General features: G+C 74.7%; 56 protein-coding genes and 1 pseudogene (1 of these 57 only partly in view). 24 read left to right on the forward strand and 33 right to left on the reverse strand.

Annotated elements, in window-relative coordinates; genetic code table 11:
• The 5 genes in view from ACZ4M3_RS19245 to ACZ4M3_RS19265 are tightly spaced (each overlapping or abutting the next) and all read right to left on the reverse strand, a layout consistent with a single transcriptional unit that may run on beyond the window.
• A protein-coding gene (locus tag ACZ4M3_RS19245) for a cytochrome P450 (protein ID WP_467734122.1) crosses the window boundary here: on the reverse strand, nt 1-841 show its 5' portion. It extends 398 nt beyond the left edge of the window; only the first 841 of its 1,239 coding nucleotides appear in the window; its start codon is at nt 839-841; its stop codon lies beyond the left edge, outside the window.
• The gene (locus ACZ4M3_RS19250; protein WP_467734124.1) at nt 838-1,455 is read right to left on the reverse strand and encodes a GTP-binding protein; all 618 of its coding nucleotides are present in this window, start codon (nt 1,453-1,455) and stop codon (nt 838-840) included. The genes ACZ4M3_RS19245 and ACZ4M3_RS19250 overlap by 4 nt, the downstream gene beginning before the upstream one ends.
• On the reverse strand, nt 1,436-1,789 hold the full coding sequence (locus ACZ4M3_RS19255) for a DUF742 domain-containing protein (protein ID WP_453354807.1): 354 nt from the start codon (nt 1,787-1,789) through the stop codon (nt 1,436-1,438). The genes ACZ4M3_RS19250 and ACZ4M3_RS19255 overlap by 20 nt, the downstream gene beginning before the upstream one ends.
• Nucleotides 1,786-2,187, reverse strand: a complete 402-nt coding sequence (locus ACZ4M3_RS19260; RefSeq protein WP_351890831.1) for a roadblock/LC7 domain-containing protein — start codon at nt 2,185-2,187, stop codon at nt 1,786-1,788. Before ACZ4M3_RS19260 ends, ACZ4M3_RS19255 begins: the two co-directional genes overlap by 4 nt.
• Nucleotides 2,184-3,755 carry a sensor histidine kinase gene (locus tag ACZ4M3_RS19265; protein WP_467734126.1) on the reverse strand — a complete coding sequence of 524 codons (1,572 nt, stop codon included), beginning with the start codon at nt 3,753-3,755 and terminating at the stop codon, nt 2,184-2,186. Before ACZ4M3_RS19265 ends, ACZ4M3_RS19260 begins: the two co-directional genes overlap by 4 nt.
• Nucleotides 3,756-4,018: 263 nt before the next feature.
• On the opposite strand from ACZ4M3_RS19265, the gene ACZ4M3_RS19270 reads away from it, so the two are divergent.
• Nucleotides 4,019-4,918 carry an ATP-grasp domain-containing protein gene (locus ACZ4M3_RS19270; protein WP_467734128.1) on the forward strand — a complete coding sequence of 300 codons (900 nt, stop codon included), beginning with the start codon at nt 4,019-4,021 and terminating at the stop codon, nt 4,916-4,918.
• On the forward strand, nt 4,915-5,760 hold the full coding sequence (locus ACZ4M3_RS19275; protein WP_467734130.1) for an ATP-grasp domain-containing protein: 846 nt from the start codon (nt 4,915-4,917) through the stop codon (nt 5,758-5,760). The genes ACZ4M3_RS19270 and ACZ4M3_RS19275 overlap by 4 nt, the downstream gene beginning before the upstream one ends.
• A gap of 17 nt (nt 5,761-5,777) precedes the next feature.
• Here the strand turns inward: ACZ4M3_RS19275 and ACZ4M3_RS19280 are convergent, their stop codons facing one another.
• Nucleotides 5,778-6,833, reverse strand: coding sequence for a DUF2330 domain-containing protein (locus ACZ4M3_RS19280; RefSeq protein ID WP_467734132.1), 1,056 nt, complete (start codon nt 6,831-6,833; stop codon nt 5,778-5,780).
• Between the two features lie 115 nt (nt 6,834-6,948).
• Between ACZ4M3_RS19280 and ACZ4M3_RS19285 the strand changes: the two genes are divergently transcribed.
• The gene (locus tag ACZ4M3_RS19285) at nt 6,949-7,428 is read left to right on the forward strand and encodes a hypothetical protein (protein WP_467734134.1); all 480 of its coding nucleotides are present in this window, start codon (nt 6,949-6,951) and stop codon (nt 7,426-7,428) included.
• Here ACZ4M3_RS19285 and ACZ4M3_RS19290 read toward each other — a convergent pair.
• The 6 genes and pseudogenes from ACZ4M3_RS19290 to ACZ4M3_RS19315 all read right to left on the reverse strand — a co-directional run.
• Nucleotides 7,418-7,771: pseudogene (locus tag ACZ4M3_RS19290) on the reverse strand (DeoR/GlpR family DNA-binding transcription regulator); the annotation flags it as partial. The gene ACZ4M3_RS19285 and the pseudogene ACZ4M3_RS19290 sit on opposite strands and share 11 nt — an antisense overlap.
• A 45-nt stretch (nt 7,772-7,816) precedes the next feature.
• Nucleotides 7,817-8,482, reverse strand: a complete 666-nt coding sequence (locus ACZ4M3_RS19295) for an HAD family hydrolase (RefSeq protein ID WP_467734136.1) — start codon at nt 8,480-8,482, stop codon at nt 7,817-7,819.
• Nucleotides 8,479-9,582 (reverse strand): ABC transporter ATP-binding protein, encoded by a 1,104-nt coding sequence (locus ACZ4M3_RS19300; RefSeq protein ID WP_467734138.1) that lies wholly within the window; start codon nt 9,580-9,582, stop codon nt 8,479-8,481. Before ACZ4M3_RS19300 ends, ACZ4M3_RS19295 begins: the two co-directional genes overlap by 4 nt.
• Before the next feature lie 5 nt (nt 9,583-9,587).
• A complete protein-coding gene (locus ACZ4M3_RS19305; RefSeq protein WP_467734140.1) occupies nt 9,588-10,514 on the reverse strand; it encodes an ABC transporter permease in 927 nt (308 codons plus the stop codon).
• Nucleotides 10,502-11,401 carry an ABC transporter permease gene (locus ACZ4M3_RS19310; protein ID WP_467734142.1) on the reverse strand — a complete coding sequence of 300 codons (900 nt, stop codon included), beginning with the start codon at nt 11,399-11,401 and terminating at the stop codon, nt 10,502-10,504. Before ACZ4M3_RS19310 ends, ACZ4M3_RS19305 begins: the two co-directional genes overlap by 13 nt.
• The gene (locus tag ACZ4M3_RS19315; protein ID WP_467734144.1) at nt 11,401-12,567 is read right to left on the reverse strand and encodes an ABC transporter substrate-binding protein; all 1,167 of its coding nucleotides are present in this window, start codon (nt 12,565-12,567) and stop codon (nt 11,401-11,403) included. Before ACZ4M3_RS19315 ends, ACZ4M3_RS19310 begins: the two co-directional genes overlap by 1 nt.
• A gap of 217 nt (nt 12,568-12,784) precedes the next feature.
• Here ACZ4M3_RS19315 and ACZ4M3_RS19320 point away from each other — a divergent pair, with 217 nt between their 5' ends.
• Complete coding sequence (locus tag ACZ4M3_RS19320) at nt 12,785-13,531, forward strand: GntR family transcriptional regulator (RefSeq protein WP_467734146.1); 747 nt, start codon at nt 12,785-12,787, stop codon at nt 13,529-13,531.
• A 615-nt stretch (nt 13,532-14,146) separates the two neighbouring features.
• Here the strand turns inward: ACZ4M3_RS19320 and ACZ4M3_RS19325 are convergent.
• A complete protein-coding gene (locus tag ACZ4M3_RS19325; protein ID WP_467734148.1) occupies nt 14,147-14,926 on the reverse strand; it encodes a hypothetical protein in 780 nt (259 codons plus the stop codon).
• Between the two features lie 138 nt (nt 14,927-15,064).
• Between ACZ4M3_RS19325 and ACZ4M3_RS19330 the strand changes: the two genes are divergently transcribed.
• On the forward strand, nt 15,065-16,525 hold the full coding sequence (locus ACZ4M3_RS19330; RefSeq protein ID WP_467734150.1) for a condensation domain-containing protein: 1,461 nt from the start codon (nt 15,065-15,067) through the stop codon (nt 16,523-16,525).
• A gap of 12 nt (nt 16,526-16,537) precedes the next feature.
• Here the strand turns inward: ACZ4M3_RS19330 and ACZ4M3_RS19335 are convergent, their stop codons facing one another.
• Nucleotides 16,538-17,767, reverse strand: a complete 1,230-nt coding sequence (locus tag ACZ4M3_RS19335; protein WP_467734742.1) for an RNA polymerase sigma factor — start codon at nt 17,765-17,767, stop codon at nt 16,538-16,540.
• A 70-nt stretch (nt 17,768-17,837) separates the two neighbouring features.
• The gene (locus tag ACZ4M3_RS19340) at nt 17,838-18,197 is read right to left on the reverse strand and encodes a YciI family protein (RefSeq protein ID WP_467734152.1); all 360 of its coding nucleotides are present in this window, start codon (nt 18,195-18,197) and stop codon (nt 17,838-17,840) included.
• 243 nt (nt 18,198-18,440) lie between these two features.
• Here ACZ4M3_RS19340 and ACZ4M3_RS19345 point away from each other — a divergent pair, with 243 nt between their 5' ends.
• Nucleotides 18,441-18,818, forward strand: a complete 378-nt coding sequence (locus ACZ4M3_RS19345; protein WP_467734154.1) for a DoxX family protein — start codon at nt 18,441-18,443, stop codon at nt 18,816-18,818.
• A 125-nt stretch (nt 18,819-18,943) separates the two neighbouring features.
• On the opposite strand, the gene ACZ4M3_RS19350 is transcribed toward ACZ4M3_RS19345, so the two are convergent.
• The gene (locus tag ACZ4M3_RS19350) at nt 18,944-19,213 is read right to left on the reverse strand and encodes a hypothetical protein (RefSeq protein ID WP_467734155.1); all 270 of its coding nucleotides are present in this window, start codon (nt 19,211-19,213) and stop codon (nt 18,944-18,946) included.
• Nucleotides 19,214-19,394: 181 nt separating this feature from the next.
• On the opposite strand from ACZ4M3_RS19350, the gene ACZ4M3_RS19355 reads away from it, so the two are divergent.
• From ACZ4M3_RS19355 to ACZ4M3_RS19365, 3 genes are all read left to right on the forward strand, one after another.
• Nucleotides 19,395-19,733, forward strand: coding sequence for a thioredoxin family protein (locus tag ACZ4M3_RS19355; protein WP_467734157.1), 339 nt, complete (start codon nt 19,395-19,397; stop codon nt 19,731-19,733).
• 129 nt (nt 19,734-19,862) lie between these two features.
• Complete coding sequence (locus tag ACZ4M3_RS19360) at nt 19,863-21,050, forward strand: cytochrome P450 (RefSeq protein WP_467734159.1); 1,188 nt, start codon at nt 19,863-19,865, stop codon at nt 21,048-21,050.
• 5 nt (nt 21,051-21,055) lie between these two features.
• A complete protein-coding gene (locus ACZ4M3_RS19365; protein ID WP_467734161.1) occupies nt 21,056-21,250 on the forward strand; it encodes a ferredoxin in 195 nt (64 codons plus the stop codon).
• 135 nt (nt 21,251-21,385) lie between these two features.
• On the opposite strand, the gene ACZ4M3_RS19370 is transcribed toward ACZ4M3_RS19365, so the two are convergent.
• Nucleotides 21,386-22,384 (reverse strand): BtrH N-terminal domain-containing protein, encoded by a 999-nt coding sequence (locus ACZ4M3_RS19370; RefSeq protein WP_467734163.1) that lies wholly within the window; start codon nt 22,382-22,384, stop codon nt 21,386-21,388.
• Between the two features lie 93 nt (nt 22,385-22,477).
• Between ACZ4M3_RS19370 and ACZ4M3_RS19375 the strand changes: the two genes are divergently transcribed.
• Nucleotides 22,478-22,831, forward strand: coding sequence for a DUF1304 domain-containing protein (locus ACZ4M3_RS19375; protein ID WP_467734165.1), 354 nt, complete (start codon nt 22,478-22,480; stop codon nt 22,829-22,831).
• Nucleotides 22,828-23,397 carry a TetR/AcrR family transcriptional regulator gene (locus ACZ4M3_RS19380; RefSeq protein WP_467734167.1) on the forward strand — a complete coding sequence of 190 codons (570 nt, stop codon included), beginning with the start codon at nt 22,828-22,830 and terminating at the stop codon, nt 23,395-23,397. The genes ACZ4M3_RS19375 and ACZ4M3_RS19380 overlap by 4 nt, the downstream gene beginning before the upstream one ends.
• 67 nt (nt 23,398-23,464) lie before the next feature.
• On the opposite strand, the gene ACZ4M3_RS19385 is transcribed toward ACZ4M3_RS19380, so the two are convergent.
• Nucleotides 23,465-23,671, reverse strand: a complete 207-nt coding sequence (locus ACZ4M3_RS19385; RefSeq protein ID WP_453356204.1) for a cold-shock protein — start codon at nt 23,669-23,671, stop codon at nt 23,465-23,467.
• Between the two features lie 349 nt (nt 23,672-24,020).
• On the opposite strand from ACZ4M3_RS19385, the gene ACZ4M3_RS19390 reads away from it, so the two are divergent.
• Complete coding sequence (locus ACZ4M3_RS19390) at nt 24,021-25,520, forward strand: DEAD/DEAH box helicase (protein ID WP_467734170.1); 1,500 nt, start codon at nt 24,021-24,023, stop codon at nt 25,518-25,520.
• A 22-nt stretch (nt 25,521-25,542) separates the two neighbouring features.
• On the opposite strand, the gene ACZ4M3_RS19395 is transcribed toward ACZ4M3_RS19390, so the two are convergent.
• The 7 genes from ACZ4M3_RS19395 to ACZ4M3_RS19425 all read right to left on the reverse strand — a co-directional run bounded on the left by ACZ4M3_RS19395 (nt 25,543) and on the right by ACZ4M3_RS19425 (nt 31,374).
• Nucleotides 25,543-26,481, reverse strand: coding sequence for a class I SAM-dependent methyltransferase (locus ACZ4M3_RS19395; protein ID WP_467734172.1), 939 nt, complete (start codon nt 26,479-26,481; stop codon nt 25,543-25,545).
• A gap of 195 nt (nt 26,482-26,676) precedes the next feature.
• Complete coding sequence (locus ACZ4M3_RS19400; RefSeq protein ID WP_467734174.1) at nt 26,677-27,174, reverse strand: hypothetical protein; 498 nt, start codon at nt 27,172-27,174, stop codon at nt 26,677-26,679.
• A gap of 87 nt (nt 27,175-27,261) precedes the next feature.
• The gene (locus ACZ4M3_RS19405) at nt 27,262-27,792 is read right to left on the reverse strand and encodes an SRPBCC family protein (RefSeq protein ID WP_467734176.1); all 531 of its coding nucleotides are present in this window, start codon (nt 27,790-27,792) and stop codon (nt 27,262-27,264) included.
• A 65-nt stretch (nt 27,793-27,857) separates the two neighbouring features.
• Entirely contained in the window at nt 27,858-28,865 is a 1,008-nt protein-coding gene (locus ACZ4M3_RS19410) for an NUDIX domain-containing protein (RefSeq protein ID WP_467734178.1), read from the reverse strand.
• Between the two features lie 306 nt (nt 28,866-29,171).
• Nucleotides 29,172-29,525 carry a hypothetical protein gene (locus ACZ4M3_RS19415; RefSeq protein WP_467734180.1) on the reverse strand — a complete coding sequence of 118 codons (354 nt, stop codon included), beginning with the start codon at nt 29,523-29,525 and terminating at the stop codon, nt 29,172-29,174.
• 86 nt (nt 29,526-29,611) lie between these two features.
• The gene (locus tag ACZ4M3_RS19420) at nt 29,612-30,454 is read right to left on the reverse strand and encodes an ABC transporter permease (RefSeq protein WP_467734182.1); all 843 of its coding nucleotides are present in this window, start codon (nt 30,452-30,454) and stop codon (nt 29,612-29,614) included.
• The gene (locus ACZ4M3_RS19425) at nt 30,451-31,374 is read right to left on the reverse strand and encodes an ATP-binding cassette domain-containing protein (protein ID WP_467734184.1); all 924 of its coding nucleotides are present in this window, start codon (nt 31,372-31,374) and stop codon (nt 30,451-30,453) included. Before ACZ4M3_RS19425 ends, ACZ4M3_RS19420 begins: the two co-directional genes overlap by 4 nt.
• 210 nt (nt 31,375-31,584) lie before the next feature.
• On the opposite strand from ACZ4M3_RS19425, the gene ACZ4M3_RS19430 reads away from it, so the two are divergent.
• Entirely contained in the window at nt 31,585-32,757 is a 1,173-nt protein-coding gene (locus tag ACZ4M3_RS19430; protein ID WP_467734186.1) for a sensor histidine kinase, read from the forward strand.
• Nucleotides 32,754-33,416, forward strand: a complete 663-nt coding sequence (locus ACZ4M3_RS19435; RefSeq protein ID WP_467734188.1) for a response regulator — start codon at nt 32,754-32,756, stop codon at nt 33,414-33,416. The genes ACZ4M3_RS19430 and ACZ4M3_RS19435 overlap by 4 nt, the downstream gene beginning before the upstream one ends.
• A 12-nt stretch (nt 33,417-33,428) precedes the next feature.
• Here the strand turns inward: ACZ4M3_RS19435 and ACZ4M3_RS19440 are convergent, their stop codons facing one another.
• Nucleotides 33,429-34,385, reverse strand: a complete 957-nt coding sequence (locus tag ACZ4M3_RS19440) for a helix-turn-helix transcriptional regulator (RefSeq protein WP_467734190.1) — start codon at nt 34,383-34,385, stop codon at nt 33,429-33,431.
• A gap of 106 nt (nt 34,386-34,491) precedes the next feature.
• On the opposite strand from ACZ4M3_RS19440, the gene ACZ4M3_RS19445 reads away from it, so the two are divergent.
• The 3 genes from ACZ4M3_RS19445 to ACZ4M3_RS19455 all read left to right on the forward strand — a co-directional run bounded on the left by ACZ4M3_RS19445 (nt 34,492) and on the right by ACZ4M3_RS19455 (nt 39,867).
• Entirely contained in the window at nt 34,492-35,112 is a 621-nt protein-coding gene (locus ACZ4M3_RS19445) for a TIGR03086 family metal-binding protein (RefSeq protein ID WP_467734192.1), read from the forward strand.
• A 115-nt stretch (nt 35,113-35,227) separates the two neighbouring features.
• On the forward strand, nt 35,228-37,021 hold the full coding sequence (locus tag ACZ4M3_RS19450) for an RNA ligase family protein (protein ID WP_467734194.1): 1,794 nt from the start codon (nt 35,228-35,230) through the stop codon (nt 37,019-37,021).
• A complete protein-coding gene (locus ACZ4M3_RS19455; RefSeq protein WP_467734196.1) occupies nt 37,021-39,867 on the forward strand; it encodes a poly(A) polymerase in 2,847 nt (948 codons plus the stop codon). Before ACZ4M3_RS19450 ends, ACZ4M3_RS19455 begins: the two co-directional genes overlap by 1 nt.
• A 22-nt stretch (nt 39,868-39,889) precedes the next feature.
• On the opposite strand, the gene ACZ4M3_RS19460 is transcribed toward ACZ4M3_RS19455, so the two are convergent.
• A complete protein-coding gene (locus tag ACZ4M3_RS19460; RefSeq protein WP_467734744.1) occupies nt 39,890-40,807 on the reverse strand; it encodes an NADP-dependent oxidoreductase in 918 nt (305 codons plus the stop codon).
• Between the two features lie 165 nt (nt 40,808-40,972).
• Here ACZ4M3_RS19460 and ACZ4M3_RS19465 point away from each other — a divergent pair, with 165 nt between their 5' ends.
• Entirely contained in the window at nt 40,973-41,716 is a 744-nt protein-coding gene (locus ACZ4M3_RS19465) for an SDR family oxidoreductase (protein ID WP_467734198.1), read from the forward strand.
• Between the two features lie 25 nt (nt 41,717-41,741).
• On the opposite strand, the gene ACZ4M3_RS19470 is transcribed toward ACZ4M3_RS19465, so the two are convergent.
• Nucleotides 41,742-42,419, reverse strand: a complete 678-nt coding sequence (locus ACZ4M3_RS19470; protein WP_467734200.1) for a peptidoglycan-binding domain-containing protein — start codon at nt 42,417-42,419, stop codon at nt 41,742-41,744.
• A gap of 249 nt (nt 42,420-42,668) precedes the next feature.
• On the opposite strand from ACZ4M3_RS19470, the gene ACZ4M3_RS19475 reads away from it, so the two are divergent.
• Nucleotides 42,669-43,106 (forward strand): hypothetical protein, encoded by a 438-nt coding sequence (locus tag ACZ4M3_RS19475; protein ID WP_467734202.1) that lies wholly within the window; start codon nt 42,669-42,671, stop codon nt 43,104-43,106.
• On the opposite strand, the gene ACZ4M3_RS19480 is transcribed toward ACZ4M3_RS19475, so the two are convergent.
• Nucleotides 43,091-43,489, reverse strand: a complete 399-nt coding sequence (locus tag ACZ4M3_RS19480) for a hypothetical protein (RefSeq protein ID WP_467734204.1) — start codon at nt 43,487-43,489, stop codon at nt 43,091-43,093. The genes ACZ4M3_RS19475 and ACZ4M3_RS19480 overlap by 16 nt on opposite strands.
• 92 nt (nt 43,490-43,581) lie before the next feature.
• Here ACZ4M3_RS19480 and ACZ4M3_RS19485 point away from each other — a divergent pair, with 92 nt between their 5' ends.
• Nucleotides 43,582-44,049, forward strand: a complete 468-nt coding sequence (locus ACZ4M3_RS19485) for a hypothetical protein (protein WP_467734206.1) — start codon at nt 43,582-43,584, stop codon at nt 44,047-44,049.
• A gap of 95 nt (nt 44,050-44,144) precedes the next feature.
• On the opposite strand, the gene ACZ4M3_RS19490 is transcribed toward ACZ4M3_RS19485, so the two are convergent.
• The gene (locus ACZ4M3_RS19490; protein WP_467734208.1) at nt 44,145-46,883 is read right to left on the reverse strand and encodes a DNRLRE domain-containing protein; all 2,739 of its coding nucleotides are present in this window, start codon (nt 46,881-46,883) and stop codon (nt 44,145-44,147) included.
• A gap of 184 nt (nt 46,884-47,067) precedes the next feature.
• A complete protein-coding gene (locus ACZ4M3_RS19495) occupies nt 47,068-49,011 on the reverse strand; it encodes a glycoside hydrolase family 5 protein (protein ID WP_467734209.1) in 1,944 nt (647 codons plus the stop codon).
• 264 nt (nt 49,012-49,275) lie between these two features.
• Here ACZ4M3_RS19495 and ACZ4M3_RS19500 point away from each other — a divergent pair, with 264 nt between their 5' ends.
• The 3 genes from ACZ4M3_RS19500 (at nt 49,276) to ACZ4M3_RS19510 (ending at nt 51,065) form a co-directional block, all read left to right on the forward strand.
• On the forward strand, nt 49,276-49,578 hold the full coding sequence (locus ACZ4M3_RS19500) for a hypothetical protein (RefSeq protein WP_467734211.1): 303 nt from the start codon (nt 49,276-49,278) through the stop codon (nt 49,576-49,578).
• A 312-nt stretch (nt 49,579-49,890) separates the two neighbouring features.
• On the forward strand, nt 49,891-50,352 hold the full coding sequence (locus tag ACZ4M3_RS19505) for a Crp/Fnr family transcriptional regulator (RefSeq protein WP_467734213.1): 462 nt from the start codon (nt 49,891-49,893) through the stop codon (nt 50,350-50,352).
• Between the two features lie 269 nt (nt 50,353-50,621).
• Nucleotides 50,622-51,065, forward strand: coding sequence for a subtilase-type protease inhibitor (locus ACZ4M3_RS19510; RefSeq protein ID WP_467734215.1), 444 nt, complete (start codon nt 50,622-50,624; stop codon nt 51,063-51,065).
• A gap of 54 nt (nt 51,066-51,119) precedes the next feature.
• Here ACZ4M3_RS19510 and ACZ4M3_RS19515 read toward each other — a convergent pair whose 3' ends face one another.
• Nucleotides 51,120-51,962, reverse strand: coding sequence for a GNAT family N-acetyltransferase (locus tag ACZ4M3_RS19515; protein ID WP_467734216.1), 843 nt, complete (start codon nt 51,960-51,962; stop codon nt 51,120-51,122).
• Nucleotides 51,963-52,085: 123 nt separating this feature from the next.
• Nucleotides 52,086-52,535 (reverse strand): hypothetical protein, encoded by a 450-nt coding sequence (locus tag ACZ4M3_RS19520; RefSeq protein WP_467734218.1) that lies wholly within the window; start codon nt 52,533-52,535, stop codon nt 52,086-52,088.
• 177 nt (nt 52,536-52,712) lie between these two features.
• Here ACZ4M3_RS19520 and ACZ4M3_RS19525 point away from each other — a divergent pair, with 177 nt between their 5' ends.
• Entirely contained in the window at nt 52,713-53,438 is a 726-nt protein-coding gene (locus tag ACZ4M3_RS19525) for an SIR2 family NAD-dependent protein deacylase (RefSeq protein WP_467734220.1), read from the forward strand.
• Nucleotides 53,439-53,514 lie beyond the last annotated feature (76 nt).

The raw sequence follows: 53,514 nt of genomic DNA on the forward strand, positions 1-53,514 counted from the left end.
GGACCTCGTTCATCGCTTCGCCGACGCTGTGCCGGCCGCCCGCGAGGGAGGCGGCGAACCGGTCGTCGGTGAGCATGAGGCGCAGCGAGTTCCCGATCCAGTCGGCGGTGGGCTGGTGTCCGGCGGCCAGCATCACCATCAGGTCCTGGGCGATTTCCTCGACGGTGAAGTCGCCCCGGTCGGCGAGCATCCGGGAGACGACGTCGTGGCCGGGGCGCGCCAGCTTGTCCGCGATCAGCGCGAACATCGATTCGGCGAGGTGGCGCTGGCCGTCGAGGGCGCCCTCCCGGCCGTTGATCATGTCGTTCATGGCGGTGACGAGGCCGGGGCCCTGCTCGTCGGAGAAGCCGTAGATCCGGGCGAGGACGCGCAGCGGGAGCAGCATCGCGTACTGGCCGACGATGTCGCACGCGCCCTTGCCGCACAGCTGGTCGATCAGCTCGTCCGCGAAGCGTTCGGCGTGGCCCTTGAGTTCGAAGGGGTCGACGGTTTCCAGCGCGCCGGAGATGACCGCCGCGCGCAGCCGGTGGCGTTCGCCGACGGTGTAGAGGATGGAGGGCTGCTTGCGGCCGATCATCGGGAGCAGGGGCCAGTCGGCGGGGATGCGGTCCCACTGGTTCCACAGGTCGGAGTCGCGGGAGTAGAGCTGGGGGTCGCTGGTGACCTGGTGCAGTTCGCGGTAGCCGAGGACCAGCCAGGCCGGTACGTCGCCGTCGAGGACGACCGGGGCGACGGCTCCGTGCTCGCGCCGCAGCTCCCGGTACAGCGCGATGGGGTCGGTCTGGAACCGCGGGCCGCCGAGGTAGACGGGTTGCGGTTCGCGGTCGGCGGGGGTGGTCACGGGGTGGGCTCCGGGGTGTGGGACAGGGCGGCCGTCTGCAGGTGGCGGACGAGGGAGATGAGGACGTCCTTGCTGGAGGCGCGCGAGCGGGCGTCGCAGAAGACGAGCGGCACCTCGGGCGGCAGGTCGAGCGCCGCCCGGATCTCTTCGGCGGTGTGGCCGGGGCCGCCGAAGTCGTTGCAGGCCACCACGAAGGGCGTGCCGTGGTGTTCGAGGCGGTCGATGGCGTACCAGGAGTCGGCGAGGCGGCGCGTGTCGACGAGGACGACCGCGCCGAGGGTGCCGGAGAACAGCCGGTCCCACAGGAACCAGAAACGTTCCTGCCCGGGCGCGCCGAAGAGGTAGAGCACGTTGCGCGCGTCCAGGGTGATCCGGCCGAAGTCGAACGCGACCGTGGTGGCGTTCTTCCCGGCCACGCCGTCGGTGTCGTCGACCCCTTCGCCCGCCTTGGTCATGGTCTCTTCGGTGTTCAGCGGCCGGATCTCGCTGACCGAGCGGACCATGGTGGTCTTGCCCACGCCGAAGCCGCCCACGATGACGATCTTCAGGCCGTTGTCGGCGGTGCTGCTGAGGGTCTGCCGGGTTTCACGCCGGTCAGAGGTTGCGGAGTCCAACGAGCACCTGCTCCAGGATGTCGGGGTCGGGAAGGCGGTACGCCGAACGCGGGTGCCGGGCGCTGATCCGGCCGGTGCCGAGCAGGTCGGCGAGCAGGATCCGGACGATCGACACGGGCAGGCCCAGCTCGGCGGCGATCTCGACGACCGCCGTCGGGTAGTGGCACATCCGCAGGATCGCCGCGTGCTCCGACTGCATGCCGGGAACCGGATCGCACTCGGCGACGATCAGCGTGACGAGGTCGAAGGCGTCCGAACCGGAGCTGCTGCGGCCGCCGGTGAGGGTGTAGAGCCGGTCCGGGGAGTCGTCCCGGCCCGGCCTGGTCCGGCTCAACCCCGGGGCCTCGCGATCAAATGCTCGCTCAGCTGCTCCACCAGTTCGGACATGTTGTGGCCGACCAGTCCGGCGTCGGCGTCCTCGGCGGCGACGAGCGCGAGGTGCGCGCCTTCACCGGCCTCGACGATGAACAGGATGCCGCCGTAGAACTCGGCCATGGCGGAGCGCACTCCCCCGGTGCCGTCGCCGAACTCGATCGACGCACCGTGCGACAGGCTCTGGATGCCGGCGGCGATCGCGGCGAGCTGGTCGGCCTGGTCGACGGAGAGCTCGGGGGTGCGGCACAGCTTGAGGCCGTCCCGGGAGAGCACGAGCGCGTGGCGGGCGCCGGGGGTGCGTTCCAGGAGTCCTTCCAGGAGCCAGCTGAGCTTCTCGTCGGTCGTGGAGCCGGTCATCGCGTGTTGCCTTCCGGGTGCGGGGGGTTGAGGGGCGGCTGTGCCGACGCGCCGCGCACGGCCTGCCGGAAGCTGCCGAAACGGGCTGCGGACTGCGAGGTGCCGGTCGCGGCGGCCGGGGTGCGGGCCGCCGCGCGGGCGGCGGCTTCGGGTCCTTCGGGGTGGGCGGCTGCCAGGGTGCGGCCGCGCCGCCGCTGGGGCAGTCCGGTGTCGCCGGGCCGGGGGTCGGGGCCGGCGGCCCCGGGGTCCGCGTCGGAGGCCGTGGGTGCGGCGTCCGGGACGTCGTGCTGCGGGGAGGGGGTACGGTCCTGCGCGCGCCCGGCGCCGCCGGCGTCGGCCCCGCCTCCGCGCGGGCCCGGCCCGGACTGTCCGGCCGGTTCCCCGGTCCGCGCACCGGCGGCTCCGGCGGGCGCGGCCACCAGGGCGGGTGTGGCCCCCGCTTCGGCCGGGGTACGGCTGATCAGCTCTTGCGGCAGCATCATCAGCGCGCCGGTACCGCCGCGCGCGGAGGGCCGGAAGGACACCGTCAGCCCGTGCTTGCGGGCCAGCCGGCCGACGACCGCGAGCCCGAGGCGGGTGCCGGAGAGTCCGGCCAGGTCCAGGGACTCACCGGTGACGGCCTGTTCGGCACGGCGCAGCTGGACCTCGCTCATGACCAGGCCGCTGTCCTCGACGGTGATGATGATCCCGGCCGGCACCTCCTCCACGTACACGTGGACTTCGGCGGTGGGCGGCGAGAAGTTGGCGGCGTTGTCGAGGAGTTCCGCCAGGGCGTGCATGACGCCCTCGGCGGCGTGTCCGGCGACGGCGGCGTCGCTGGTGGAGTGGAGCCGGACCCGCTGGTAGCCGCCGATCCGGCCCATGGCGCCGCGCAGGATGGACTCCATGACGATCGGCTTCGCCCAGCGGCGGCCCGAGCGGGCCCCGGTCAGGACGGCGATGGAGTCCGCGAGGCGGCCCGCCTGGGCGGTGCGGTGGTCGAGGTGGAGCAGGTCGCCGAGGACGTCCTCGTCGGCGTGCCGGTGTTCCATCTCGCGCAGGTCGGCCAGCATTCCGGTGGCGAGCGCCTGCATCCGGCCGGCCGCGTTGGCGGCGGCCGCCATGGCGGCGGCCCGTCCGGACTCCGCGCGGCGCAGCTCGTCGCCGAGCCGCTCGCGGTCGGCCAGCTGGGCGACGGTCACCAGGTCGAGCTCGACCCGGTGGGCGGTTTTCAGCCGCTCCAGTTCCGCGGCGTGCTCCTGGGCGAGGCGTGCGTGCTCGGCGGTGCGGGCGGCGGTGTCACGGGTGGCGTCGGCGGTGAGCCGGGCGATGTGACCGTCCCGCTCGGCGATGTCCGCGCTCAGTCCGGCGATCCGGCCGCGCAGCAGGCGGCTGGTGCGCGTCAGCCAGGTGACGGCGAAGGCGGCGACCGAGAGCAGCAGGACCCCGAAGACGGAGAACCAGCCGAGGGGGACGCGGACGGCCGACGGGGCCGCGGCCACCGCCGCCGTGCAGAGCACTCCGGCCGCCACCGCCGTGACGAGCAGGGCGAGCGCGGAGGGGCGAAGGGGGGAGGGCGACGCCGTCATCAATCAAAGCCTCAAACCGGGGCGTAAATGGAAGAGAGGGTTCCTGTGGCAACAAGCCCTCACTATAAGAGAATTGTTGATCAGTTTGGAAAGTTCTTGGTGAGAGTGACGCTGAGTAATGGCTACTTAAGGCAGTTCTCAGGCGTTTTCTGTGGAATCCCCGGCCACTGCCGGACGATCATCACATTGCGGCCATGGCATCCTGTGACGTCACAACTCGCCGGGCGGGATCGGCGGACGTCCGGAAAATATGGGGAAGGTCCATGAGGCTCTGCTTCCTGGTGGAGGAGCACTACCGCCACGACGGCATGCCGAACGAGGTGATCCGGCAGCTGAGCGCGTGGGGCCACCAGGTGGACGTGCTGCGGCCGGGCGGCTCGCTGCTGCGCATGACCGACCTGGTGCGGGCCGGGGCGCACGACGCCTGGGTGCTCAAGACGGTGTCCGGCGGCCCCGGCCTGACCCTGCTCGAAGCGGCCGCCGCGACCGGCATGACCACCGTCAACGACGCCCGGTCGATCCGGGGCGTACGGGACAAGGCGCTGGCCGCCGCCATCGGGCGCGCCCGGGGCCTGCCGCTGCCGCCGACGTACGCCGTGGCCCGGCCCGAGCTGCTCGCGGAGATCCCGGAGTCCGAGTACCCCCTGGTGGTCAAGCCCGCGGACGGCAGCTCCGGCCGGGCGGTGCACCTGGTGGCCTCCCCCGACCGGCTCGCCGCGCTGCTGCCCGTGCTGGCCGGGGAGGGCATGCTCATCGCCCAGCCGTACGTGCCCAATTCGGGCATCGACATCAAGGTGTACTGCGTCGGCGGGGAACTGTTCGCCACCGAACGCTGCTCCCCCATGCACCCGGACCGCTCCGTGCGCGAGCGCCGCGTACCGCTGCCCGCCGAGGTGGCCGCGATCGCCGCCCAGGTGGGTGTGGTGTACGGACTGGACCTGTACGGGCTGGACGTACTGCTGGGCCCCGACGGGCCGGTGGTGGTGGACGTGAACGACTTCCCGAGCTTCCGTCAGGTGCCGGAGGCGGCGGCCCGGGTCGCCCGGGCCGTGCTCGACCTGTCCCGCACCGGTGGCGCGGGGCCCTGTGTGCCGCCGCGCCCCACGGCGCTGACCGTGTCGATCCCGGCGCAGGTCGCCGCCCGGGCGGGTGACGGCGCGTGAGGGTCGGCCTGATCACCCCGGACGCCGGGCATCCGCTGCTGGCGGGGGCGGCCGCCGCGCTGACCCCCGGGCACGAGGTGGTGGTACTGGACCCGCGGGAACCGGACGCGGCGGCGGTGGCGGCCCGGGCGCGGGCCGACGTCTACCTGCTCAAGGCCCGCGATCCCCGGGCCCTGGAGCTGGCTCGGACCCTGGAGCGGCGGGGCACACCGGTGGTGAACACCGCGGCCGCGACGGAGCGCTGCCAGGACCGTAGGGGCATGGCGGAGCTGGCCCGCCGGGCCGGGCTGCCCTTCGCGGCGACCACGGCCTTCCCCTCCCTGGACCGGCTGGCCCGGCAGGCGGGGGACGGCCCGGGGCTGCCCGGGCTGCCCTGGCCCGTAGTGGTCAAGAGCCGGCGCAGCCGCAAGGGCGACCTGGTGGCCCGGGTCGACGACCCGGCGCGGCTGCGGGAACTGGCCGCGGGATGGGGCGAGGAGCCGGTCGTGGTGCAGGCCTTCGCCCCCAACAACGGCTGGGACCACAAGCTGTACGCGATCGGCGACCGGGTCTTCGCGGGGCTGCGGCGCTCGGAGATGGCCCCGTCGGGAATGGCCCTGGCGGGCGCGGAACCCGGCCACCCCCGCAGCGAACCGCCGCCGCGGTGGGCGGAACTGACGCTCCGGGTCGGCGAGGTCTTCGCACTGGACGTCTACGGGGTGGACTTCATCGACACCGGCGACGGCGTCCCGCTGATCGTGGACGTCAACGCCTTTCCGGGCCTGCGCGGCCGCCCCGGTGCCCCGGAGGCGCTCGCCGCCCTGGCGCTGCGCCGGGCCGCCGGGCCGCCCGGGCGCCACTGAGGGCGGTCCGGGCGCCGCTACGCGGCACGGCCCCTGGCGGCGCGGCGGGCCAGGGCCAGGGTCACGGCGAGGGCCAGGGCGAGGCATGCGGCCAGCGCCGCGGCCACCGTCAGGAGCCACGCGGGGACACCGCCGACGGTGAGGAGTTCGTCGCGGTAGACGGCCCGCCGGTACGGGGTGTCCTCGGCGGTGGCGCGCAGCTCGTGGTCGCCGTCGATCCGGGCCGGCTCGGGGAACTCCTGCTCGATCGCGGTGAGGAACACCGGCTCGGCGCTGCCGGTGAGTTCGGCCACGGCCCCGCGCGGGGTGATGGTCCCGGCGAAGGCCACCTTCGGCGCGGCCCCGCCGATCGGGGAGACGGGCTCCATCCGGTGCGCGGCCAGGACGTACAGCCCGAGCGACTGGGCGGACTTGGCCCGGCGGGAGAGCCGCATCGGGTAGACGGGCCTGGCGCTGTCGAAGCGGATCCGCAGCGGGTCGAGGTCCCCGGCCAGCGCCTTGGCCGGGTCGCGGGGGGCGAGGCGGACGGCGACGTACTCCCACCCCTGGTCGACGTACGGCCGCAGCTCGGCGGAGAGCCCGTCCGGCAGCTTGAAGCCGTTGGTCTCCAGCCACCGCCGCAGGGCGTCGGGGTCGGTGGCCGTCAGCCGCGCGACGTCGAAGTCGCCGAGCTGCTCGCGGCCGACGACGCCGACGGACGCGCCGGGCAGCGCGGCGGCGGCCCCGTCACCGGAACCGGAGGAGAAGGGCCAGTCGTCCCCGCGCGGCCAGAAGTAGCCGCGGGTCCGGTGTTCGGGCACGGTGAGCCGGCCGAGGTCGGTGAACAGTTCCGCCCTGCCCAGTTCGACCGTGGCGCGGCCGGGTACCGGCATGATCCAGGCGGCCTTCCTCGCGTCCCCGTCGACCCTGAACCGCATGACGATCTGCTCGGTCCGCCCGTCCCAGCGCAGTACGGAGGTCTCCCGCTGGACTCCGATCCGGGAGAAACCGTCGGGGATCATCGCTCCGCAGCCGCACGCGTACGCCGGACCGACGAGGGACCCCAGCTGCGTCGCGAGCAGGGCGAATATCAAGGTCAGGACTCTTCTTCGGATTGTTGCGTTCCACACGGCGTCTGGGACGGCCGGCCACCGGATCCGGTTCCCGGCCCTCTGGTACGGGCCCGTGGCGGGATCTCATAATTGCGCCATGAGACGGACGGACAAGCCGCTGCGCAGCCCGCTGGTGCCGGAGGCGGTGGAGGCCGAGATCGCGCGGCACGACTGGGAGTCCATCCTGTGCGGGTGCGGGCGTTCCGCCGGTCATCTTCAGGACATGCTGTGGGACGCGGCCGAGGGGCACCCGGCCGCCTTCCACGCCCTCGCGGGTCACGTGTTCACCGACACCAGGCTCCAGCCGCCGGCGCCCGCCGCCTGCGGGGTGCTGATGGCCGTGTGGGCGGCGGGTCCGCCCCGGGAGACCACCCGCGAGGCCCTGCTCTGGACGCTGCTCGCCCTGCTGGGCACGGCGGACGACGGCGGCTCCCACGAGGCCGGGCTGTACGGACAGTGCGCCGCGTTCATCCGTACGGCGCTGCCCGCGCTGCGCCGGGAGGCCGCGACCGGACCCGGCTCGGTGACCGGCGCGTACGCGAAGGGCGTGGTGGAGATCCTCGACCTCAGCGCCTGACGGCTCGCACGGCCCGTACGGTGACCCCTTCCCGGGTCAGGGCCGCAACGGCCTCGGCGGGGCCCCGTCGTCGGTCACCACCGTGTGCAGGGCGGCGGCACCGGTGCCGAAGGCGAGGGCGGTACGGCCGGGTTTGGCGGCTCCGGCGACCGCGATCACCCGGCGGGAGGAGGCGAGCGCGGCGCGCTTGACCGCCGCGTCGGCCAGCTCGTAGGCGGTGAGACCGTCCGCCGGGTCCTGCCCGCAGCAGCCGATGACGGCCGTGTCCAAGCGCAGCGCGGCCAGCGGCGCCTCGGCGAGCGGCGCCGGTCAGCGCCAGCTCGCCGGGGCGCGGCCGGCCGCCGGGGCGGTCGGGGTGCTGCGGTCCGCGCCGCGGGGCGTGGTCCGGTCAGCCCGGGAGGCCGCGGACCAGGCACTCCCGCAAGGCGTCCACGGTGACGTCCTCCAGGGTGCCCGCGAAGGTGCGCGCCGGGGACCGCGGCACCGGCAGCAGTGACGGCACCACCAGGACCGCGCACCCGGCAGCCTCCCCCGAGGCCGCGCCGTCCGGGGAGTCCTCCACGGCGACGCAGTCGCCCGGGGCGACGCCGAGCCGCTCGGCGGCCGCCCGGTACGGCTCCGGGTGCGGCTTCGTCCGCGCGGTGTCGTCGGCCGAGACGGTGAGGGCGAAGGGCACGCCCGCCAGCGGGCCGTCGAGCACCGCGTCCACCACCAGCCGGGGAGAGGCGCTGACCAGCGCGAAGGGAACTCCCCCGGCCTCCAGGGCGGTCAGCAGCCGGCGCGCCCCCGGCCGCAGCGGCGCCCCGGCCCGTACCCGGCTCAGGAACCCGGCGGTGAGCGCGGCGCCCACCGCCGCGGGGTCGCCCGCCCCGGCGACCCGTACGAGGTGCGCGGCGGTGTCCTCGACCGCCCGGCCGACGACCTCCGGCGCGTCGGCGTCACCGAGCCGGTGACCGAGGCCGCCGGCGACCTCCTCGGCGGTCCGCCACCACAGCACCTCGGTGTCGACGAGGGTGCCGTCCATGTCGAACAGGACGGCGGCGAGCTCGCTCATCCGGCGCTCGCCACGACGAGCACGGGCCGCTCGGCCAGGCCGACGGTCGCCCGGGCCCCGGGCACCAGGTCTCCCGCCGTGCGCGAGGGCAGGTCCACCTTGACCGGCTTGCCCCCCGGCAGGTCGAGGTGGAGCCGGGTGACGGCGCCGAAGAAGGAGGCGGAGACGACCGTGGCCGTGCCGTCCGGGTCGGCGGTCGCGGTCACGCTCTCGGGCCGCACCAGGACTTCCACGTCCGGTCCCGCGGGTACGGAACCGTCCACGGGCAGCCGCGCGCCCAGCACTTCCACCGTCCCGGAGCCCGCCAGCCGGCCCGGGAGCCGGTTCATGGTGCCGACGAACTCGGCGACGAACGCGGTCGCGGGCCGCTCGTAGAGCTCGGCGGGGGCGGCGCACTGCTCCAGCTTCCCGGCGTTCAGCACGGCGACCCGGTCGGCCATCGACAGGGCCTCCTCCTGGTCGTGCGTGACGAACACGGTGGTGATGCCGAGCGACAGCTGGAGGCGGCGGATCTCCTCGCGCAGGTTCGACCGTACCTTGGCGTCCAGGGCGGACAGCGGCTCGTCGAGCAGCAGCACCCGCGGCCGCAGCGCCAGGGCGCGGGCGAGCGCGACGCGCTGCTGCTGGCCCCCCGACATCTGGTGCGGGTAGCGGTCGCCGTGGTCGGGCAGGCCGACGAGGTCGAGGAGTTCGGCGGCCCGCTCGTGCCGCTGGGCCGCGCCGACCTTGCGGACGCGCAGGCCGAAGGCGACGTTGTCGCGAGCGCTGAGGTTGGGGAAGAGGCTGTACGACTGGAAGACCATCCCGGCGTCACGGCGGTTGGCCGGTACCGCGGTGATGTCCTGGCCGTCGACCAGGACCTCGCCCGCGTCGGGCTGCTCGAAGCCGGCGACGACGCGCAGGGCTGTGGTCTTGCCGCAGCCGGACGGGCCGAGCAGGGCGATGAGTTCGCCGGGCTCGATCGTCAGGTCCAGCCCGTCGAGGGCGACGGTGGAGCCGAACGTCCGGCGCAGGCCGCGGAATTCGAGGCGCGCGCCCGCGGGGGCGCCTCCGGCCGTCGTGCCCGCCGGCTTCCGGGCCGCGGGAAGGGTGGTGGACATGAGGGTCAGGACTCCTTGCGGGAGGTGGTGACGGGTGCGGAAGCCGCCGCGGAGGGGCTGGTTCCGGCACGCGAGAGGACGAGCAGCAGCAGCCAGGTGATCAGGAGGCTGAGGATGGAGACGGCCACCGACATCCGGGCCTGGGCGCCGGAGATGGAGACGATCCACACCGCGAAGGGGCGGTAGCCCAGCAGCGAGGCGATGGTGAACTCGCCCAGCACCAGCGCCAGGGTGAGGAACGCGGCTCCGGCGAGCGAGCCCCGCAGGTTCGGCAGCAGGACGCGCAGGACGACGTACGGCCAGCTCGCGCCGCAGCTGCGGGCGGCCTCCACCAGGGTGGGTACGTCGATGGCGCGCAGCCCCGCGTCGAGGGAGCGGTAGACGAAGGGCAGCGCCAGCACCGTGTACGCGAGGACCAGGACGACGGGGAACCGCTCGTCCTGGACGGCGATGAAGGTCTGGTAGAGCGGGGTCCGCGAGAGGTGCTCGGGCCCCCAGCGCAGCACGGTGGTGATGCCGGTGACCAGGGCGATGGGCGGCACCACCAGCGGCAGCATGCACATCACCTCCACGACCGGGCGCAGCCTCGGCGAGCCGATCCGTACGGCGACCAGCGCGGGCACGGCCAGCAGCAGCGAGAGCACGATGGTGGCGGCGGCGAGGCCCAGGGAGAGCAGCAGGCTCTCGGTGAAGCCGTCGGCGGCGAGCAGCTCGGTGTACGCCTCGAAGCTGATGCCCCGGCCGGGCACGTGCACGGTGAAGACGAAGGAGGCGACGAGCGGGACGAGGAAGTACGCGGCCGCGAGCGCGAGGACGGCCCCGCGCCAGACGCGGGGGCGCGGGCGGCGGGCGGTGCGGGGGGCGGCGGCCCGGGGCGCCGGGGCGGCCTCGGGTACGTCCGTCTCCGGCACGGTCGGGGTCATCGCAGCCATCGGGCGCTCCGTCGCTGGAGGGGCAGGTAGACCGCCATGACCAGGCCGGCGATCAGGATCATGTCGAGGCCGAGAGCGAGCGCGACGTTCTCCTGGCCGGTGAGGACGTTGCCCGACAGGGCGTCGGCGATCTTCAAGGTGACCAGTGGTACGGATCCGCCGACGAGCGCGGCGGCCGTGGCGTGCGCGGCGAAGGCGGTGCCGAAGAGCAGCACGAACCCGCCGAGCAGCGAGGGCGTGAGCACCGGCAGGCCGACGTGGCGCCAGAACTGCCATCCGCTGGCCCCGTTGTTCTGGGCGGCTTCGCGCCACTGCGGGCGCAGCCCGTCCAGCGCCGGCGCGATGACGAGCACCATCAGCGGCGTCAGGAAGTACAGGTAGACCACGGTCAGGCCGGTGAAGGAGTACAGGCTCCAGCCGAGGCCCGTGAGGTCGGCGAGCTGGGTGACGACCCCGGAGATGCCGACGGTGGCGATGAAGGCGAACGCGAGCGGGACGCCGCCGAAGTTGGCGAGCACTCCCGAGGCGGTCAGGGTGGCGCTGCGCAGGGCGGCGGACCGGGAGGTCACCACGGCCTGGGCGATCAGGACACCGAGCACGCCGCCGGTCAGTGCGGTGAGGGCGGAGAGCTGGACGCTGCCGACCAGGGAGGCCAGGTAGGGGCCCTGGAGGGAGCGGGCCAGGTGCTCGCCGGTCAGCCGGGTGGCGCCGGTCGTGGCGTCGGTGCCGGTGACGGCGCCGAAGGCGATGGCGCCGAGCGGGATGCCGAAGCAGAGCCCGGTGAAGGCGAGGAGCGGGAGGGCGGCGAGCCAGGTGCGCGGGCCGCGCCGCCGGCGGCGGTTGCCGCCGGCGGTCCCCATCGCTCGGGTAGGGGTGGGAGCAGACATCAGGAGAGGGCCTTGTCCCACTTCTCGGCGAGCGTGGCCTTGGCCTTGTCGAGTTCGGCGGAGGCGGGGAAGTTCGGGGTCCCCTGGACCTGCGGGAGCTTGGTGACGGCGTCCTTGTCGGCGGTGCCGTCCTGGGTCATGGCCGGCAGGAGCACCGGGCGGGCGTGACCCTTGAGCCACAGGTTCTGGCCCTGGGCGCTGTAGAGGAACTCCATCCACAGGCGGGCGGCCGCCGGGTTAGGGGCCTCCTTGTTGATGGCCTGGGAGTAGTACTGGGCGTAGACGCCGTCGGTGGGCACGGCGACCTTCCAGTCGACGCCCTTGCCCTTGAACTGCTCGGCGTAGCCGGCGTTCAGGTAGTCCCAGTCGATGGAGATGGGCGTCTCGCCCTTCTCGACGGTGGCCGGGGTGGACTCGACCGGGATGAAGTTGCCGCTCTTGCGCAGCTGACCGAAGAAGTCGATGCCCGGCTGGATGTCGCCGAACGAGCCCTTGTTGGCGAGGGCGGCCGCGTAGACGCCGCCGAAGGCCGAGCCGGACTTGGTCGGGTTGCCGTTGAGGGCGACCTTGCCCTTGTACTCGGGCTTGAGCAGGTCGGCGAAGGTCTGCGGGCAGACGGGGATCTTGGCGGCGTCGCAGCCGATCGAGACGTAGCCGCCGTAGTCGTTGTACCAGCGGCCGTCGGCGTCCTTCTGGGATTCGGCGATCTTGTCCCAGGCGGTGACCTTGTACGGGGCGAAGAGGTTCTCGGTCGCGCCGCTGCGGGCGAAGGCGATGCCCAGGTCCAGCACGTCGGGGGCGCGCTTCTGGCCCTTGCGGGACTTGACGGCGGCGATCTCGTCGGCGCTGGAGGCGTCCGGGTTCTCGCTGCTGACCTTGATCTTCGGGTACTTGGCCTGGAAGGCCTTGAGCATCTCGCCGTAGTTCGCCCAGTCGGCGGGCAGCGCGATCACATTGAGCTGGCCCTCCTTCTCGGCGGCGGCGACGAGGCCCTCCATGCCGCCGAAGTCGGCGACCGAGGCGGCCGCGCCCGGCTGGACCTTCCCCTTGTCGCCGGCGGCACCTGCGGACTGCTGGTCGGGGGCGGCACCACACGCGCTGAGCGTGGTGAGGACGGCGGCGCCGAGCAGGACGGCCGCACCGCGACGGGCGGAGGAACTGAGCACGGTCTCTCCCAGAGAAAGAACCTGACAGGGGGGTTTACTTGTCTGAACAAGTTGACTCCAGTTCGCCCGGGTCCGCTGTACGGACGGTGAACGGCACCTGTCATCGGGAGCACGGCTTGAGGAAGACGGAGATTGACCGAAACAAGGCGTGACAGAACAGGGTTCAATGATCATGAGTGGCATACCGGTCGGTTCGTCGAGGGGGCGTGGCAGTCGCGTGGGCAGCATCAGATATCTGGAGATCGCCGAGGCACTGCGCGCCGCCATCCTGGGCGGCGAGTACCCGGTCGGGGCCCAGCTGCCGTCGGAGAGCGACCTGGCCGCCCGCTGGTCGGCGTCGCGCGGGACGGTCCGTCAGGCGGTGGCCACGCTCGCGGCGGAGGGCCTGGTCGGATCGCGGCAGGGCGCGCGGCGGATCGTGCTGCGGCAGGAGCGCAAGCACAGTTTCAGCGAGCTGAACAGCTTCGCGCAGTGGGCGGAGGGAGTGGGCCACGAGGTGTCGAGCCGCTTCCTGTCCCGGGTCCGCCGGCCTGCCACGGCCGAGGAGGCGGAGCGGCTGGCCGTTGCCCCCGGTGCGGAGGTCCTCGCCGTGCTGCGGCTGCGCCGGCTCGACGGGGAGCCGGTGATGGTGGAGCGGACCGCCTACCCGCACTGGGTGGCGGCGGCGGTCGAGGCGATGCCCGAGGACTGCCGTTCGGTGATGGACGGCCTGGCCCGGGACTCCGGCGTGATCGCCCAGTACGGCGAGCACCTCATCGACGCGCTCGCGGCGGGCAGCGAGGACGCGCGGCTGCTGGAGCTTCGGCGCGGCAGTCCGCTGCTGCGCCAGCGACACGTCTCGGCCACCCGGACCGGGCGTCCGATCGAGTGGTCCGACGACCGCTACCGGGCGGGCAGCGTCACCTTCAGCGTGAACAACTCGGCGGTAACGACCCCGCTGGAACGCCGTACGGGCGAGGGCTGACCCCGACCGCCGTGCGCGGGCCCGGTCAGCGCCGTGCGGGGTTCCGACCGGTCCGGCGGACACCGATCGGCCACCGCCGGTCCGTACGCCGGTCCGCGCCGCGTACGTAGCCGGGCCGGGTCCCGCGGCCGCGCGCGCCACCGGGCCCCCGCAGACCGCGCGGCGGACGTACGCACCCTGCTCACCCCGGGTCGGACGACGCGGTGGCCGGTCCTGCCGGGCGGCCCGGATAGTGCGGCGGACCGGGGTCGCGGCCCGTGTCCGGAACCGGCCGTGCCGGCCGCCCAGGCGCACTCGCAGACCACCCGGCGGGCGTACGCAGCCCTTCCCCGGGTCAGGGGAGGCGGCCCGGTCGCCAGCGCGCGTAGTGCCGCCTTCCGCGGCCCGTGTCCCGGAACGCGCACGGCAGCCGGCCGTACCGGCCACCCGGGCGCACTCGCAGACCACTCGGCGGGCGTACGCAGCCGTCCACCCCGGCTCGGGCGAGGCAGCGCGCGTCGTGCGGTCCTCCGCGGCCCGTGGCATAGCAGTCGGCCGGTGCGCGGCGTCCGGGCACCCCCGGAGGGCCGCGCGGCGGGCGTGCGCAGCCGGCTCACCCCGGGGCGCGGAGGGCGCTCAGTGCGGGTCGGGCGGGGTGGCTCGGCCTCGGCGGCGACCCGGCGGCGGGGTGGTTCGGGCAGCGGCGGCACGGCGCTCGGCTTCGGCGAGGTCCGCGTGGGCCCGGTCGCGCGCCGCCCGGGCCCGGGCGGCGTCCCGTTCCAGCCGCTCCGCCTCCGCGTCCGCGGCGGCGGCCCGCCCGAGCGCCCGCTCCCGTTCCGCTTCGGCCGAGCGCAGTTCCTCCTCCCGCAGCGCCTCGGCGGGGGCCGGCCCGGCCGCCGCGGCCGCCCGCGCCACCGCGTCCGGGGCCGCCGCCGGGAACTCCGTCACCACCGCCGGGACCTTCGCGAGCCGCCCGGACGCCCAGTCCTCGGCCGCTGCCGGGTCGGCGAGGACGGCGCGCAGGATCTGCTCCACTTCCCGCTCCACCGCCTCCGACACCGGCGTCCCCGCCTCCTCGGCCAGCCGCCCGGCCTCCCGCGCGAGCGCCCCGATCACCACGTGCTGCTCGTGCGAGAGGTGCCGCAGTTGCTCCCCGTCCAGGTCCCGGTGCGCCCCCCGCAGCGCCTGGCCGAGCTGGAGGAACTGCTCCGCCTCGGCCGGCTCAGCCCGTACCAGCGTGTTCGACGCCCAAGCGGCCAGCGTCGGCCGCCGCAGCCCCGCGACCCGTTTCGCGCCGGCCTTGTCCCCGGCCGCCTTCAGCCTGGCCGCGGCCGCGTCCCGGGCCGCCGTGAACCCGGCGGGCGGCGGCACGTACAGGGCGTCGATGACCTGCTCGACCTCGTCAAAAGCATCCACGCCGACCACTGTCGGTCATCACCGCCCGGGTACGACGGACCCCGTCCCCCCGCGCGCCGCGTTCAGGGCGGCGTCACTTCCACGGGCCGGGTGTCGTTAGGCGCACGGGGTTGACTCGGGGGGCGAAGGGATGACGGAATGCGGCAGTTTCCTCTGGAGATGCACACCTTGGCGCCCGGCCGGGTGGTCGAGTGGCGGGTGCGGTCCACGGCCGCCCGGGCCACCGGCCCCGGCGGCCCGGCGGGCCGGAGGGCGTCCTTCAACCAGGACAAGCACTTCACGGTGGCCGAGGAGAGCCGTGGGGCCGACGACCCGGTGGCGTCCTGGCTCGCGGTGACGTTCGAGGTGCGCGGTCCGCTCGACGAACGGGCCCTCGCCCAGGCCCTGCTGGGTTTCGTCCGGCGGCACGAGGTACTGCGGTGCGAGTTCCGCCGCCTGGCCGGGGAGCTGGCGTGCGAGCCGCTCGCCGCGGCCGAACTCGCCCTGGACGCCGTACCGGTGGGCGACTTCGCGACCACCGAGCTGCTGCGCGCCTTCCTCGTGGAACGGTTCCGGCGGAGCATCGACACGCTGTCCTGGCCCCTGTTCACGATGGGGGCGGTGCTGCGCGAGGAGTCCGCCACCGTCTACCTCGCCTTCGACCACATCGTCTGCGACGGCATGTCGATGCCCATCGTGGTGAACGAGGTGTCGACCGCCTACGAGGCCCTGTGCCGGGGCGAGCGCCCCGCCCTGCCGGCCACCGCTCCCAGCTACCTGGACTTCGCCGAGGAGCAGCGGCGCCGCTACCTCTCCATCGACGCGGACGACGAACGGCTCGGCTACTGGAAGTCGTTCATCGCGCGCAACGGCGAGTTCTTCCCCAGGTTCCCGCTGGACCTCGGGGTGGAGCCGGACCGCATGTACCCCATCGTCAACGAGGCCTCGCCGCTGCTGGACGCCGGTGAGGCGGAGGTCTTCGACAAGTCCTGTCTGGCCGTCGACGGCAAGCCGTTCATGGGGGTGCTTGCCGCCGTCGCGCTGTCCCTGCGGGAGGCGGGCGGGCCGGGCGTCTACCGGGGTTTCATGCCGGTCAGCGAGCGCGGCCGGAAGGGTTGGTCCGATTCGGTCGGCTGGTTCGTGAACACCATGCCCATCGAGTTCGACGCCTCGCCCGGGCGGGACTTCGCCGAGGTGATGGCCGGGATCCGGGCGGGGTTCGGGGAACTGCTCCGCCACATCGACGTGCCGTTCGTGCGGGCGTGGGAGCTGCTGGCGCCCGAGGAGTTCGCGGCCCGCTCCTGGCCCTACCCGGTGAACTTCTTCTCGTACATCGACATGCGCAAGTGCCGGGGAGCCGAGCGGTACGAGGACTGGCGGCCCGCCTCGCACGTGTGGTCGGCGCGCGCGAACGGGGCCTGTTCCTGGTACCAGCGCGACGCGGACGGACTGCACATGAACTCGATCTACGTCGACACCCCGGCCGCGCGCCGCACCATGGGCGCCTTCCAGGAGACGCTGCGCGAGACGGTACGGGACATCGCCCGCTCCGGCGGTTTCCGGCGGCCGATCGCGCTGGCCGCGCCCCGGCGGCCGCTGGACGCGCACGTCCGGGTCTGATTCCGCCGCCCGTCAGGGCGCGCCGCGGGAGTGCGCCCGGTTCAGCAGCAGCTCCCGCTCGCGCGCGTTGCGGGTGAGGGAGGCGGCCCGTTCGAACTCGGCGCGGGCTTCCGCCCGTCGGCCGAGCCGCTCCAGCAGGTCTCCCCGTACGCTCGGCAGCAGGTGGTAGGCGCGCAGCGCGGGTTCCGCGGCGAGGGCGTCGACCAGCGGCAGGGCCGCCTCGGGGCCTTCGGCCATGGAGACGGCGACCGCCCGGTTCAGCTCGACCACCGGCGAGGGGACGAGCTGGACGAGGCGTCCGTAGAGTGCGGCGATCGTCCGCCAGTCGGTGTCCTCGTAGCGGACGGCCCGGGCGTGGCAGCCGGCGATGGCCGCCTGGAGGGAGTAGGGGCCGGTGCCGGCGCGGCCTACGGCCTCGAAACCGCGCCGGATGAGCATGCGGTTCCACTTGACCCGGTTCTGGTCGGCCAGCAGGACCGGCTCGCCGTCGGGGCCGGTGCGGGCCGCGATCCGGGAGGCCTGGAACTCCAGCAGCGCCGCCAGGCCGTGGACCTCGGGTTCGCCGGGCATCAGCGCGGCCAGCACGCGGGCCAGCCGGAGGGCGTCCTCGCACAGGGCGGGGCGGACGAGGTCGTCCCCGGCGGTGGCCGAGTAGCCCTCGTTGAAGACGAGGTAGATCACTTCCAGGACGGAGTCGAGCCGCTGTTCGCGGTCAGCTCCGTACGGGACCTCGAAGGGCACTCCGGCCTTGGCCAGCGCCCGCTTGGCGCGGACGACGCGCTGGGCGACGGTGGCTTCGGAGGTGAGGAAGGCCCGGGCGATCTCCTGCGTGGTCAGGCCGCCGACCAGGCGCAGGGTGAGCGCGATCCGGGCCTCGGCGGACAGGACGGGGTGGCAGGCGGTGAAGACCAGGCGCAGCAGGTCGTCGTCGATGTCGTCCGGGGCCGGCGGCTCGGGCGGGGGCGGTACGTCCTCCAGGGTGCGGCCGACCTCCGCGAGCTTGCGCGCGTAGGTCTCCTTGCGCCGGACGAGGTCGACCGCCCGGTGCCGGGCGGTGGCCATGAGCCAGCCGCCCGGGTTGTCCGGGATCCCGGACCGGGGCCACTGTTCGAGAGCGGCGACCAGGGCGTCCTGGGCGAGTTCCTCGGCGATGCCGACGTCCCGCACGATCCGGGCCACGCCGGCGATGATCCGGGGGGCTTCGATCCTGAACACCGTTTCGACCGCCTGGGCCGGGCTCACTGCCGTCACGGCCACCCATCAGAGCAGCCGTGACGGTGCGGGGCAAACAGGGCCCGGCCCCCGGAGTGGCTCAGCCCTCCGCGATCTGCCGGAGTTCGGCGCCCACCGTCCAGTGCTCCGGGTGGACCTCCAGGAACCGCTTGGTCCACTCCAGCGCCTCGGCCTTGTCCTTGGCCTGGAGGATGGCGTAGCCGCCGACGACCTCCTTGGTCTCGGTGAAGGGGCCGTCGGTGTAGCTCAGCTTGCCGCCGGACCAGGTCACGCGGGTGCCCTCGGAGGTGGGGAGCAGTCCGGCGGTGTCCAGCATCACCCCGGCCTTGGTGATCTCCTCCAGCAGTGCGCCCATCCGCTGCTCGAAGTCGGCCGGGAAGGGGGCGTCGGCGGGGAGGCTCTGCTCGTCGATGCGGATCAGGGAAAGGAAGCGCGGCATGGTGACTCCTCTGTAGGCGTGTGCGGGCCGGTCAGCGGTCGGACCGGTCGGTGCGTGCGGGATGTCCCGCCTTTCACTCCTGTGTCGAACGGGAGGCGCCCGGATCGACAGCTCCCGGAAAGTTCTTCGGATTTTTTTCCGAGGTCCCCGAGTGCTTCGTCATGAGCGCCCGGCCCTACCGGTGAGTAGGATCACGGGGCCCGTCCCGCCGTCCGCCCGTCCCCGGCTTCCGAGAGGGTCCTCATGCCGCGCACTCCTTCCTCACCCCTGCTGCTGGCCGGCCTGCTGGCAACCGCCGCAGTGGCGCACGCGGTCGCGCCGGAGCAGTTCGACGCGATCGTCCCGCGCTCCCTGCCCGGCACCCCGCGGCAGTGGACGTACGCGAGCGGCGCGGCGGAGCTCGCCCTCGCCGCCGGGGTCGCCCATCCGCGGACCCGTCGGGTGGCGGCACTGGCCGCGGCGGCGTTCTTCGTCGGCGTCTTCCCGGCCAACGTGAAGATGGCGGTCGACGCCCGCCGCGGCGCCACCGCCGCGCGGGCCGCCACGCTGGCCCGGCTGCCGCTCCAGGTGCCGCTGGTGCTGTGGGCGCGCAAGGTCAGCCGGAGCGCCACCGCCGGCTGACCTCCGCCGCATCCGATCCCGCCCCCGCGGCGGAAGTGCCGCACAGAGCCCCCGGTCACCCGTCGGCGGACCGGGGGCTCGCCGCGCCGCGCCGCACTGCCCCCGCACTGCCCCGCCGCCGCGCGTCAGCGGCTGTCGCCCGACCAGTCCCAGCGCCGCGGGTCGTCCGCGCGGCGGCGGTAGTGGGCGCGGCCGCCCGCCCCGTAGCGGCCTATCTCCGTGGGGAGGCGGGCCTCTTCGGCCAGTTGCCGCCCGCTCCAGCCGGTGACGTCGAGCAGGAGGCCGTCGAGCGGCCCGCCCACGAGCTCGCCGTAGACGTGGCCGGGGCGCGGGCCCGGGTCGGGGTCGTCGTGGTCGGCGCCGTAGACCCGGCGCCGCAGCATCCTGTCGTCCATGCGTCCAGGCTGCCAGCCGCCACTGACAACGGGAGGCCCCACCACGGGGATGATGGGGGCACGGCCCACCACGCCGCCCGGCCAGGCCACCGGCCACCCGCACACCGGCCGGCCGAGTCCGATCGCCCCGGACATCCCTGGACGAACCGGGCCGCGCCGAGACACTCAAGGAGCAGCACACATGGCACGTCGGGTACACCAGCCGCTGGAGGACCAGGAGTTCGATTTCATCCTGGGAATGTCCCCGGGGCCGGTTCTCGCCTATTTCACCGGCACCTGGCCCAAGGCCGTGGAGGCCTGCCGGGCCATGGACGTCCTGGTCGGCGAGCTGGCGCAGGAGTACGGGACGCGGCTGACCGCCGTACGGACCGACATCACCCGCTGCCCCGGTCCGACCAGGCGCTACGGCGTGACGGGCGCACCCACCGCGGTCCTCGTCAAGGACGGCGAGGCGGTGGCGTCCCACGCCGGCCCGATGACCCGCGAGGAGTTCCGGGCCTTCCTCGAAGCCCACCTCTGACCCCGCCCGGGGGCCACTGGGCCCTTCGGGCGACTTGCGCCCGGTATGGCCGAAAGTGGCATAGGTGAGATAGGTGCCTCGGGCATGTAATGGAGCCGGCAAGACGGACCATCGCTCGCGAGGTGCTGCATGTCAGAAACCGTTGCCTTTCCCCAGGACCGAACCTGTCCCTACCACCCCCCGGCGGCCTACGCGCCCCTGCGGGAAACCCGGCCGCTCTCCCGCGTCACCCTCTTCGACGGCCGCTCGGTCTGGGTGGTCACCGGGCACTCCGAGGCCCGCGCCCTGCTCTCCGACGGCCGGCTCTCCTCCGACCGCCAGCACGCCGCGTTTCCCGCCACCACCAAGCGCTTCAAGGGGCTGACGACCCGCCGGACCGCCCTGCTCGGCGTCGACGACCCCGAACACAACGCCCAGCGCCGCATGTTGATCCCGAGTTTCTCCGTCAAGCGCGTCGCCGCCCTGCGGCCGCAGATCCAGCGGACCGTGGACCGGCTGCTCGACGAGATGACCGCCCAGGGTTCACCCGCGGAGCTGGTCGGCGCCTTCGCCCTGCCCGTGCCGTCCATGGTGATCTGCTCCCTGCTGGGGGTCCCCTACGCGGACCACGAGTTCTTCGAGGCGCAGTCGAGGCGGCTGCTGCGCGGACCCGAACTGTCCGATGTGGAGGAGGCCCGGCGCAGCCTCGACGCCTATCTGGGGGAGCTGATCGCGCGCAAACGCACGGAGCCGGGCGACGGGCTGCTGGACGAGCTCATCGCGCAGCGTCTGGAGACCGGTCAGACCGATGTGGAGGAACTGGTCGCCCTGGCGGTGATCCTGCTCATCGCGGGGCACGAGACCACCGCGAACATGATCTCGCTCGGCACCTTCACCCTGCTGCGCCACCCGGAGCAGCTGGCCGAATTGCGCGCGGACCCGTCGCTGATGTCGGAGGCCGTGGAGGAACTGATGCGGTTCCTGTCGATCGCCGACGGCATGCTGAGGGTGGCGACGGAGGAGATCGAGATCGGCGGCGTGACGATCGGCGCCGAGGACGGGGTGGTGTTCTCCACTTCCGTCATCAACCGCGACGAGTCGGTCTTCCCGGATCCCGACGCCCTGGACTGGCACCGCCCGACCCGTCATCACCTGGCGTTCGGTTTCGGCATCCACCAGTGCCTGGGCCAGAACCTGGCCCGCGCCGAGATGGAGATCGCGCTCGGCTCGCTCTTCGCCCGGCTCCCCGGGCTGCGGCTGGCGGCCGAACCGGACCTGATCCCGTTCAAGCCCGGTGACACCATCCAGGGCATGATCGAACTCCCCGTGGCATGGTGAGCGGTATGCGGATCTCCATCGACCAAGGCGTCTGCATCGGCGCCGGCCAGTGCGCGCTGACCGCGCCCGACGTGTTCACCCAGGACGACGACGGCTTCAGCGAACTGCTGCCGGGCCGGGAGGACGGCAACGGCAGCCCGCTGGTGCGCGAGGCGGCGCGGGCCTGCCCGGTCGCCGCCATTTCCGTGGAGGACGTCTGACGGGACCGCGCCAGGCCGCCGCCCGGAGGGCATCCCCCCCGGGCGGCGGTCCCGCGCGGTCCTGCGCAGCGGCGGTTCTCCGCAGCCCCGGTGCCAGTCCCGGTACCACTCCGCCGGGCCCGGCACCGGTCCCGACTACTTGGCGAGGGCCGCGACCGCCTCGCGTTCGAGCTCGGCGCAGCGGTCGACGAGTGCGGCGCACGCGTCGAACAGCGCGCGGCGCTGCTCCGCGCCGGCTCCGGGCCCGGCCGCACGGGCCAGGGCGGCGAGTTCCGACCAGTGCCGGCCCGATTCCCGGAACAGCCCGGCCGCCTCGGGACGGCCGGCGAGGTCGAGGAAGTCGGCGTACAGCGGCCGGGTGGCGCCGGGCGCCGTCCACTCCTCCTCCAGGGAGGCGGACAGCCGCCGGGTGGCCGCCCGGAAGGTCTCCGGTGTGGCGCCGAACCGCTGCTCCCAGCCCGCGGCGGTGGCGGTGTCGCGCAGGTCCGCGGAGAGCCGGTCCATGCCGCTGAAGCCGAAGTTCACGTCGAACCGGTTGCCGAGCACCGGCCCGGTGAAGCGGGTGACGGTGGCGGCGACGGCCCCCTCGACGTCAGGTTCCCCCTCGGCGGGCCCCATGGGTACGACCAGTTGGTGGCGGCCCGTGGGATGGGCGGTCCAGGCCGCGCCGAACTCCTCGCGGTCGATCCGGTACGGCGCCGCGGCCCCGTCCTCCACGAACAGGTCGTCGCCCTCGTACCCGGCGATGACCACGGTGTAGGCGTCGGCGCCCGGCATGGGCGGGACCGCTTCGTGCCAGGGCAGCGAGGCGCGGTCCACGACGCAGAACACGGGCTGCCCCCCGTCGAGCGCGGCGCGGACCCGGCCCCAGCGGGGTTTGGTGCTGCGCGTGGCGTCGTAGGGCACGTGGAGCCGGCCGAGGGCGACCTGCACCCACGGCTCGGGATGGGCCTGGGCGACGATCGTGGCGACCGGCGGGCGGTCCGGGTACTCGAAGACGAAGTACATGAAGCCGATACCGCCCGCGAGCCCTGCGATCAGCGCCTCGTCGTGGGAACTGCCCAGCGCGTGGCGGATCAGGGAGCTCTCGCGGTGGGCTCCGGTACCGAATTCTTCGTACAACAGCACAGTCATGCGGTCAGCGTAGTCGCGCGATCGCCCCCGGCCGTCCGCCGACTTCCTGTACAGTTGTCCAGGAAATCTGGTCCACTCTTCCCGGGGGTCGCCGTGCACACGCTCGCTCAGGTCCTGATCGGCGCCGTCGCGGCGCTGCACGCGTACTTCCTGGTGCTGGAGATGTTCCTGTGGGAGCGGCCCCCGGGCCGCGCGCTGTCCGGGTTCGACGCCGACACCGCGAAGCTGACGGCGCCGCTGGCTGCCAACCAGGGGCTCTACAACGGCTTCCTCGCCGCCGGGCTGGTCTGGTCGCTGGTCATCGACTCGCTCGCCACCCAGCTGTTCTTCCTGATCTGCGTGATCGTCGCCGGGCTGTACGGGGCGGCGACCGCCAACCGCCGGATCCTGGTCGCACAGGCACTGCCCGGCGCCCTCGCCCTCGGCGCGGCGCTGCTCGCGGCGTGAGCGGGGAGGACCCGCGCACGGCGCGCACCAAGGCCAGGCTGCGGGAGGCCCTGCTCGCGGAGTGCGCCCAGCGGCCGCTGGGCGAGGTGAGCGTCTCCGCCGTGGTGCGCCGGGCCGCGGTCGGCCGCGCCACGTTCTACCTGCATTACGAGGACCTCACCGCGCTGGCCGTGGACGCGTGCGCCGAGGTCGTGCACGCGGCGGTCGACGCCCTGCACGCCTGGCAGCCGGACCCGGCGGCGCGCCCCCCGGCCGAGCCGCCGGCCGCGCTGGCCGGGTTCCTCTCCGGCGCGGCGGCGCGCGGGCCGCTGTACCGCACCCTGCTGCTGCCCGGCGGCCTCGGCCCGCTCGGCGAGCGGCTGTCCCGGGAGCTGCGGGCCCGCGCCCGGGCCGAGCGGGCCGCCGTCGGTGCCCCGTACCCCGACCTGGTCGCCTCCGCCGTCGCCGCCACCTTCACCGGCGTCCTCGCGGACTGGCTGCACGCCCGCATCCCGGGCACGGCGGCCGAGCTGGCGGACCGGCTGTGGCGGCTGCTGCTGGCCCTGCACGCTGCGGGCCGCGCCTGAGCGGCCTGGGCCCCGCCGGAATCACCTTCCGGCGGGGCCCACGGACGGCTCGGCTCGTGCAGCGGGGTCAGTGAAGGGGGACCACCTGCTCCGCCTGCGGACCCTTGGGGCCCTGGGTCACGTCGTACTCGACCTTCGCGCCCTCCGCCAGCTCCTTGAAGCCGGTGGTCTGGATCGCGGAGAAGTGCACGAACACATCAGGACCGCCGTCGTCCTGCTGGATGAATCCGAACCCCTTCTCCGCGTTGAACCACTTCACGATGCCAGTTGCCATGGGTACTGATCCTTCTCGACGTGCCTCTCGGGCCACATACGCGGCCGTCTCGATAGTGCCCAACCGCCCCGCGCGCCACACCCCAGGCGCGGCCAACCGGGGTCGTTCGAACTTCTGGCCGCCTTGTCCGTGGAAGGGGTGAGCACCGCCTTTACCAGGCCTGCCGCGGCCGCCCGGGCCCCTGCCCCACGACTGGTAAAATGGGCGGGAAACTTGATGCGCGGGCCGCTCTCGCCCGGTGCGGACGTGTACGACGAGCCGGGGCCCGTACCGAGGGGTACGGGCCCCGGCTCGTTGCCGTCCCGGGCCGCTGCCGCGCCGCGCACGCTCTCCTCACGGAAGGTTCTGCATGAAGAACCCGTCAGCTCACGGGCGTTTCGGCATCAAGGCCGGAGCCAAGGCAGGCGGCAAGCCGGGCGCCAAGGGCGCCGGCAAGGCCCCTCGGACCCTGGGACCGCAGGGCGAGTTCGCCATGCCGAAGACCGTCTCGCCCGCGCTGGCGCCGGTGGCGTCGTTCGCGGAGCTCGGTCTGCCCGTCGAGCTGGTGACGACGATGGCCGATCAGGGGGTGCGCGAGCCGTTCCCGATCCAGGCCGCCACGCTGCCCAACTCCCTCGCCGGCCGCGACATCCTCGGCCGCGGCCGGACCGGTTCCGGCAAGACCCTCGCCTTCGGGCTGGCCCTGCTGGCCCGTACGGCGGGACAGCAGGCGGACCCGAAGCGCCCGCTCGCCCTCGTCCTGGTCCCGACCCGGGAGCTGGCGCAGCAGGTGACCGAGGCGCTGGACCCGTACGCGAAGGCGCTGAAACTGCGGATGGCCACGGTCGTCGGCGGTCTGTCGATCGGCCGGCAGTCCGGCGAGCTGCGCACCGGCGTCGAGGTCGTCGTGGCCACCCCGGGACGGCTGAGCGACCTCGTCGGGCGGCGCGACGTCCACCTGGAGCGGGTGCGGATCACGGTCCTCGACGAGGCCGACCAGATGTGCGACCTGGGGTTCATGCCGCAGGTCACCGAGATCCTGGACCAGGTGCACCACGCGGGTCAGCGGATGCTGTTCTCCGCCACCTTGGACCGCAACGTGGACCAGCTGGTGCGCCGCTACCTGAAGGACCCGGTGTCGCACTCGGTGGACCCGCAGTCCGCCTCGGTGGGGACGATGGACCACCACGTGCTGCACATCCACGCGGCGGACAAGATCTCGGCCGCGACGGAGATCGCGGCGCGTGAGGGCCGGGTGCTGATGTTCCTGGACACCAAGCACGGCGTCGACCAGTTCGTGAAGCACCTGCGGGCGATGGGCGTCCGCGCGGAGGGCCTGCACAGCGGGAAGTCGCAGCCCCAGCGCACCCGGACCCTCGGTCAGTTCAAGGACGGCCTGGTCAACGTCCTGGTCGCGACGAACGTGGCGGCCCGCGGCATCCACATCGACGACCTCGACCTCGTCGTCAACGTGGACCCCCCGGCCGACAGCAAGGACTACCTGCACCGCGGCGGCCGCACGGCCCGGGCCGGTGAATCCGGCAAGGTCGTCACGCTCATCACCCCGAACCAGCGGCGCGACATCGTCCGGCTGATGGCCGACGCCAAGATCCGGCCGACCATCACCCAGGTCCGCTCCGGCGAGGCGGCGCTCAGCCGGATCACCGGCGCCAAGGCCCCGTCCGGCGTCCCGCTGTCCGGGTCGGCGCCGACGGACGCCAAGGGCCGGCCCAGCGGATCGGACCTCGGCTTCCGGGGCATCGGGACCCGCCCCGGCCGCCCGGGCAAGGGCAAGGAATCCCGGAGGACCATCGAGGCCAGGCAGGCCGCCGAGGCCCGCCGCGCGGCGCGGGTGCGCAAGGGCAACTGACGCCCGCGCGGCGTGGCCGCACTCAGCGGCGGCGGCGCCGCGCGGCCACGATCGCCCGGGTGACGACCGGCGGGAGCAGGTCCTTCGCCAGCTTGCGCCAGCGGGCCGGGGCCCGGTGGACAGCAGCGGGGGCCGGGGCGGCGGCGGGCGCCGCCGCCTCCTCTTCGGCCGGGTGCAGCGGCTCCGGGGGCGCGATCGGGACCACGCCTTCGTCGCCGATCCGTACCAGCGGCCGGCCGGCCACGATGTCGACGCCGTGCCACAGGTCGCTGCGGCCCTCCAGCCAGCTCAGCAGCGCCGCCTGCTGGGGCGCCGGGTCGCCCCAGGTGGCGTACAGCTTCGACGCCGAGACGGCGATCACCCGCAGCCCCTCGGTCACGACGGCGGCCCACACCGCGGCGGCGACGCCGGGGCAGTGGGCGGAGCGGTAGTCGTCGAAGACGACCACCGCGTCCGGGGTGGCGACCAGCCGGGAGGACGCGATGTCCTGCACGACGTGCTCGTAGAGGTGCGAGGCGTCGATGTGGATGAAGCGGCAGCTCTTGGCGCGCACCCGGTCGGCGACCACGGAGGTCGGCGCCTGGATGACGGTGGGCAGCGCCTCGTGGAAGGCGAGGTAGTTCGTCTCGAAGCCGCGCCGGGTGAGGGTGGGGTACGAGTCGCGTACCTCGCTCAGGTTCTCGTCGTCCGGCGGGGGCGAGTCGAAGAGGTCGCAGACGGTGAACTCCTCGCCGTCACGGAGGTATCCGGCCAGGAAGATCGCGCTCTTCCCCATGAACGCGCCGAGTTCCAGGAGGTCGCCCGAGGAGGCGGCGTCGCTGTTCTGACGGGTCAGGAACCAGTCGAAGAGCACCTGATCGTAAGCCGAGAACCAGCCCTTGACCTCGCTGAACGCGCGGGGGGCGGGCGGGGTGGGCGCGGCCTCCGGGGTGCTGACGGGAGCCTGTGAAAGGTGCGACACGGAGAGTCATCCTCCAGCGGAATGGCATGGTCCAACGCTGATACCCGGCCAGGTAAGCCGACCATATGCCTACGAACGCACGTGTGACGAGGCTTCGGTGAGAGAGCGTCCGCAATCCGTTCCGCGGGCGCCGCGATCCGTCCCTTTCGTCACGGTGCGCGAGGTCCGCCCCACCGCTGCCCGGACGGTCGCCGCTCAGACCGAGGTACGCCTGCGCAGCCGCCGGGCGGCGTCGGCGCGGACCCGGTGGGTGCGGGCGGAGGCGGCGAGCACGCCGAGCGCCTCGTCCGAGGACACCGTCCGGGCGGCGGTGCGCTGGCACCAGTCGGAGGCTTCCGTGAGTTCCGCCGCCGACCAGGGCTCGCCCGCGCCGATGGTCTTCAGCAGGGTCCACTCGCGCAGCCGCCGGGACGCGAAGAGGCGCCCGTCGAGCGCCGTCTCCATGGCCCGGGCCCAGGCGCGGAACCGCCGGTCGGCGAGCAGTCGCACCGCCCGCCGGTCCAGGTGCGTGACGACCGCGCTCTCGGCCATCACCGGGTCCGGGTCGCGCAGGACGACGGCGACCGCCTCGGCCTCGGCCGCCTCACCGGACGCGGCCGCGAGCGCCGCGAGGTGGCGGGCGTAGCGCCACCGCTCGGACGGCTCCTGCGGTCCGCTCCCCGCCCCGCGCATCTCGTGCTCACTGCTCCCCATGCCCCCATTCCACACGACCCCCGCGACGACCCGCCGCCCAGGGGTACGGGACGGGGTGCGCGGGTGCCTCGTCGGCACGGGCCGGGGTCAGCGCTCGTAGGCCTCGTGGCCGCCGTGGCCCCGTCCGGCCTCGTGGCCGGGTTCGGGGAGGGGGGCGCCGGTCTCCAGCAGGGTTTTGAGACTGGAGGCGAGGAGCGGCCAGGCGCGCGAGCACATGCCGATGAGGGTACCGCCGGGCTCGAACCCCTCGTGACGGACGGTGAGCCGGGCGAGCGTGTCACCGACGGGCTCGATCTCGTACGTGACCTTCGTGCGCCGTTCGCCGGCCAGCTCGGCCCGCAGCTCCTCGCCGATGCCCACCGCGGCGGCCCACTGCGGCGTGAAGGTGTGCCAGCTGTACGAGAGCCTGCGCCCCGGGACGCAGTCGAGCACCACCTGCGCCGGGTCGCTGGTGCGGGCTCCCCGTTCGACCCAGTCCATCCGCGAGCCCACCGCCCAGTCGGTCTCGAAGCTCACCCCCCAGTAGCGGCGCGTGAGGGCGGGCTCGGTCAGCGCCTGCCAGACGCGGTCGGGGTCGGCCTGGATGTACAGGGTGTAGGTGATCGCGCTGTCGCTCATGGCCTCCATGCTGCGGGACCGCGTCCCGCGTGACCAGGATTGCGGACGCGGCGGCACCCGGGCCGTCACCAGCGGACGCCCTCGCGGGGCAGCTCGGTGGGCGGGATCCGGGGCGGGGCGGGGAGCGAGAGCTGCGCGCGGGCCGCGTGTACGGCCGCCAGCTCGTGCCGGCCGGCCGCGCCCCAGTCGCTGAGCTCGCGGACCTGCTCGGGGGTGGCCAGCAGCCGCGCGTACGCGGGGTCGCGGTGCGCGGACACCGCCGTGAGACGGGCGGCGGTACGGGCGTGGGCGCCCTGGTCGGCGTACCGGTAGCCGAGCGGGACGGCCCCGGCGGTGGGTTCGGCGTGCGGCGGCGGCAGCTGCGCGGTCCCCGTCGCGCGGGCGATCAGCAGCAGGACCCGGCCGTCCGGGGCGAACAGCCACCCGGAGCGGTCCCGCACGGGCAGCCCGGCGGGCACCGGGCCGGGGTGCCAGGCACCGTGCGCCGGGGTGCGGCGGGTCCGCAGCACCCCGAGCCGGTCGAGCGCGGTGGCGGCGGCCGGCCGGCCGTCCTCCAGCAGCACGGGGCCGTTGCCGGCGATCCGGGCGCGCAGGGCGGACAGGCTCCGCCGGGCGTCACCGGCGTCCATCAGGGCCGGCAGGTCGGCGGGCTCCGCGAACTCGATGCCGGTGATCTCCTGGGCCGGGAGCCGGACGGCGTCGATCCGGTCGGGGGTCCAGGTGCCGCCGTCGTAGACGTACAGGATCTCCCCGGGGAAGCGCATCTCGGGCGGGAACCCGGGGGTGCAGGCGGGGATCCAGTCGACGGCGAGCCCGCGCGGGAAGTGGCCGTCGATCCCGAGCTCCTCGCGCATCTCGCGGGCGGCCGCGGCGGACGGGGACTCGCCCGCGTCCACGGCGCCGCCGGGCAGCAGCCGGTCGGGCCGGTAGTCGACCGTCTGGACCAGCACCCGGCCGTCGGGGTCCGTGACGAGGACGACCGCTCCGGTCCAGAGCGCGGCGCGCGAGGCCCCGTACTCGGCCGGCGTCATCCAGGTGCCGGCCTGCCCGGCGTCATCGGTCAGCTGGGGCATGGGACTCCGTTTCGCCGTGGGGGGACCCGCGGCCTGTGCAACAGCGCGCGCCGTCTTCCGGTTACGGCGCGCGCCCGGACGCGGAAGGCGCTCCGCCGTTTTGCCGCTCCGATACCTCCTTATTGGCTAATTATGTCGATCTTGCTAGCTTCCCTGAGGCGGACAGGCGGCGTGAAAACCGCCCGTCCGACCACGTGACCGGCCGCCGGGGGCAGCGCCGGTATGACGAAACGCCGACGGCGTGCTGCCCGTCGGCGCCCGGCGCGAACGCGTTCCGCTTCCGAGCTGTGGCTAGTGCAGGTCAGGTCAGGAACCGACCGCGAGCGTCCGTCCCGTGGCCGCATCGATCACCCTCCGACTGCCCAGGGGCGAGCGGAGCACGAGGCTCACCGGTTGCAGCCGGACAACGGCCCGGCAGACTTCACCGGGTTCCTGCCGCGTGGCCGTCGTCAGGGCGAGGGCGATCGCGGTGTCCGTTTCCACGCCCGTCAACCGGCCCGTCCGGCATCCGCCCGCGGCCCCCACCGTGGTGACGGTCCGTCCGTCCTGCCCGAGGCGCACGGCCCCGGTGACGGGCCGGACCGAGGAGGGCGGCCGGGCGGGGGCCGCCCCCTGCGGCGCCCTGCCGCAGGCGGCCAGGGCGAGTTGGCCGAAGAGCACGGCTGCCAGGACATGACGGCGGTGTGACGCCCGGGTCATGGCGCTCGGACGCCCGGGCGGCACATCCGGTTCCCCGGCGGGGCCGTTCACACGTCGCGGCGCCGCACGACGAACACCGCGAGGGCGACCGCGACGAGCGGCCAGAGGACGTACACGAGCCAGGAGCCGGGGACCGTAGCGGTGTAGGCCAGGGAGCCGGCGCCCGGTTCCCAGGGCTGGACCAGACGGTTCCAGGCGGCCGCCACCAGGGTGTGTTTGATGTCCGCCGACCAGCGGTTGCTCTCCGAGAACATGGTCGGCAGCATCAGCAGGATGAAGACGCCGGTCACCATGGTCCCGGCGGCGTGCCGGATCAGCACGCCGAGACCCAGACCGACCGAGGCGGAGACCGGAGCCAGCAACGCGGAGGCCACCAGCGCCCGGAACACCCCGGGGTGGGTGATCGGAACGCCGGCGTGGTGCCCGTCCAGGACGGCCTGGGAGACCAGGAAGGAACCGGTGGAGACGGCCGTGCCGACCACGGTCCACAGCGCGGCGGTGACCGCCGCTTTGGCCAGCACCACCGAGCCCCGGGCGGGGACGGCCACGGTAGTGGCACGGACCAGACCGCTGCTGTACTCACTCACCACGGTGAGGGCGCCGACGCTCCCGGCGACGAGTATCAGCGTCCAGTAACCGGCCGGCGGATAGGCGTCGTAGGGCAGGAAGTCGGCCGGGCCGGAGCCCGCGGCCCGGTCCGCCAGCGACGCCACGGCGGCTGACCCGACGACGAACAGGGCGGTGAGTCCGATCGCCCACGGGGTGGAGCGCAGGGACCGTGTCTTGATCCATTCGGCGGCGCACAGGTCGCGGAACCGGGCGGACGGCCCCGGGACGGGGACGGGGACGGGGACGGGGACGGGGACGGGGACGGCGGCGAGTGTGCTCATCGGGGCTCTCCTGCCTGGTATTCGACGCTGTCGGCGGTGAGTTCCATGAAGGCCGTCTCCAGTGCGGCGGTACGGACGGTCAGCTCGTCCAGCCGGATCCGGTGCTCGAAGGCGAGGGCTCCGATCCGGTCGGCCGGGAGCCCGGTCACCGCGAGCTTCGCGGCGCCCGCCGAGCCCTCCGGCGCGACCGAGGCGCCCGCCGCGATCAGCACGGCCGCCAGCTCGGCGCCCTGCGGGGTGGCGACCACGACGCTGCTGCTCCCGGTGCTGCGGGCGGCGAAGTCCCGTAGCGGCTCGGCGGCGATGAGCCGGCCCCGGCCGATGACGACGAGCTCATCGGCGGTGTCCGCCATCTCCGACATCAGGTGGCTGGAGAGGAAGACCGTACGCCCCTCGGCGGCCAGGCGCCGGAAGAGCCGGCGCATCCAGCGCACGCCCTCCGGGTCCATGCCGTTGACCGGCTCGTCGAACATGAGCACCGGAGGATCGCCGAGCAGGGCGGCGGCGACCCCGAGCCGCTGTTTCATGCCGAGGGAGAACCCGCCGATCCGGCGGTTCGCCGCCTCGGCCAGCCCCACCTCCTGGAGCACCTCGTCCACCCGCCGCCGCGGGATCCCGTTGCTGCGGGCGAGCGCGGACAGGTGGGCGGCGGCGCTGCGTCCGCCGTGGACGTGCCCGGCATCGAGGAGGGCGCCGACGTGCCGCAGTCCGCGCGGGTGGCGGTGGAAGGGGACACCGCTGACGGTGGCGGCTCCGGTGGTGGGCGCGTCCAGGCCGAGGATCATCCGCAGTGTGGTGGACTTGCCGGCTCCGTTGGGGCCGAGGAATCCGGTCACCCGGCCGGGCCGTACGGAGAAGGACAGCCGGTCGACGACGGTCCTGCCGCCGTAGCGCTTGGTGAGTTCGTTGACTTCGATCACGGGGACAAGGCTGCCGGGCGGCCCCCGCCCGGTCATGGGGCCGGGGACGGCAATCGCGCCCCCGGGTTCGCCCACGGGCGTACGTCCCCGGGCCGATGCCGCGCGGGCGGTGGCTGGTTAGTCTCGCCGCATGGACACGATGTTGATCACCGCCTTGCCGCCGGCCCGCGTTCCGTACGGCGACCTCACCCCCGGAAGGGCCCACCGCAGATGACGAGAACGAAGGCCACGGCCTGGGCGGGGGGCGTCCTCTACGTCCTGACGACGGGTCTGCTGGTAGGGGGTGCGCACCGGGCCTCGGGGACGGTCCACGCCGTCGGGGCGGTGCTGGCCGTGACCCTGCTCGTCGGTCTGCTGCGACGGACCCCGGCGGCGGCCCTGGCCCTGGCGCTGCTCGGCTCCACCGTCGCGGTCGTGGACACTCCGAAGCCCGCCCACCTGACCCTCGCGGCGGGCTACCAGGCCGAGTTCCTGGCGTACCTGGCGGTGGACCTCGTCCTCGGCTGCATCGTCGCCACCTGTACCCGGCGGGCCGCGACCGGCGCCGTCGCGGTCACGTTCGCCGTGCAGTTCCTCGTCGTCGGCGGCTTCGCCCACGGGGACAACCTGATCGTCAACGCCGTGATCGCCTTCCTGGCGATGGCCGCGTCCTGCACGGCCGGGCTGCTGCTCGGCGAGCGCCGCCGGCACGCGGTGGCGCTGCGTTCGCAGGAGGTGACCGAGGCGGTGACCGCCGAACGGCTGCGGATAGCCCGGGAACTGCACGACATGGTCGCGCACAGCATCGGCATCATCGCCATCCAGGCCGGGATGGGCAGCCGGGTCATCCGGACCCAGCCCGCGCAGGCCGGCGAGGCCCTGCGGGCCATCGAGGCGACCAGCCGGGAGACCCTTTCGGGTCTTCGGCGCACGCTGGTGGCGCTGCGTCAGGCCGATCCGGGCCCGGCGGCGGGGCCGGCGCCGCTGGCTCCCACACCGGGTCTGGCGGACATCGACCGGCTGGCGGCGGCGACTTCGGACGCGGGGGTGCGCGTCGACGTACGCCGCAGCGGGGAGCGGCGTCCGGTACCGGCGGACGTCGACCTGTCCGCCTACCGGATCGTGCAGGAGGCGCTGACCAACGTGGTACGTCACGCGGGCACCGGTCACTGCCGGGTGGCGATCGGCTACGGGAGTGCGGAACTGACCGTGGAGGTCGTCGACGAGGGGCGCGGCGCGAGCGCGAAGGGCCCGGCCCACGGCTTCGGCCTGGTCGGCATGCGGGAGCGGGTCGGCCTGCTGAACGGGCACCTCAGCGCCGGGCCGCGGCCCGAGGGCGGCTTCCGGGTGGCGGCGCGGCTGCCGCTGCCCGCACCCGTCGGAGTGCCGGTGGAGGCCCGATGACCGTCCGGGTGGTGCTCGCCGACGACCAGCCGCTGGTGCGGTCCGGCCTGCGCGTGATCATGGCCGACCAGCCCGACCTGGAGGTGGTCGGTGAGGCCGGCACCGGCACCGATGCGGTCCGGCTGGTCCGGGACCTCGGCCCCGACGTCGTGGTGATGGACGTCCGGATGCCGGGCATGGACGGGATCGAGGCCACTCGTCTGATCACCTCGGGCGGGGCGGCGACCCGCGTCCTCGTCCTGACCACCTTCGACGAGGACGACCACGTCTACGGCGCGCTACGGGCGGGAGCGAGCGGCTTCCTGGTCAAGGACATGGCGCTGGACGACATCCTCACCGCGGTCCGCGTGGTGGCGGCCGGCGACGCACTGATCGCCCCGGGCGTGACGCGCCGGCTGATCGCGGAGTTCGCCGGGCGCCCTGCGGCGGCCCCGGAGCGCTCACCGCGGCCGGCCGAGGGCATCACCGAGCGGGAGCGGGAGGTCCTGACCCTGATCGGGCGCGGCCGGTCGAACACCGAGATCGCGCAGGACCTGTTCATCACGGTGGCCACCGCCAAGTCGCACGTGTCGCGCCTGCTCACCAAACTGGCCGCCCGGGACCGCGTCCAGCTCGTCATCACCGCCTACGAGATGGGGCTGGTCACGCCGCCCAACTGAGGCGGGCGGCGGTCAGGAGGGGGCGTCGGACGCGTACAGCGCCGTCAGTTCGGCTCCGATCCGGGCCAGTGCCACGCGCAGTTCCGGGGGTTCCAGCACCTCGACCATGGCGCCGAAGCCCGAGAGCTGGGCGGCCAGTGCGCGGTGGGCCGGTCCGTCGACGCGGACCTCGGTCCAGCCGTCGTCCAGCGGCCCGCCGACCGTGACCCGGCCGCGGAGCAGCCGTTCGAGGCGGGCCAGTGCCCCGGGGGCGACGCGGACCCGGGCCGTGACCGCGAACATGCCGCCTTCGATCACCTCCGCCCGCTCCCGCCACACCGAGGCGAGGTCGAAGCCGGGGGGCCGTACCACCGGTTCGCCGGTGGGCTCCACCGAGGTGACGCGGCTGAGCCGGAACGTCCGCAGGCCCGCCTCGGTGCCCGCGACGAGGTAGTCGGCCCCCGCTTTGGCGACGAGCCCGAGGGGGTCGACCACCCGTACCCCCGGCGGTTTGCCGACCCCTTCGTAGCCGAGCCTGACCCGCTCCCCCTCCACCACGGCGCTCTGGAGCAGCGAGCGGTGGCCGGCCTCCGCCGTGGCGGCGTTGCGGGACCAGTCCGTGGCATCGGTGATTCCGGCGCGCGCGGCGGCCTCGGCGTCCGGGCGCAGCGCCGGGGGCAGGGCCCGTACCAGCTTGCGCAGGGTGGTGCGCAGTTCCGGCGTCGCGGCGAGCGGCCCGGTCAGCAGGAACAGCGCCCGGATCTCGGCGGCGGTCAGGCCGGTGAGGTTGGTGCGCGCCCCGCCGACCAGGGACCAGCCGCCGCCCCGGCCGCGCTGGGAGTAGACCGGGATCCCGGACGCGGCCAGCGCCTCCAGGTCCCGGCGTGCGGTGCGCTCGGACACCTCCAGTTCGGCGGCGACTTCGGGCACCGTGACGCGGCCGCGCTCCTGGAGGAACAGCAGCGTCGCCACCAGCCGGTCAGCCCTCATGCGCGCTCACGCCCGTACCCACCGCTCACTTCCCCGGGACCCGATGATCGGAAACGGCCGGGAAAACCGGCCAGAAGATGGCCACTTTAGCGGCAAGGATGAAGGCATGAACGAGAACACCGCGCAGCTCGCGGCCCCGCAGCCGACCACCGCCCACACCTTCGACCCCCGCCACGACCTCTCGGCGGCCATCGCGCTCGCCGGGCGCACCCTCGCCGCCGTCCGCCCGGACCAGTACGACTCCCCCACCCCCTGCGAGGAGTTCGACGTCCGCAGGCTGTCGAGCCACCTCGTCGCCGTCGTGCGCCGGATCTCGGTGATCGGGCGCGGCGAGGACCCGTTCAGCGTGCCGTCCTTCGCCGACGAACTGCCCGACGGCGCCTGGGCGGCGGCCTGGGCGCCGGCCGCGGCGGAGGCGGAGGCCGTGTGGGCGGACGAGGGGATCCTGACCCGGGAGCTGCGGCTGCCGGTCGGGCCGAAGCCGGGGGCGGTGGGCGCGCTGATCTACACCAACGAACTCACCGTGCACGCCTGGGACTTGGCGCGGGCGACCGGGCAGCGGCCCGAGTTCGACCCGGCCCTGGTGGAGCGGGTGCTGGAGGTCGTACGCCGGTCCCTGCCCGCCGGCGACCGGGGTGGCCGGGTGCCCTTCGCGGAGGCCGTCGCGGTGGCCGACGACGCTCCCGCCATCGACCGGCTGGTGGCCTGGGCGGGCCGCCGGCCGTAGGCCGGCCAGGGCACCCGGCCGGCCCCGGATACCGGGGCCCGGATATCGGGTGGATCCGCGCGCGCCGCCTACCTAGAGTGACGGTGGAGGACATCGTCGCGGGCAGGAGCGGATCATGCGTACGCATTACCCCCGTACGGCGCACCTGCCCTGGTCGCCCGGGGCCACCCCGGACGACGTACGGGTGTCGGGGCCGGGCGCGCTGGCCGGGCGGGAGGTCGTCGTCACCGAGAAGCTCGACGGGGAGAACACCACCCTCTACCGGGACGGCCTGCACGCCCGCTCCCTGGACTCGGGGCACCACCCCTCCCGGGACTGGGTGAAGGGCCTCCAGGGCCGCATCGGCCCCGGGATACCGGCGGGCCTGCGGGTGTGCGGGGAGAACCTGTACGCCCGGCACTCCCTGCCGTACGAGGACCTGGACAGCTGGTTCTACGGGTTCTCGGTGTGGGACGGCGACCACTGCCTGGGCTGGGACCGGACCGTGCGCTTCCTGCGGCGGCTGGGCGTCCCCACCCCGCGCGTGCTGTGGCGCGGCGGCTACGACGAGCGCGCGCTGCGCGGGCTGCGGATCGACACGGCCCGCCAGGAGGGCTACGTCGTACGGACCGTTGACGGCTTCGCGCGCGCCGACTTCGGGCGGTGCGTGGCCAAGTGGGTGCGCGGCGGGCACGTGCGGACCGACACGCACTGGATGTACGCGCCCGTGGTGCCCAACGGGCTGGGGCCGGCCGCCCCGTTGTGGGCGGTCCGCTCCGGGTCCGAGCCGGACCCGGCGGCCCTGCTCGGCGCACTCGGCATGGACCCCGCGTCCGCTCCCGGGGACGCGGCGGCCGTCGCCGAGGTGGCGGCCCGGCTGGACGGGCTGGGGCGGACCGGGGAGGGCCGGCTGACCGGAGTGCTCGCCGCCGCGCTGCACGGCGTACCGCGGGCCCGGCTGGGCGCGCGGCTGGCGGCGGGGCCGCTGGGGATGCCGTCGGCCCGGCGGGTGGCGGACCTGGTCGGGCTGTACCCGGCGCTGCGCAGGCCGTTCCCGGACGCGGAGCGGCGGGCCGGGCTGGTCCGCCTGGCCGGGGCCGCGGACCTGGGCGTACTGCACGCGCTGGCCGGGGCGCTGGGCGAGCCCGGGGACGCGGCGGGGCGGGAGTGCGTGGAGTGGTCGGCCCTGTACGCGGAGGACGCCGGGCTGCTCGGGCCGGACCCGCTGGGGCCGTTGCGCAGCGGGCTGCGGGAGGCGCTCGGCGGGCTCGGGCGGCGCGCCGCCGACCGCTGCTGGGCCCAGGCGCGGGAGGCATTCGGGCAGGGCAGGGTGCACACCGCCGAGGAAGCGGTCGCGGCGACCTGGCGCTGGCGCGACGGGGCCTTCCCGCACCTCGTGCAGTTGTGCGGGCCCTCGGGCAGCGGCAAGAGCAGCTACGCCGGCCGGCCGGCCGGGGTGGAGGCGTACGTCAGTCTCGACGACCTGCGCACCGCGCGGGGTTCCCGCTCCGACCAGCGGGCCAATGCCGACGTCCTGCGGGAGGGCCTGGAGCGGCTGGACGCCGCGCTGGCCGCCGCCGCGCGCACCGGCGGGACGGTGGTGTGGGACGCCACCTGCCTCACCGCGCAGCAGCGGGGCCTGGCCGGGGCCGTCGCCCGCCGCCGCGACGCGCTGGTCACGCACGCCGTGGTGTGGGTCGAGGAGGCCGAACTGGCGCGGCGCAACGCGGCGCGGGCCCATCCCGTACCGGAACCGGTGCTGGCCGCGCAGCTGCGCCGGTTCTCCCCGCCGTACCCGGGCGAGGCGCACCTGACGCGGTACGTCGGCGCCGACGGGACGGTGGGGGACACGGCCGGGTCGATCGGCGCCCCGGAAGCACTCCCGGCGGATGCGGAAGCTCCCCGGGCGGACACGGGCGAGGACGGCTGATGCGTACCAGCGAGGAGCTCTACCACCAGGTCCGCTGGGACGCCCGCTTCGACCCGGCGCGGTTCACGCTCGGCCTGCTCCAGCGCGGGGCCGCCCCCAAGCGGGTACCGCTGCCGTCGTTCGTGCCCGGCGGCGACATCCCCTGGCACCGGGTGCTGTTCGTCGAGGCGGACGGCGAGCTGTTGTGGGACCGGGCCACCGGGGTGGACCGGATCGATGTGACCCGGGCCGGACGGGTGCGCGGCCCCCGGCTGCTGCGCGCGCCGTTCTTCACCGCCCGGACCCCGTACGCCTGGGACGCGGCGGACGGCGGCGGCTGGCGGCCGGTGGATCCGCCGGAGGCCGGTACGACGGCGGGTCCGGCGCGGGTGCGGCTGCTGACCTGGAACACGCTGTGGGACCGCTACGACGCCCCGCGCATCGCGACCGGCCGGCGCAGGCCGCTGCTGCTGGCCGACCTGGCGGCGGCCGACGCGGACGTGATCGCGCTCCAAGAGGTCGAACCCGCCCTGCTCGCCCTGCTGCTGGCGCAGCCGTGGGTGCGGTCCGGCTACACCCTGGGCACCGACCCGGACTGCGCCGATGTGGCCGACAGCGGGCTGGTGCTGCTGAGCCGACTGCCGGTCCGGGAGGCGGGCCTGCACGTGCTGGCCCCGCACAAGGCGGTCACCGCCGTCACCGTCGACACGGCGGGCGGCCCGCTGGTGGTGGCCGCGACGCACCTGACCAGCGACCACACCGAGCGCGGGGCGGACCGGCGGGCGGCAGAACTCGCGCGGCTGGCCGAGGGGCTGGGCGGCGTCGAAGCCGCGCTTGCGCTGGTCGGCGACTTCAACGACGGCCGGTCCGGGGCCGCGGGACCGGCCGCCGCGCTGGGGCTGCGGGACGCGTGGAGCGACGTGCACGGGCCGGCGGACGACACCCCGACCTTCGACCCGGTGGTCAATCCGCTGGCCGCGGTCGGCTCCCTGACGGGGCGGCCGGCCCGGCTGGACCGGATCCTGCTGCGGTCGGCCGACGCGCGGGTGCGGGAGGCCGCACTGCGCGGCGACGCGCCCAGCGCCGAGGGGCTGTTCGTCTCCGACCACTACGGGGTCGAGGCGACGGTCGAGTTCGGGGCGGACGGCTCGGGCGGCTCCCTCGGCGTACCGGCGACCGCCCGGACGGCGGTGGCCTGGCTGCCGCCGCCCGACCCGGCGGTGGAGGCGCTGCGGCGGGAGCACGACCCGGGGGCCGACCGCTGGCCGGCGCACGTGAACCTGCTGTTCGGCTTCGTGCCCGAGTCCTCCTTCGAGGAGGCACTGCCGCTGCTCGCCGAAGTGGCCGCGCGGACAGCGCCGTTCACCGTCCGGCTGGCCGGGGTGCACAGCTTCGGGCACCGCGAGGACGCCACCTTGTGGCTGGACCCGGCGGCCGACGGCGACGCGGCGTGGCAGGAGCTGCGCCGAGCGCTGGCCGAACGGTTCCCCGGCTGTGGCGGGCGGGGCGACGCGCGGGGGTTCACCCCGCACCTGACGCTGGGGCGCAGCCGCGATCCGCTGCGGGCGGTCCGGGAGTTCGAGGCCCGGCTCCCGGACGGGGGCTCGGCGGCCCGGGTCGGATCGCTCGCGGTGCTGTCGCGGCGCGGGGACGAACCGATGCGCGTCCGGGCGGCCGTGGAACTGGGCACGGGGGCGGTGCGGTGGCTCCCGGAGGAGGCCGCGTCGCCCCGGGAAACGGACCCCGCCGGGCCGGTCGCCGAACGGGTCGCGGCGGCGCTCGCCGACGGGGTGGTGCACCTGGCCGGTTCACGGCGCATGGGCTGCGCCCTGCCCGGGGCGGACCTGGACCTGGTGGCGGCCCTGCCGGGCGAGGTGAGCGCCGAGCGGCTGCGGGAGCGGATCGCGGCGGCGCTGCCGGAAGCCCGGCGGCTGCGGCTGGTCACGGGAGCGCGGGTGCCGGGGCTGCGGTTCCGGGTGGGCGGACTTGACGTGGACCTGGTGGCCGTCGGCACGGGCCGCGCGACGCCGGCACAAGCGGTGTCCCGGCGGGCCGGGGCGGGCGAGGCGGCCGCGGTGGCGCTCAGCGCGGTGAGTGACGCCGACGCGGTACGGGGCTCCGTGGCCGCGCGGTCCGACGCGTTCGCGGTGCTGGCGCGCGAGGTGAAGGCCTGGGCCCGGGCCCGGGGGCTGGACTCCGCGCCGTTCGGCGGCCTGCCCGGGCTGGCCTGGGCGGTCCTGGCGGCGCGCACCGTCGCGGAGGCCGCGGACCTGGCCCCTGCGGCGCTGGTACGGGAGTTCTTCGCCACCTGGGCGGCATGGGACTGGCGCGTGCCGGTCGCCCTGGGCGCGCCGACCGGCACGGACGCGCACCCCGCGGCCCCCGGGTCCGGCGTGCCGGTCACCGTACTCACGCCTTCCCACCCGGTGCGCAGTTGCACGGCCCAGGTGGCCGCCGGGATGCGGGACCTGCTGGTACGGGAGCTGTACGCGGCCTGGGAGTGCCTGGAGGCCGAGCCGGAGCGCCGCTCCCCCGCCGCTCCCGCTCCGCCGCACCGGCGGCACGCGGCCTGGGCGGTGGTCACCGTACGAGGCGCCGGAACCGGGGAGTTCGAGGAGAACCTGGGGCGGATGCGGGGCCGGCTGCGCGCCCTGCTCGGCGCCCTCGCGGACGCCGGCCTGCCCGACGCCCACGCCTGGCCGCGCCCGTTCGAGCGGGGCGACACCCTGGCCCGGTACGCGATCGGCCTCGGGACCGCGGCGCCGGACGCGAACCGGCTCGGCGCCCTCGCCGCCCCGTGGTCGCGGGGGCTGCCGGGCGTCGAGGTCACCTGGGCGGAGTGCGGGGCGGTGCCCTCGCTCGGCTGAACCCCGTGGCGCCGGGCGGTGCTCAGAGCTCGATGACGATCTTCCCGGCGGTGTGGCCGGCCTTGCTCAGCTCGAAGGCGGCCGCCAGCTCGGCCAACGGGAACGTCTCGGCGACCGGCACCGTCAGCAGCCCGCTGTCGGCGAGCCGGCCCAGTTCGGCGAGGTCGCTCGCGACGGGCCTGACCCACATCCACTGACCGCCCGCGCCGAGCACCGTGTGGTCGGCGATCGACGCGTGCCGTCCGCCGTCCGCGAGGACCGCCTGCGTCACGTCCAGCACGCCGCCGACGAAGTCCGCGACGACGGTCACCCCTTCGGGGGCGAGTTCGCGGACACGGCCGGCCAGACCGTCCCCGTACGCGACGGGCTCGCAGCCCAGTTCGCGCAGCCGGTCGTGGTTGCGCGGGGAGGCGGTACCGATGACGCGGGCGCCGAGCGCGCGGGCGATCTGCACGCCGAGGGAGCCGACGCCGCCCGACGCGCCGTGCACCAGGACGATGTCCTCCTTGCCGGTGCCGAGGCGGGTGAGCAGCTGGTAGGCGGTGAGACCGGCCAGCGGGAGCCCGGCCGCCTGCTTCCAGTCGAGCGAGGCGGGCTTCGCCGCCAGCGTCCGTACGGGCGCGCTCACGAACTCGGCGAAGGTGCCGCCGTGCACGTAGTCCTTGCGGGCGTACGCGATGACCTCGTCGCCGACCGCGAACTCGGGGACGTCGATGCCGACCCGCTCGACGGTGCCGGCCACGTCCCAGCCCGGGACCACCGGGTACACGACCTCCATCAGCCCGTCGAGTGCGCCCGCCATGATCTTCCAGTCGACGGGGTTCACCGCCGCGTACTTGACCCGGACGAGCACCTCGCCGGGTGCGACCTTGGGGACGGGGAGCCTGGTTTCGGCGAGCACCTCCGTACCGCCGTACGTCTCGTACGTCATGGCCCGCATCGTTTCCTCGGACATGTACCCGGCCTCTTTCGTGAGCTGGTGCGATCGCCTGCCGGCGCCAATCCCATCACGGACGGCCGGGCCCGCCCGGGCAAGCCGCGCCGCCGGTGCGAGGGCGGTCACCGGTGCTTGCTAACCTGCCTCCCCGGCACTTGGGAGGCACGCATGTCACGTCGTCCGGTCACCGTCGTCACCGGAGGGAGCCGGGGCATAGGCGCGGCGACCTGCGTCAGGCTCGCCGCCGAGGGGCACGACGTGGCGCTCGGCTACGTCAGCGACGACGCGGCCGCCCAGGCCACCGCCGCCCTGGTCCGGGCGACCGGTTCGCGGTGCGTGACCGTACGCGGCGACACGTCCACGGAGTGCGGGGTGGAGCGGCTCTTCGACATCGCGGGGGCCGAACTCGGCGCGGTCACCGGGCTGGTCAACAACGCCGGGGTCACCGGCCCGCTGGGGCGGCTCGCCGACGCCCGGACCGAGGACCTGCGCCGCGTGATGGAGGTGAACCTGCTGGGGTACCTGCTCTGCTGCCGCCGGGCCGCCCAGGACATGGCGGGCTCCGGCGGCGGCGCGATCGTCAACGTCTCCTCCACGGCGGCCACCCTCGGCAGCCCCGGGGAGTACGTCCACTACGCGGCGACCAAGGCGGCCACCGACGCGCTGACCGTGGGCCTGGCCAAGGAGCTCGGCCCGGACGGGATCCGGGTCAACGCCGTGGCGCCCGGCATCATCGAGACCGACATGCACGCCGCGATGGGCGACCCCGGCCGGCCCGCCCGGGCCGCCGGGACGATCCCGCTCGGCCGGCCGGGCCTGCCGAAGGAGGTGGCGGGCGCCATCGCCTGGCTGCTGTCGCCGGACTCCTCGTACACGACGGGGGCCGTGCTGCGGGTGTCGGGCGGCCGCTGAGCGGGAGGCGCGGGACCGGCGCGGCTCAGCCGAACGCGGCCCGCGTGGCCGGACCGTAGACGCCGGGCGGGTCGCCCTTGATGCCGCGGTCGCTCTGGAGCTGCGCGACGCCGCGCCGGGTGCGTCCGTCGTAGACGCCGGTGACGGCGACGTACGTGAACCCCTGGTCGTACAGCCGCTGCTGCAGTACGCGCACCTCGGGCCCCTTGTCCCCCTGGCGCAGGGTGCCGGAGTCCCCGGCCGGGGGCGGCGGGGCGGCGCCGGACGGGCTCGCGGGCCGGGCGCTCGGGCTCGCCGCGGGCGCCGGGGGCGTGGCCGTCGGGCCCGGCGCCGAGGCGGAGGCCTTCGGCCGGACCGGGGCGGCGGACGGGGCGGCCGGCTCGGCGTCGGGGCTGCGCGCCGGGAGCGCCGGCACGGTCAGGCCGGGCGGCGCCGCGGCCCGCCGGCGTTGCGGGTCGGGACCGCTCAGCAGGAACACCAGCACCCCGGCGCACGCGAGCGCGAGCAGGGCGAGGACGGCCGGCGTCCGCGTCCTGCCGCGCCGGCGTCGGCCGGGCGCACCCGACGGCGCGGCGCCGCGAACCGGTTCCGGCGCCCGGTCCGGTGGCGTCGCGTCCGCGGGCCAGGTCGGAGCGTCCGTCGCGGGGTGCGGCCGCCCCGGGGCGGCGACGTAGGGGCGTACCAGCAGGTCGTCGTCAGGCATGGGCCCGCTCGGGGCAGGTGGCACGGGGAAGGGCCGTGCGGGCGGGCAGCAGCATGGATTGCGTCTTTCGGAGTGCGGGTCGCGCCGTGGTTCTGGACCGGGGCGCACTCTTGCCTCCCGGGACGGCCCAGGTCAAGCCCGGTGTCCGATCCGCCCGTTCCTTCCGGGCGGGGGGTCCGGCCTGAACCGGCGTCACCCGGACGCGTGAGGGGTGCGGCTCGGCCGCCGACGGTACGGCATGGTGGAGGAATGCAGTTCCGCCGGGCCGCCCTGCCCCTTTCCCTCCTCGCGCTCCTGGCGAGCGCCGGCTGCGTGTCGGCCGGACCGGGGGGACACGCCGCGGGCGCCGTCCCGGGTTCCCCGCCGCCGGTCGGAGCGGCGGACACGCCGCCCGCCGTGCCGCCGCCCCCCGCGCTGCCGCCGTCGTTACCGCCGTCGTTGCCGCTGAGCCCGCTGCCCGACGCCGGCCCACCTCATCCGGCCCCCGACCCCGGCCCGGACCCGGCCGGGGAGCCGCCCCGGCGGCCCCGCCCCCGTCCCGCCCGCCGGGGCGGCGAACACGCCGCGAAACCCGTCGCTCCCCGGCACGCGGCGCGCCCGCCGCGCGGTGAGGAGCTGTGCGCGGCGGCGCAGGGCGTCGTCCCGCCCTCCGTCGTCGACCTCTGCGTGCGTCAGTACACCCGCTGACCGGCCAGGACTCCCCTGCGAACCCACCGGGTTCGACCGTGCTCCGGGAGCCCCGGGCCGCTGACCGCCGCCGGTACCCGCTTCGCGCGGCGCCCGCAGGCCGCGGCGCAGCGCCGGGCCGAGCGGGTGGTGTCCTCGCGGGCGGTCCGCAGCCGGCGCAGGGCGGTGTGGCCGCGCCGGCGCCACTCCGCGCGGGGCAGCCCCGCGCGCTGACCGCCGCCGGTGATCAGGGCGTTGACCGGGGCGTGCGCATCGGCGGCCAGCCCCTTGGCGATCAGTATCCCGGCCACCAGCGGTACCAACGCCACCGCCAGCGCCGACCCGGCGGTGGTCACCTGCTGCATGCGCGGGCGGTGCGTGCCGCGCGCGGCTTCGTACGTCATGGCGCCATTGGATCAGCGCGGGCCGGGCGGGGAATCGGCGCGGATACTCAGGCCGTTGCACCTGAGGTACTCAGACGGGGCGGGTGGTGTGCGTGGCGGACGGACCGGACGGGCAGGGCTTCGAGGCGGCGACCGGGGACGGCCCCGCGCCGCCGGCCGGCCCCGGACGGGCGGCCGAGGTGCGGACGGCGTACGAAGGGCTGATGCAGATCCGGCGTCTGGTGAACGGCCCGCGCGGGACGGAGGTTCCCGCCCCCTGGGAGCTGCGCCGGATGCCGCGCGCGGTGGCCCTCGTACTGGAGGCCGCGGGCATCGCGCCGTCGGCGGTGGCCCCGGACGGGCGGCGCACGCACAACGGCTACCGGGTGGCGGCCGCGCCGGAGCCGGGGCGGGTGCACGTGGCGTGGGTCGGCCCGCCGGGCGGCAGTGCGGCGGAGGAGGAGCAGGAGCGGCTGGCGGAGTGCGGCCGGGTGCTGGAGCGGCACGGCTGGGACTGCCTGCTGTACCGCGGCCCCCGCCGACGCCGCTTCCTGGAGGTCGAACCACCCGTCGGCGGTTGACCGCGCCCGCCCAGGTCCGTCGGGCCCGGGGGGCTGCGGCGGCCGAGGCGGCACGGGCCGGGAACGGCCCGTACCGCCTCGGGCTCAGGCGTGGATCACGGGGCGCCGAACGTCAGCGTCAGCCTCGGGGTGCCTTCGTTGGCGGCCGCTTCCAAGGACCAGAGCCACAGGGCGTCCGTGCCGGTACCGGTCAGCGCCAGCCCGTAGCTGCCGCCGAGGGCGGACGCGACGGTGGCCGGGTCCAGTCCGGTGGTGTGGACGGCCGAGCCGTCCGGGATGCCCGGGAAGCTGCCGAGCGCAGGCGCGCCCAGTCCGGGGCGGTTGTCGTACGTCGTCCCCCCTTCGGTCCACGCGCCGGTGACCGGGACCACCGAGACGGTGTCCGTCGTGCCCGCGCCGGTCATGGTGCTGGTCTTCACGCTGAGCGTCGCCGACTTGAGCACCGTGCCCGCGGGCGCGGCGGGCAGGTCGAAGCGCAGGTAGCTCGCATAGAGCGGGGTACCGCGGACGGCGAGGGAGCCCGAGGTGCCGAAATTGCCGTCCGGGGCGCCGGCGTTCGCGTACGTGTCCTCGGCGGCCGTCAGCTGGACGACCGAGTCGGCGGGTGCGGAGGCGAGGGCGTAGTGGTTCCGGACCTGCGCCGCGCTCAGTACGCCGGGGTAGACGGCCGTCTCGTCGAGCAGGCCCGCCCAGTAGTCGCTCGTCGGGCGGTCGGGCCAGGCGTTCAGGTTGTCGCCGCCCGCGTGCCAGTAGCCGGCGAAGTTCTCGTGCGTGGTGACGTCGAGGGTGCCCTTCTGGGCACCGTCCACGTACAGGGTCATCCCGCCGGAGCCCTGGGTGGCGACGACGTGGTGCCACTTGTCGTCGTTGTACCGGTCGGTGCCCCCGGTGGTGATGGTGCGGGTCGCCCCGGTGTAGACGCCGTAGACCAGCCGGCCGTCATTGGTCATGTAGATGTGCTTGTCGTACTGACTGCTGCTGCGGTCCTGGTTGTTGCCGAAACCGACGAGCTTGCCGCCCCGGGTGGTGTTCGTCCTGAACCAGGTCTCGATGGAGTAGCTGCTGCCCACCGTCTGCCGCTGGTCCCCGTAGACCTGGGTGTTGGTGCCGTTGAAGCCGATCGCCGTACTCGCGCCGGTGACCGCGCCGGGCGACTGGCGCAGGGCCGGTCCGTTCAGGTGGACGCCGCTGCGGTTGCCCGCGGCCGACGAGTCGGCGACGAACGGCGCGGCCGACTCGTCGAAGCGCCAGTACTGCTGCGCGCCGTCGGTACGGACCGCGTTCGGGTACGCGTCGACCGAGACCGGGACGGTGACGGATGCGGTCGCGGACGGCGCGCTGGTGTTGCCGGCCGCGTCGGTCGCCGTCACCCGGTAGCCGTAGGACTGCCCGGCGAGGGCGGTGGTGTCGGTCCAGGAGGCCTGCGGTCGCCGGAAGAACAGCGAGTCCGCGGTGACCGTGCCGATCGGGGCCGGCGAGCCGTTGCGGTAGATCCGGTAGGTCAGCGCGCTGTCGTCCAGGTCGAGGCTGGTGCGCCAGCGCACCTGGACTTCGCCGGGCCTGAAGCTGACGGCGCTCGCGACGGGGACGGTGGGCGCGCCGGTGTCGCCCGTCGAGGCGAAGCGGGTCAGGCTCTGCTGCGCGGTCCCGTTGACGGTGGTGAACTCCCCGCCGACCCACAGGTACTGGACCCCGGCCTCGGAGCCCACCGTCATCACCCGCGGGCCGATGCCCTCGCCGGTGCCGTCGTTGGTGTCGGGCGCCCAGCCCAGTTTGCCGACGGAGGTGGTCGGCTGGGCCAGCAGGTGGTGGCGCCGGCCGTCGGGGTACTCGCCGACGCTGGAGCAGTCGTGCGCGTGCGAGGCGCTGTACAGCACGCCTTGGTAGGGCAGCACGGCCTGGGTGGCACCGAGGCAGGTGTCGCGCCAGCGCTGGTTGAAGTCGCTGAGGTTCAGCGCGATGCGGCCGTCGAAGACGCCGCCGCCCGTTCCCTCGTTGCCGGTGTAGAAGCCGGTCGCGTCGGTGGCGATGTCCTTGACCACGGAGTTGGTCTCGATGAAGCCGGGGTAGGCCTTGGTGAGAGCGCCGCTCGTGGCGTCGACGACGGCCAGGGCGTGCGTGTTCGTACCGTTGACCGTGAAGAAGTCACCGCCCAGTACGACGTCGGCGCCGTCCGGGGTGACTTCCACGGCCCGGCCCGGCTCGTCGGCGTCGGCGGTGAAGGGCTTGAGGGCGCCGTCGGCCGCGCCGACGGCCGCGAAGCGCCTGCGCGGCTGGCCGGAGACGGTCAGGAAGTCGCCGCCCGCGTAGACGGTGTCGTCGGTGACGGCGAGGGCCCGCACGGTGGCGGCGAAGGCCGGCCGGAAGGAGGTCTTCACGGTGCAGCTCGCCACGTCGATGGCGACGATGCTGGAGACGGGCGTGCCGTTGACGGCTCCGAAGTAACCGCCCGCGTAGAGGGTCTTCTTGTCGGGCGAGAGGGTGAGCGCGCGGACGGTGGCGGTGCCCCCGCCGAGGGTGAAGTCCAGGGAGCAGGAGGTCGGGGCGCCGGTCGCGGCGTCGAACGCCGCGAAGTTCACCGCCGGCCGCTCGCTGCCGGCGCCGCCCGCCGGGGGGCGTACGGCCGAGAAGGTGCCGCCGACGAAGACCGTGCCGCCGGTCTCGGCGAGGGCCCAGACGATGCCGTTGGGCTGCCAGGTGGGCAGCGCGTCGGCGGTGAAGGCCACGGGCGGGGTGACGGCCGCCGCCGGTGGGACGGGGCCGAGGCCGAGGAGGGCGCCGGTGCCCGCCAGGGAGAGTGCGAGAACGGTGGCAAATCCTCTGGATCTACGCATGAACCCCCCAGTTCGGTGTGCGTCCCCGCGCTTGGGCCGCGCGGGGCACGGCCGTACGGCCGCCCGGCCCGGGAAGCGGGCCGGGCGGTCGTGCGTACGGGCGCACCCTAGGGCGGATCGCCCGCCCCGGTAAGGCACTTGACCCATCGCATGCCGAACCGGGCCCGGGGCGGGCGGTGCGCGTTCAGGAGGCGGGCAGCGGGCGGCAGAGCAGGGCCGCCGCGGAGGGGCGGGCCCCCACCCGGGTGGTGAAGGCGATGCCGGCCGCGTACTCGGTCGACAGGCACTGGCCCTTGTAGCCGCCGTACGCGAAGTCGCCTCCGCCGGCGCCCGGGGGCCGGTTGTCGCCCCGGTCGAACCAGACCGTACGGCCCGCTGCCGCCGGGAGGGCGGTACGGGCCGGCGCGCACAGGGCCGCCGAGACCTGCTCGCCCCGCAGGCTGTACCCGATCAGGAACCGGCCCGCCGGGCACTGGAGCTTGGTGTACCCGGAGGCCCAGTCACCGCCCGGCGGCACGTACGTCTCGTCGCGGACCACCGTGTGGCCGCCGGTCGGGGCGCGCAGGCCGGAGCCGGCGCACAGGCCCCGGCCGCCGGTGTGGCTCAGGCCGGCCAGCAGGGCGCCGTCGGGGCAGACCGCCTTGCGGGCCCCGCTGTCCCAGTCGCCGGTGGCGCGGGTGAGCAGGGAGGCGTTGTGGTCCTGGTGGTCGGTGTTCAGTTGGTACCAGGCCGGGGCGGCGGGGACCGGCCCGGTGCGCCCGGTGGCGGCGAGGAGCCCGGACCAGGCGGGGGTCCGCCAGTCGGCCTGGTCGAGGACCCCGGTGCGGCGGCCGGTGGGGTCGTAGCGCAGCAGCGCCCAGCTGTCGCCGCCGGGGGCGCCCTGGGCGGTGGTGCTCCAGCCGACGAGCGGCCAGTACGCGAAGTCCGCGTCGGAGCTGGCGAGGTAGGAGGCGAAGTGCGTGAACCAGGCGCGCGGAGCGGCCCCGCCCTCGTCGGCGCCGATGCCGAACTCGCTGATCCAGACGGGGGCGGTGAAGTGGTTGCCGGTTTCGGCGGATACGAAGAAGGCCTGGTCGTAGAGGGTCTGTTCGAGCTGGGCGGGGCTCATGTCCTGGTAGCGGAGGTCGCTGGTCTCGCCGAGGCCGGTGGCTCCGCTGTGGTGCGGGCCGGTGTACCCGTAGAAGTGGGCCGAGTAGACGAGCTTGTGGGAGACGACGAGGGTGTGGGAGAGGGTACGGACGGGCGTGAGGGCCGGGCGGCCGTGCGGGAAGCCGTCGACCGGGATGCCGGTCCAGTTGATGCCCTCGATGACGATGAGCAGGTTCGGGTTGGCCTCGGTGAGGATGCGGTCGGCGGCCTCCTGGGCGGCCGCGTACCAGTCGTGGGTGTCGCCGAGGCCCCAGTTGGGGTCGTCGAGGACGTCGCGGCGGACCTCGTTGTAGAGGTCCGCGCCGACGACGCGCGGGTTGTCGCGGTAGCGGCGGGCGAGGAAGACCCAGTCGTCGGCCCACTGGGCGGTGGACCGGCCGCTGTTCCAGCGTTCGTTGCCGTCGATGCCGCAGCACCAGCGGGTGGTGCCGGTGTGGTTGTTGAGGATGACCGCGAAGCCCGCGTCGGTGAGCGCGGCGACGACGGCGTCGTACACCTGGAGCGGGGTGCGGCCGCGCAGGGCCGGGTTGGCGGCGACGGCCGCGTCCGGGACCGGGCCGGTGGAGTGCAGCATCTCGTTGGAGAAGGGCAGCCGGACGCTGTTGAGGCCGAGGGAGCGGAAGTCGGCGAGCAGGGTGGGCAGGGGGACCCGGTCCAGGCCGAGCGGAATGCCGTGGGAGTCCTGGCCGGCGTGGTGGTTGGCGGGGTCGGAGCGGTCGCCGGAGCCGGTCCAGGAGCCCTGGGCGCCGTCCCAGTTGCCGGAGCGCAGCCGGAAGCGGTTGCCGTCGGCGTCGACGATGTACCGGCCGCTGGTGGACAGGGGCGGCTTCCAGGCGTCCGTCGTCGCCGCGGCGGGTGCGGCGGACGCGGGGCCCGAGGCGGGTGCAGCGGTCGCCGGGGTCGAGGCGGTCGCGGGCAGGGCCCCGGCCGCCGCCGTCAGCACCAACACGCTCAGGACCACCCGTAACAGGCTCTTCATGTCGCTCCTGCGGACTGCGGAACCCCGCCCGACCGGGCGGCGCGGCGCCAAGTTACCGGCCGGTCGCCCCCTACGGAAGGCATCGGGCGAACCGCTTCCGGCGCAGCCGGTACGGCGGGACCCGTCCCCGCGGGGGAGCACGCCCGGCCGGGCGTCGGCGTGGGGTCGTTCGGGTGGGGGGAGCACTGGGAAAACCGCCCCGTGGGGGGTCGCACCGCTCTACCGTGCCCTGAGTGCGTTCCGCACGGCACCGGAGGTGGGCGGATGGACGACGAAGAAGACATGCGGCTGGCGCGGATGACGCCGGAGATCTCCCGCCGTACCCTCGCCATGCTGCGGGGTCTGGCCGGGATGGAGCCGCCGGAGCAGGTACCCGAGGAGGCCATGATCGTGGCCGACGCCGTCCTCGCCGAACACGGCACTGACGGGCTCCGGGTCCTGGTGATGACCCTCGCCGCCTGGGCCACGGCGCAGATCGAGAACGTCGCCGAACTGAGCGGGCGCAGCCACGAGGCGGTCCTGGACGCGATGGAACTGGCCTGCCTGGAGGCGAGCGGCGAGGACTAGAGCGTGTTCGGAAAGTAGCGCCGGCCGTCCGGAGGGCGGGCCCCGCGGCGTCCGGTGCATGCGATCGCAAGGCGGAGGGTCGCCCTCGTACCGGGCGTACGCGGGCGATCCCGACAACGCTGGGGGCACCTCCCAGCGATAGCTGGGGGCCGAGCGCGCGAAACACGCCCCAGCCCCGTCACCACCCGTGTCCGGACGGTTACCCCGGGCCGTCGCTCGGGCCGGGGCCGCCGGCGTCGCACCACCCCGCGGGCCGGAGTCGGCGACACTGAGGTGAGCAGGAGTCCTGGGGGGTCGTGATCGGAGGCCGTCGTGAGCACACCTTCCCCCATCCGGCTCGCCGCCGTACTGTCCGCCGAGCACCGCGCCCGGCTCATGGCACTGGCCCGTGAGGTCAATTTCCGCGAGGGCGCCCGGATCTTCAACGAGGGCAGCCGGGCCGAGTCCTTCTGGATCGTGCGCTCCGGCACCGTCACGCTGGAGCTCCCCGTCCCCGGCCACCGCCCCGCGCCGATCGAGAGCCTCGGCCCGGGCGAACTGGTCGGCTGGTCCTGGCTGTTCCCCCCGTTCACCTGGCAGCTCGGCGCCGAGGCGATGACCCTGGTACGGGCGGACCAGTTCGACGCGCCCACGGTACGGCTGCTGATGGACGCCGACCCCGCCTTCGGCTCCGCCATCGGGCACTGGGTCGGGCGGGTGCTCGCGATGCGGCTCCAGCAGACGCGTACCCGGCTCCTCGACCTGTACGCGCCGCGGATCGCCGCCACCCGCTGAACCCCCCTTCGGGCCCGCGCCCCCGGTCAGCGGGGTGCGGGCCCCTCTCCGGCCCCCTGCCCGGTCGGCCGCGGGCGCCGCGAGGCGGGTGTCTTCGGCCGTTTCCGCGGGCCCCGTCCGTACAGGTCAACAGCCTCCCACCGGCTGCGGACTGCACTCATGCGCTCACGAACGGTGACGCGAATTCGCGGCCCGAACGAGCGTTCTGGCGCCGCATGGGCAAGACTCGCGTCCGTTATCCGGCACGACAACCCCGAGGAGTGTTCGAAATGCGGTCCATCAGCAGGAGTCTGGGACTGGCTTCCGGAGCCATGGCGCTCACCGCCCTCACCGCGCTGGCCGGGTCGGGAGCCGCCGACGCGGCGCCGACCGGAGCGGCAACCCTCTACGCCCCGTCGGCGCTCGTGGTCAGCGTCGCCGCCGGAGCGGATCCCGCCCAGGCGACGGTGATGCGCGCGGGGACGCTGGTGTGCGCGCCGCGCCCGACCGGCACGCACCCGGACCCGGCGGCGGCGTGTGCCGAACTGCGCGCGACCGGTGGCGCGCCGGACGCGCTGACCGCACCCCGCGCGAACGTGCGGTGTACCCGGGAGTGGAACCCGTTGACCGTGACGGTCGACGGAGTGTGGCAGGGCCGCAGGATGAACTACGTCCACGTCTTCGCCAACCCCTGTGAGCTGCGCAGCAGCGAGGGCGTCCTGTTCCACGTGTAGGACGGCGCGCCGGCTCCCGCCGGGCGGCGCCGTGCGACCGCCGCCCGGCCCCCGTCACCCCAGTTCGAGGCTCGTGACCCCGTACAGGCCGGACAGGTCGAGCGCGGGCGCCGGGCCCGTGTACATGCGGGCGGTCTCGAAGGTGGGCACCAGCCCCAGGCCGGCCGCCAGCTTCCCGGCCGCCGGGTTCACGTCGGGTACGTCCACGGCGACCTGCCCGCCGGGAGCGTGCCGCGCGAGCCCGCGCAGCAGGGCGGCGGCGACCTCGGGGGTGGCGGCGTACAACGGACCGATCCTGGCGGCGGCGCTGCCCGGGCGGATCACGCCGAGGCCCTCGACCCGTCCGTCCCGGACGGCGGCGAGGGCCGTCCGCCCGGGCAGCCCGGTCCATGCCGCGAGGAAGGAGTCCCGGGCCTCCGGGAAGACCAGGCGGTCGTAGGAGGCGAGTTCCGCGAAGGGCAGGGAACCGGCGTCCACCACCCGCACCCCACGGTCGTCACCGGCCCCTGGAACACCCTCGTAGCGGGCGTTGTTCCAGGCCCGGCGGAAACCGGACCTGCCGTAGTTGTCCTGCTGCTCGACCACCCCGTCCAGGCCGACCAGGCGCCCGTCGAGCCGCGCCATCCCGGCGTTCCACAGCCGGATCCCGTAGCCCCTGCCGCGCACGGCGGGCCGGGCGATGTAGAAGCCGATGAACCCGAAGCCGGTTCCGTAGCGGATCGCCGAGATGCAGGCCACGGGCTCCCCGTCGAGCCGGCCGACGAGGAAGCCGCCGGGGTCGGCGACGGCGAAGGCGTAACGGTCGCCGACGCCCGGGTTCCAGCCTTCGTCCTCGGCCCAGGAACGGATCATTTCCATGTCGCAGGCGCTCGCGCCGGTGATCTCGAAGCCCGTCATGCCCGGTGTTCTACCAGACGCCCCCGCGTCCGCGCAGCCCCGCACCGGTCGGCCTGACGCCACGCCAGGAGGGTGGCGTGGACGGCCTCTCCGGCCTGCACCGGCCCGCCGTCGGCTCGCCGGTCAGCCGGCGCAGATCACGTCGTCCAGCCGGATCGGCCTGCTGTCGAGCCGTACGTAGGCGGTGAAGGTGTCCGTGGCCCCGCCGTCCCAATGGGTGGTGACGGTGGCCCAGCCGACGCCGGCGTTCTGGGCGACGGTGGCCGGGCCGACCGTGATCCGGTTGGGCTTGCTCCGGGCGCAGAGCAGCACGTCACTGTCCGGATAGTTCTTCTGCTTCTCCTTGAGCTGCTGGGAGACCCGGTGCCGGCGGTCGTGGGCGGAGGGGCCGTGGTGTCCGTAGAAACCGATCAGGAAGCCGCTGATCTGGGCGGCCGTGTGCCGGTGGGCGCGGGCGGCGACGATGTCGCCGAACGGAGGCGCGTCGGCCAGGGCCGGGGCCGCCGCGGCGGGGAGCAGGAGGGCGCTCAGGCCGAGCAGCAGGGCGCCGGGAAGGTGCGGGGTGAGCTTCATGTCCGGTTTGTAGCCGTCCGCGCGGTCCGCCCTGGCGGGACGCGACGGGGACCTCACCCCAGTGGGGGCGGGATTCACCACTGTGGCCCGGTTCCCGCGCTCCGGCCGGTGCCCGCGGGTGGCGCGCCCGGGAAAACGCGCTCGCGGGCCGGTGGGCGGTCTGCGTAGGGTCGGCTCATGGGGAAACCGCTCGTCGCAGTGTTCAGTGGGGCCGGGATGTCCACCGATTCCGGGATTCCGGACTACCGGGGGCCGCAGGGGCTGTGGCGGCGCGAGCCCGGCGCCGAGAAGCTCGTCACGTACGCGTACTACATGGCCGATCCGGAGGTCAGACGCCGCTCCTGGCTGATGCGGGCCGAGCTGAGCGCGCTCGGGGCGCGGCCCAACGCCGCGCACTACGCCGTGGCGGAGCTGGAGCGGGGCGGGACCCCGGTGCGGGTGCTCACCCAGAACGTGGACGGTCTGCACCAGCTCGCCGGAATGCCCGCCCGCAAGGTGTTCGAACTGCACGGCACGGCCCGGTCGGTGGTGTGCACGGCCTGCCACGCCCGGTCGGACATGGACGAGGCGCTGGCCCGGGTCGCGGCCGGGGAGCCGGATCCCGGGTGTCTCGGCTGCGGCGGGATCCTCAAGGCGGCGACCGTGATGTTCGGCGAGCGGCTGGACCCCGAGGTGCTGGGGCGGGCCATGGCGGTGGCCAAGGGGTGTCAGGTGTTCGTCGCCGTGGGGTCGACCCTCCAGGTGCAGCCCGCCGCCTCGCTGGCCGGGATGGCCGCGGAGGCGGGGGCCCGGCTGATCATCGTGAACGCGGAGGAGACCCCGTACGACTCCCTCGCCTACGAGGTCATCCGCGAGCCGATCGGGACGGCCCTGCCGGCGCTGCTGGCCCGGATCGGCGCCTGAGCCGGGCCGGGTACCGGCACCCGGCCCGGTACCGGCCTGCCCGCGGTCCGGTACCGGCCTGCCCCTGGTCCCCCCG

The organism is Streptomyces sp. NPDC026522 (assembly GCF_055567555.1).

Bases quoted from the DNA above. Each gene is read 5' to 3' on its own strand.
- ACZ4M3_RS19465 (WP_467734198.1), top strand. From the start codon at position 40,973: ATGTCACGTCGTCCGGTCACCGTCGTCACCGGAGGGAGCCGGGGCATA.
- ACZ4M3_RS19260 (WP_351890831.1), bottom strand. From the start codon at position 2,187: ATGACCGGCTCCACGACCGACGAGAAGCTCAGCTGGCTCCTGGAAGGA.
- ACZ4M3_RS19475 (WP_467734202.1), top strand. From the start codon at position 42,669: ATGCAGTTCCGCCGGGCCGCCCTGCCCCTTTCCCTCCTCGCGCTCCTG.
- ACZ4M3_RS19455 (WP_467734196.1), top strand. From the start codon at position 37,021: ATGCGTACCAGCGAGGAGCTCTACCACCAGGTCCGCTGGGACGCCCGC.
- ACZ4M3_RS19420 (WP_467734182.1), bottom strand. From the start codon at position 30,454: ATGAGCACACTCGCCGCCGTCCCCGTCCCCGTCCCCGTCCCCGTCCCC.
- ACZ4M3_RS19495 (WP_467734209.1), bottom strand. From the start codon at position 49,011: ATGAAGAGCCTGTTACGGGTGGTCCTGAGCGTGTTGGTGCTGACGGCG.
- ACZ4M3_RS19445 (WP_467734192.1), top strand. From the start codon at position 34,492: ATGAACGAGAACACCGCGCAGCTCGCGGCCCCGCAGCCGACCACCGCC.
- ACZ4M3_RS19390 (WP_467734170.1), top strand. From the start codon at position 24,021: ATGAAGAACCCGTCAGCTCACGGGCGTTTCGGCATCAAGGCCGGAGCC.
- ACZ4M3_RS19300 (WP_467734138.1), bottom strand. From the start codon at position 9,582: ATGTCCACCACCCTTCCCGCGGCCCGGAAGCCGGCGGGCACGACGGCC.
- ACZ4M3_RS19470 (WP_467734200.1), bottom strand. From the start codon at position 42,419: ATGCCTGACGACGACCTGCTGGTACGCCCCTACGTCGCCGCCCCGGGG.
- ACZ4M3_RS19520 (WP_467734218.1), bottom strand. From the start codon at position 52,535: ATGAAGCTCACCCCGCACCTTCCCGGCGCCCTGCTGCTCGGCCTGAGC.
- ACZ4M3_RS19405 (WP_467734176.1), bottom strand. From the start codon at position 27,792: ATGAGCGACAGCGCGATCACCTACACCCTGTACATCCAGGCCGACCCC.
- ACZ4M3_RS19435 (WP_467734188.1), top strand. From the start codon at position 32,754: ATGACCGTCCGGGTGGTGCTCGCCGACGACCAGCCGCTGGTGCGGTCC.
- ACZ4M3_RS19305 (WP_467734140.1), bottom strand. From the start codon at position 10,514: ATGGCTGCGATGACCCCGACCGTGCCGGAGACGGACGTACCCGAGGCC.
- ACZ4M3_RS19340 (WP_467734152.1), bottom strand. From the start codon at position 18,197: ATGCCGCGCTTCCTTTCCCTGATCCGCATCGACGAGCAGAGCCTCCCC.
- ACZ4M3_RS19510 (WP_467734215.1), top strand. From the start codon at position 50,622: ATGCGGTCCATCAGCAGGAGTCTGGGACTGGCTTCCGGAGCCATGGCG.
- ACZ4M3_RS19355 (WP_467734157.1), top strand. From the start codon at position 19,395: ATGGCACGTCGGGTACACCAGCCGCTGGAGGACCAGGAGTTCGATTTC.
- ACZ4M3_RS19430 (WP_467734186.1), top strand. From the start codon at position 31,585: ATGACGAGAACGAAGGCCACGGCCTGGGCGGGGGGCGTCCTCTACGTC.
- ACZ4M3_RS19265 (WP_467734126.1), bottom strand. From the start codon at position 3,755: ATGACGGCGTCGCCCTCCCCCCTTCGCCCCTCCGCGCTCGCCCTGCTC.
- ACZ4M3_RS19490 (WP_467734208.1), bottom strand. From the start codon at position 46,883: ATGCGTAGATCCAGAGGATTTGCCACCGTTCTCGCACTCTCCCTGGCG.
- ACZ4M3_RS19365 (WP_467734161.1), top strand. From the start codon at position 21,056: ATGCGGATCTCCATCGACCAAGGCGTCTGCATCGGCGCCGGCCAGTGC.
- ACZ4M3_RS19330 (WP_467734150.1), top strand. From the start codon at position 15,065: ATGCGGCAGTTTCCTCTGGAGATGCACACCTTGGCGCCCGGCCGGGTG.
- ACZ4M3_RS19480 (WP_467734204.1), bottom strand. From the start codon at position 43,489: ATGACGTACGAAGCCGCGCGCGGCACGCACCGCCCGCGCATGCAGCAG.
- ACZ4M3_RS19370 (WP_467734163.1), bottom strand. From the start codon at position 22,384: ATGACTGTGCTGTTGTACGAAGAATTCGGTACCGGAGCCCACCGCGAG.
- ACZ4M3_RS19410 (WP_467734178.1), bottom strand. From the start codon at position 28,865: ATGCCCCAGCTGACCGATGACGCCGGGCAGGCCGGCACCTGGATGACG.
- ACZ4M3_RS19460 (WP_467734744.1), bottom strand. From the start codon at position 40,807: ATGCGGGCCATGACGTACGAGACGTACGGCGGTACGGAGGTGCTCGCC.
- ACZ4M3_RS19350 (WP_467734155.1), bottom strand. From the start codon at position 19,213: ATGGACGACAGGATGCTGCGGCGCCGGGTCTACGGCGCCGACCACGAC.
- ACZ4M3_RS19310 (WP_467734142.1), bottom strand. From the start codon at position 11,401: ATGTCTGCTCCCACCCCTACCCGAGCGATGGGGACCGCCGGCGGCAAC.
- ACZ4M3_RS19500 (WP_467734211.1), top strand. From the start codon at position 49,276: ATGGACGACGAAGAAGACATGCGGCTGGCGCGGATGACGCCGGAGATC.
- ACZ4M3_RS19385 (WP_453356204.1), bottom strand. From the start codon at position 23,671: ATGGCAACTGGCATCGTGAAGTGGTTCAACGCGGAGAAGGGGTTCGGA.
- ACZ4M3_RS19400 (WP_467734174.1), bottom strand. From the start codon at position 27,174: ATGGGGAGCAGTGAGCACGAGATGCGCGGGGCGGGGAGCGGACCGCAG.
- ACZ4M3_RS19295 (WP_467734136.1), bottom strand. From the start codon at position 8,482: ATGAGCGAGCTCGCCGCCGTCCTGTTCGACATGGACGGCACCCTCGTC.
- ACZ4M3_RS19525 (WP_467734220.1), top strand. From the start codon at position 52,713: ATGGGGAAACCGCTCGTCGCAGTGTTCAGTGGGGCCGGGATGTCCACC.
- ACZ4M3_RS19450 (WP_467734194.1), top strand. From the start codon at position 35,228: ATGCGTACGCATTACCCCCGTACGGCGCACCTGCCCTGGTCGCCCGGG.
- ACZ4M3_RS19515 (WP_467734216.1), bottom strand. From the start codon at position 51,962: ATGACGGGCTTCGAGATCACCGGCGCGAGCGCCTGCGACATGGAAATG.
- ACZ4M3_RS19360 (WP_467734159.1), top strand. From the start codon at position 19,863: ATGTCAGAAACCGTTGCCTTTCCCCAGGACCGAACCTGTCCCTACCAC.
- ACZ4M3_RS19270 (WP_467734128.1), top strand. From the start codon at position 4,019: ATGAGGCTCTGCTTCCTGGTGGAGGAGCACTACCGCCACGACGGCATG.
- ACZ4M3_RS19440 (WP_467734190.1), bottom strand. From the start codon at position 34,385: ATGAGGGCTGACCGGCTGGTGGCGACGCTGCTGTTCCTCCAGGAGCGC.
- ACZ4M3_RS19285 (WP_467734134.1), top strand. From the start codon at position 6,949: ATGAGACGGACGGACAAGCCGCTGCGCAGCCCGCTGGTGCCGGAGGCG.
- ACZ4M3_RS19345 (WP_467734154.1), top strand. From the start codon at position 18,441: ATGCCGCGCACTCCTTCCTCACCCCTGCTGCTGGCCGGCCTGCTGGCA.